Here is a 52337-nt window from a genome sequence, read left to right as displayed (position 1 = left end):
TCCCACTCCGCGTTCGTCAGATCACCACGTCCCATACAGCCAGCCTGCCCCCAACACCCCACTCAGGTAGAGAGATCCGAGAAACAGCGCCTAGGCCGGTGTCGTGGGCGAGGCGGGCGACAACCGAGTCGCCAAGCCGGAAGTCGTCCACGGCCCACCCGGCGACGGCCACGACTCCCCTGCGCGCCGAACTGCCTTAAGGAAGCGCCCAGTTCAAATGCGTCGCCGACACGAAACGTCGGCAACTGCCGCGCCCCACGTCGGTGGTGCTTCGGAGCGGCGGACCACACCCCTCATGCGTTGGGCAGCCTTGGACGCCGCCTCCGAGCCGACACGCAGACTCCTCGCCGCAACCCGGCGTCACGGGGTGCGGGGTGGCGGGGTGGCGGGGTCCCGCACGGGCCGGGGCTCTGGCAGCAGCCGGCCGTGTTCGGGTTGTCCCACTGGCAGGCGGGGCAGCGCCACAGCGCCCCGACTGTCAGAGCCGCTGTGCGGATGGCTTCCCTGTGCCCGTCCCTGGCCGCGTCCAGCAGCGCGTCGATCAGGGACGGTTGTGCCGCGCCATGGGTGCCGGTGTTGTCGTGGACAATGCTGTCGTCGATCTCGATGTGCACGGGGACGGTGCCGTCGGTGCGCTTGAGGTGGTCGGGGGCGGTGTCGAGGTGGACGGTGATGCGCAGGGCGCCGAGGCCGGGGTCGAGGTGGGCGAAGACGAGGACGCCGTCGATCTCCACGCAGGGAAGGTCGCCGTGGGTGCCGGGATGTAAGACGGCGTCGGCGTTGGCGCGTTCGCAGGTATCCGTATCGGGGAAGCGGAAGACGCGTGCGTGCGGCTCAGGGTTGGTCGTGGCGGGGTATGCGGGGGTGTGGTGCGGTGTAGGGCTGCTCACGGCATGACTCCGGTCTGTTCGGGCGGGCGTTGTCGGGAGGTCGCGGGGGCGGCGGGGCTGTCTCCGCCTGTCGCCGGTGAGGTTTCCGCTCAGGGGTGGGTCCAGGGGTGAGGTGGTCCGCCGGTGAGGGGTGTCCACAGGGGCTGGGTGGGGCCGTGGTGTTCGAGGTCTTCGAGGACGGCGGCGGCGAGGGGGACGTCGCGGGCGAGGTGGGCGACGAGGGGGTGGTGGGCGGTCATGGCCTGCAGGTCGCCGATCCGCTGTTCGAGGGGGGGCCGGGTGGCGCCGGTGAGGACGAACAGGACGCGGGGGAAGACGGGGTACCAGCGCAGCCACGCCGGACCCTGGACGGGCTGCCGGCGTCGGCCGGGGGGCGTCGTGGTGGAACAGGCGGGCGTAGTCGATGAGTTTCGCGGCGAGGCGTTCGCCGCTCATGGTGGTGCGGTCGACCTCGACGAAGGCGCGCAGCTTGCGCCGCTGCCCGCCGGCGGTGATGGCGGTGTATTGCATGAGGGCGTCGGCGGTGACGCGTTCGCCGTCTCCGATGGCGTGCGATACCTCCGGTGTCCAGTCCCAGGTGCCGTGTTCGTGGCCGAGGCGGCGGGCGTCCTCGGCGAAGGCGAGATGGGCGCGGACGACGGCGAGGGCGTGCGGGGTCTTCAGCGAGGCCGCGGTGTGCGAGGTGACCGGGTAGGGCGGGCGTCCCCGCAGCACGGGCAGGTGACGGGTCAGGCGCGCACCGTCCGCGGTGAGGTACCAGACGCGGGTCCGGCGGGCCCGGTGCAGGGCGGTGGCCTCGGCGAGGCCGTCGGAGCGCAGACGGTTCAGGACGCGGGAGATCAGCTGCCGGGAGCCGTCGGGGCGGAGCATGCTGCGCAGCTGGCCGGTGGTGGCGATCCGGTGCTGCGCGAGGGCGGCCAGCACCTGCGCGGCCAGGGGCCGGGCAGGGCCTGCTTCCGGCGCCCTCGCCGGACTGGGCCTGTGCGGGGCACTGGTCATGGGACGGGAATTCCTCCGCGGGCCGTGGGGGTGCGGGCCGGGATGTCGGCCTGTCCTGAGGAAACCCGCCGGCCCTGACCACCAGCCTCACCATGGAGCCCTCACCACGGTCACGAACGCATAACAGTCCCCCGTGGTCGGGGCATGGTCGGACCATGGTGAGGCCGTGGTCGGGCCGTGGTGAGGCCTGAGGCGGCCTCCCGGCCCGGGACCGCGGCGAGTTCCTTCACCGTCCAGCAGACCCGGTTGCGCAGTTCCTGGGCGTGCCGGGGGACGTGCAGCTCCCTAAACGGTCGCGGCGCAGCAGCAAGGCCGTGGACAACGGTGGGTGGCGGATGAGGCCCGCCGAGGGCAGGGCGAAAGGCTCCCTAGAGCCGGAGGCGCGGAGAAGCGGCACGACGAGAACGGACGCCGAGGCCGCGTCCGCTCCGAGCCGTGCAGGCCATGGCGATGACCCTCCCCTCCGCCACGACGGAGGCGGACGGTGTGGATGAGCCACCGGGCTCTGGGCCATGCCTGCCCGTGAGGATGCCTGCTGCCCGGGGGCGCTGTAGGTGCGGGCGGCGGGACGCTGCGCCGGGCGGGCGCTGCGGCGATCCCCGCCTGCTTCGCGTGTGCTGTTCACGCGTCCCGGGCGGGCGGGAGGCCGCGCCAACAGCCTTTCCGCCCGCCCGGGGAGAGGCGCCGGACCGTCATCCAGGATGCCTCGGGCTGGGATTTGGTTCGGGTGTTGCCCAGCCGGGCCAGTCTCGGAGATAACGGCATTGATTGACAGCGGCCGGCGCCGATGCCGGACAGCGAACCAGGCCAACCCAGTTGGCGGGCTTCGTGAGCTGCGGTGATGTACGGAGTCGGGGTGTTGTCCACTGCCTGGACCGGCGGCTGGGGAATTGTTTCGCGTGTCCGCCTTGAGCAGCCCCATTAATTGGAATTGGTGGCAGAACGCCTCATAGGCCTCATTCTGTCGACTGTTCCGGCACGGCAGTGTCGGGCATCTTGAACGCATCGCCTCCTCCGGCCGTCCGGCTGGGCAGCGCCAACTGTGCGGGGCGAACACATGCTTGACCGGACCGTCAACCAGGAGGACCTCTCATGACCGCCAGTTCGCTTTCCTGTGTGTCGTCGTTCCCGCACGAAGTGCGGATCCGCATCGTCGTGATCGTCCTTGTGGTGATCGCGACGGTCGTTCTCGTCCGACACGGCTACGAGGCCGGCAGCGCGCTGGCGCTGATCACCCTGGCCGGCGGGACCGCGCTGGACCTCGCCCGGCGCCTCCTGACGCCGTCCTCCCTGCCTTCGCGTGCGCGCGGACGCAAGGCCGCGGGGGAGTGACACGCCATGCCTCGAGGACGCCCCGAGAAGCCCGTCGACGCAACCATCCCGGAACTCGCGGAACTGGCCACCTGCATGCGGGTGGCACGGCACGAAGCCGGACTGACCCTTGATCAGCTCGCCCGCAGCACCAACTGGAGCAAGGCGATGCTGCAGGTCGCCACGACCGGCACCACCCTGCCCCGCTGGAACCTGGTCGAAAGCTGGGCGAAAACCTGCGACCCGACGACCAGTCTGGACGTGTGGCGCAGTCGCTACTCCGACGCAAGCAGCGCCTACCGCCGACACCACCGCCCCGAGGACAGGCCGGCCGCCGGAGCGCGGCCGGCCGCGGGCGCCGCGGCTGCGCCGGAGGGACAGCCGTCAGCGACCGGCAGCGTCCCGGTGCAGCATGACGCAAGCGGGTCGGCAGCCCGCCTGCCCCTTCTGGCCGCCTCCCAGCACGCGCTGTCTCCGGGACTGTCTATGTGGAACTTACGCAGCGACGGACGTGGCGAAGACGGTGTCGGCCCGCTGCCGATCCGGTTCGTTCCGGCGCCTGTCGACCTCATGGACGGCCCCTCGCCCATCGATCTTCACGGCCGTTTCGACGACCTGCGGGCCCTCTTTGCACTGCTGCCGTCCCAGCGCCTGGTGATCCTGGGCCGGCGCGGCAGCGGCAAAACCGAGATCGCCGGCCACCTGGGCAGGACGCTTCACCACAGCAAGGCCGTCCCGGTGTGGTTGTCACTGGCAGAATGGGACCCCGACCACTCTTCCCTGTCGTACTGGATGGCGCGCCGCCTGCCGTCCGCAGCCTCGCACGATCCGGTCCCCGCCGACCGTCCGGCCATGCTCGGCGCCGGAGACTTCCTGCCGATCCTGGACGACTTCGACGCGATCGAGCCCCGCTACCGGCAGCAGGCCCTCGAGGAGATCGACACCCAGTTGGACGGTGTCATCCTGGTCAGCGAGACCGAACCCTTCCGCACCCTCGTCGAGTCCACCAACACACCCCTGGCCCGCAGCAGCGGCATCGTCCTGTGCCCCCTGCAGCCCGACGACCTCGCAGGGTGGCTTCCCCAGACCAACCGAAGCGCGGACAAAGGCCTCGTGCGCAGCAAATGGGAGCCCGTGCTCGCCTCCACCGAACCGTCAGACCTCTGGGACACCCTGTCCACCCCGTCCATGGCCTGCGCCGCCCGCCTGGCGTTCAGCGACGGAAGGTCCGATCCGGCCGACATGCTGAACAAGTCACGCCAGTCCATCGAGCGCCAGATCATCGAATTCGGCTACCTCCCCGCTGTCGCCAGGCACGCCTGCGCGACCGCCTACTCCGCGCCCGCATCCCCTGAGCGATTCCTTGACGCGATGGCGCTGTTCCTGCGCCAGCCCTCGCGCGCCGACGGCAGCCGCACGGTCGGCGGCATCGGATGGCAGCGCTCAGGGCGGCGGCCCTACCTCACCGTGCTGATCGCCATCCTGGCGTTCTTCTACACGTGGGTGACCATGGCCGAGTTCACGATCAGCTCCACGGGCGAGTTCGACGGCACACTGCCTCTGGCAGGGGCGCCCTACGCCCTGATACCTGCTCTCACCATCGCCGCCATGATGCATCCGGTCGTCACCCGCAGGCCCACGGCCGTAATCCGCGTCGCCCCCGGGCGAGCGATGCTGCGGGCTGTCGCAAGCCGTGCAAGCCTGCCCGCTCTTCCCTGCCTGCTGTGCTCCCTGATGACCTCCGCCGCCGGGGGACCCAGCAGCACCGTTCTCGGCCCCCTCTTCCTCGCCTACGCAGCCGCCTTCGTCGCCAGGGCGGCGTACTCGGATCCCAACCCCAAGCATTACCGTCCGGGCCAGAGCCCCCACGTATTCCCGGACGACGACCACACCACCAACGGGCTCTGGCTGGAAACGTTGTGCGCCTACTTCCTTCTCAGCATGACAATCTCCGGGGTCATCGCCGTTCCGCGGGAGAACACCACCGAAGCGACCGGCCTCGTGGTCGCCTCCGGTGCCCTCGGGTCGGCCCTGCTCCTCGCGATGCTGGTCGGCACGATGGCGGCCCCCAACTGGGTGCGAGGCTATGTCAACCGCCACGACCGTCGCGTCCTCCACGATGTCGGGGACACGCTCAGCGCCGCCCACAGACAAGGACTTCTCGGTGTTCGCGAGGGGGCCTATCACTTCACCGACGCCGTACTCGCCCGGCACTACACAGTGACGCCCCCGCACAGCGACGGCAGCCCACTGACCAGAGCCATCCGCAAGAGAGGCCAGGACGACTGACCTGCCCGGTCTGCGCCACCGCAACGGCCCCAGACGCGATCCCATTCCCGAGCAACTGGGCCTGCCCGGCCGGACCTTCGCTGCAGCCTCCCGCCTGGGATCCGGGTGAGCTGGTCCGCCGATGCGACGGGCACCGGCGCGGGGCCAGGGGACAGCAGCCGGCAGACGGCCGCGCTGATCCCAGGCGCCGCCGGTACGCAAGAAGGGGTGCCCCTCCGCGCTCAGGCGGAGGGGCACCGCCGTTTCAGTGCAGTCCTTCGATCGCGCGCAGGATCAGTGTCCGGGCGTCCTGCCCGTACACGGCCATGCTGTGCAGCTGTTCGAAGGCGTGGAGGTACAGGGCGACTTCGGATGGCTGTGTGATCCGGATGCGGGCCGACATCAGCTCCACGGAGACCAGCTGGTCGTCGTAGACGTGGAACAGCCCCTGCGGCCACAGGGCCGCTGCACGGTGCGGGGGATGGCGCCGAGGGAGACCGCGGGGAGCGCGCCGGCCGTGAGGAGGTGGCCGAGCTGGGCGGCCATCGCGTCAGCGTCTCCGAGACGGTGACGCAGGACGCTCTCTTCGACCACCATGACGAACCTGCGGCCCGGCTGTTACATGATCGCCGACCGTTCCACTCTGGCGGCGACGGCCTCGCCGACGTCGTTCGGAGCGTCGTAGAGGGCGGCGACGCCGGTGAGCAGGGCACGCGCTTAGCCCTCGGTCTGGAGCGGACCGGGCACGAGGGTGGGGGAGTAGAGCCGTCACCGGACCCTGGTGAACTGCTTTCTCCTTCTGCTGGGAGCAGTGGTTCGCCCCACCCGGACCCCTGGATGCCACCGCGCCGGACCCGTGCCCCGACGAGGGGTCAGAGAGGGGGAACAGTCCCGTCCCACCAGCCCCAACAGCCCTTTTGACCCAGGGCCTTACGAGCCGTCCGTTCCTGGCTCAACCCCGCCGCCACCCTCAACCGGTGGTGGCGAGCCCGGACGGACATGGACCCGCCCTCGGAGCCCCAGGCCTTGATCGACGCGGTCACCACGGGTACGGCATCGACTTCTACCTCCGGATTTGACGAACTACCGGTAAGCCACTCCGGATCGTCGAGCTCGCGCAACAACGCCAGCAGATCCGCCTCGATCTCGGTCATGCGCTCAGCGTGCCAGCCAGCCACAGGTGGAGTGGCTCGGGGTGCGCCCACCTCCACGACCTCGGAACCCATCTGCTCGCGCGGAGAGGACGCAGAGCTGCATGCGGACTGTCTGCCTGGGACGGAGTGGACGCGGTCGCGTCCACCACGAGTGCCTCCCGCGACAGCACCGCATCCCGTGCCGTGACGGTGTGGCGGAGGCGTCCAAGCCCTGGTGGGAGAGGCCGTGTGCTTCCCGCAGGAGCACCCCAGGCCTCGTCGTCGACGGTGGGTGCGGCTGCTGCCACGTCGAGCAGACGCTGGGTGGAGGCCGTCATCGTCATTTGGACGCCTCTCCGGGCGGGACGCATGCTGCCGGACACCAGGCCACAGTCGCGGCAGCGCAGCTGTCGCACAGTGCCCGCCCGGCCCGCCGCGCCAGGTCGGGCTCCTTGCGCGGCGGTTTCCGAAGGGCTGCGCGCACCTGCTCCTCAAGGGCGATGAATTCGGCTCTGTCGTGGCACACACGACTCCCGGTTCGGTGGGCGGCTGGTGGTGGCGTGATGGACCAGGTGTACAAGGCGGACAGGCGGGGCGGGCGGGCGATGCCGCGGGCCTGCCCAGCGTGCGGCACCCTCTCGTTCCGGATCCATAGCCGGTACTTACGCCGACTCGATGAAGCCGCGGCGGGGTGGCGGGTGGTCTCGAGTGGGACGTTGGGCCAGGCCGGGCCGGCATCCTCGATCCGTTCAAGCTACACATCGACAGGCGTTCGCGCAGGGCTGTACCAACGTACGTCGCCTGTTCGAGGAGATCGCCAGCCGCGGCTGCCCGGGCAAGGAGCAGATCGCCCGCCGGCCCGTCCACCGGCTCCGCCTGGCATGAAGTAGAGGTCGAGGCCGAGTCCAGCCGAGGTGTTCCGGGCGACGGGGCGGCAGCCGGTGTCGGGCCGGGTCTCCTCGATGAACCGCCGCAGTGCCTCGGCGTCCTCGGCGACGACGTGGCAGCGGAAGACCGCAGGGACCTCGTCCCGTCCGGCCGCGGTGTCCGTGCCGGTTATCGCGTGGGCTCTCCGGCTCGTGCCGCTGATGCCGTACGCCCTCCCGCGACCAGTTGGGCGAGCGCGACGGCTTGGGCGGCGTTCACCCGGCCGAAGCCGTAGTCGTCGTTGTGGCCGTTGCCGTCATAGGCGACACCCGGGCCGCCGATCTTGTCGGCCGACTGGTGCATGATCTCGCGCAGTTGGTCTCGGGTCAGGTCGGGATTGGCCGCCAGCGCCAGTGCCGCGCAACCGGCGGCGCAGGGGGCGGCGAAGCTGGTGCCGGTGCTCGAGCCGAAGCCGCCTCCGGACGTCGTGCTGAAGACATCGACTCCGGGGGCGATCAGTTCGACCTCGGGGCCGCGGGCCGCGTTGTCCTCCCGGTCCTTGTTGTTCGACCGGACCACCGCGATGACATCCGGATGGGACACCACCTCGTCCAGCATGACGTCGACGTTCCTGCCGTTGCTGGCCGCCCAGAAGATCGGCAGCCCCTTGCCCTGGCGTCCGTTGGCAGCGGCGAATTCGATGGCCAGCTTCAGCGTGCCGGTCAGGTCCCACTCCGCGCCGTTCGGACCCAGGCTGCTGACCAGGATGTCCGCGCCCTGGTGCGCGCCGGTTCCGGACTCGATCGAGGGGACGGCGGCATACGCCACGGCACGGGCCAGGGTCGATTGGGTGCCGACCTGGTCCCCCATGCACGCCACCAGCATGAGCTCGCACTCGGGGGCCGCACCGACCCCGCCCGCGCCGTTGTGCCGGGCGCCCACCATCCCGGCGCAGAAGGTGCCGTGGTCCTCGTCGGGCATACCCGCGGTGCTCTGGGTGAAGGTCACGCCCACCACACCGCTGCTGTAGAAGCCCGAGCCGGAGTCCAGCCCACTGGCCAGATCCTCGTGCCCCGCGTCGAAGCCGTTGTCGATGACGGCCACGCGGACGCCGTCGCCGAGAGTGAGGTCCCACGCCTTCTCGATGTTGACGTCGGCGCCCGGCTTGCCGCCGTTGGTGCCGGTGTTGTCCCACTGCCACTGCTTGGGGTACCCGGGGTCGGAGGGGTGGAACCGGGTCGGGACATGCTCGATGAACGACGGTTCGGCGAAGACGAATCGGTCGTTGTCGTGCAGCTCCACGGAGGCCGCGAGGGCGTCCTCGGCGGCCCTGGCCCGCACCTCGTACAGGTTCGTCGCGAAGCCGAGCTTGTTGACCACGGTCAGGCCGGCCGCCTCGATCTCGCGCTCTGCCTCCTCCTGAGAGAGTGACGGCTGCAGCTGGACGTTCAGTGCGTCGGTCGCGATGCCGATCCTGCCGTTGGGCCGCCGGATGACCTTGCCGGCCGCCTCCGCCCCGGAGATGTCCTCGCCCACGTCGACGGCCGCTCGGGTCTGCCGGTTCGGCCTCACGAACACCCAGCGCGCGCGGGCGAAGGCGGCGGCGGTCTCGTCGTCGATCCCGGCGTCGCGCATCGCTCCCCGTGCGCTCGTGCCCAGCTCCGCCTCCGCGTCGGCGGCGGCTCTGACACCGTCCGTCTCCACCTTCACCGCGACGACATCGTCGAGTTCCTCCGCCTCGACGAGATTGCCACGTTGGTAGTACTGACGCGACATCGCACTCGCCTCTTCTCATGGGCGTGGCTGTCCTCAGGGACGCAACTGTCCCGGCCAGATATGTCACGGCGACAGGACGCGGCCCGAAGGAGAAAACCCCGTTGAGATATAGATCCCTTTCTCACCAGCCTCCTCGCGTTTTGGAATGGGGGCAACCGCACGGGCGCGGGAGGATATGGGGGGATTCGCCGTCTGCGCTGAGCAGCGTCCGGCCGTAGCCACGGCGAGACGTCCGCCGGCTGCACCAGGTGGCCGTCCGCAGCCCGGGCAGCGGGAGCCGGCCAGCGCGCGACGCAGCCGGGCGATGTCTATCCGCCCATGGTGGTGGCCGGACGCGCCCCGGCTCGGCCCGCTACAGTAACTCCTTCACCACGGCCTTGACCTGCCTGGTCAGGCGAGTCGTACACCGCTGGTACCGGTCCAGCACTCCAGGCACCTGTTCGCGGAAGGTGTGGCGGCAGCCGCGGGTGGGACACACCAGACGCCGCACCCGCACACGGACCACCACTCGACGCCCGTCGACCGGCACATCCGCGACGGTCCGCCAGTGATGGCCGTGCACGCGTCCCGACGCCGCCCCGCACACCGGGCAGGCCGCGGTGTCCTGCGGAGTTCGTGCCCGCACCATGATCCGCTCACCCTCGTCAGCCACGTCCTCGACGACCAGCGGCGAAAGGCCCGAAAACACTGTCTGCACAAGCTCGTTGACATCCTTCACGTGAAGGCCAACGACCCTGACCACCCTCCGTCACCACCGAATGTGAGACAGGGCCGTTCTCTTTACAGTCCCGCGCAGCCAAGGTGTACGGCGAGGACGAAGGAATGGTGCGCACACTCGTCACCGAGTACGGTCGCGTCGCAGCGGAACGCGAGTTTGTCGTACTTGGTGGCCATGGCTCGAGGCCTCGTGGGGCGATTGATGCCGCTTTCGACCGCATGCCGGACCCGGTCGGACTCTCTGCGTTGTTCGGGGGAAGGCGGCGCCCCCTCAGGCGGGCCCAACCCTGGGAAGAGAGAGTGGCGTGCCGTCGTCCTGGTCGGCCGAGGCGTCGTCCCTCCTGCGCACCTAGGGATTTGGCGGCGGCCAGCCCGAGGGCAGGGTGACTGTCGCAGGAGCAGGACTGCCGATGGCAGCCAGGAGTCCTTCGGGAGCTGGGCCGCTTGCGCTCTCGAAGGACACTCTGCTGCCGGAGAACTCCGCGTAGTAGAAGGACGCCGTGCCGCCGGAGAACCTCGCGCCGGCGAACGACAGCGAGCCGCCGGAAAACCTCGCCTGATCGAAGGACCCCGTGCCGCCGAAGGCCACGGTGCCGCCGGAAAACCTCGCGCCCTCGAAGGACACCGTGCTGCCGGAAAACTGCACCCGGTCCATTCCCACCGAGCTGCCGGAGAACCTTGCCCCGGCGAAGGAGACAGTACCGTCGGGGAACACCGCGCCGTGGTAAGTCACCCTGCCGCCGGAGAATGTCGCGCCGCCGAAGGACACCATGTCGCTGGAGAACCTCGTGCCGTTGAAGGACACCTTGCCGCCCGAGAACCTTGCGTGGTCGAAGGTCACCGTACCGCTGGAGAATGTCACGCTCTCGAAAGACACCCTGCCGCCGGGGAACCGCGCACGGTCGAAGACCACAGTGCCACCGCAGAAGGATGCGCCGTCGAGGACCACCGTGCCCGCGGCGAACGTTCCACGATCGAAGGACACCGAGCCGCCGGAGAAGGCCGCGTTGTAGAAGGACGTCGTACCGCCGGAGAAGGTCGCATGCTCGAAGGACACCGTGCCGTCGGTGAACGTCCCGCGGTCGAAGGACACCGTGCCGCCGGAGAACACTGCGTTCTCGAAGGACGCCGTGCCGCCGCGGAAGGATGCGCCGTCGAGAACCACTGTGCCGTCGGCGAACGTCGCACGCTCGAACGACACTTTGCCGGATGAGAACGTTGCGTCGCCGAAATGCACCATGCTGCCGGTGAACGTCGCGCCGTCGAAGGAGACGTCGCTGCCGGAGAATACCGTTTCGCCGAAGAACACCAGGCCGCCAGAGAACGCCGCACGGTCGAAGAACACCGCTCCGGCGCAAAGCGTCGCACGGCGGAAGGACAGCTGGCCGCCGGAAAACGTGGCGCTGTCAAAGGAGACCCCGCCGGAGAAGGTTGCACCGTCGAAGGACACCCTGCCGCTGGAGAACGCAGCACCAGTGAAGTCCATGTTGCCGTCGATGGTGACGCCGGTGAGGTCGATGTCGTAGCCCTGCCACGAGCGGTGGGTTCCTTTGGGGCGTCGGTAGTGGTCGCCGATGAGGCGCAGGATGGTGTGGCGGACTTTGCGCAGGGCGAGGTAGTGGTGGCGTTCCTCCTGGTGGCCGGGCTCCTCGCCGGGGTCTGGCGTATAGGGGAGCTGGAGGTAGGCGCACAGGACGTCGATGCATGTCTGGCGGAGGCTGTCGTCGGGGGCGTCGTCGGCGAGGCCGGCGAGGGCGTGGACGCCGCCGAGGCGGACGGCGGGGGAGTCGTCGCCGAGCTGGGAGACGGCGGTGGTGAAGCGTTCGGTGTGCAGGCGGGTGGCGTCGCGGTGGGCGCCGGCCTCGTCGACACGCTGGCGGCGGTAGGCCACGACCAGGGCGACGAGTGCGCCGGCCCCGGCGACCACTCCGAAGGAGAGCTTCACCAGGTCGAACAGCGTTGCGGCGTCGAGCTTCGCGGAGCTGTCGATCTCCTGGAAACCCAGCAGAACGATCAGGCTGTAGAAGACGCTGCCCGCTGCCAGAACTGCGGCGGCGAAGGCGGCCGTGAGGGCACGGCCGACCTTCCACAGTCGTAACTCCCGCTCGTTCGGGGATGATCGGGGCCGTCGGATGACTGTCATGGGGGAGAAGACCAGGCTTGCAGACTTATGGTTGCGGCGCTCCTGCGGGAGCGGCTGCGCCTTCACCGGAGGCTGGCCTGACCGGACTGGCCCTGCGGTTCCGGGCCTTCTCGACGCGCTAGCCGGTGAATCGGTGGCCGGTGGGACCTGCGGACCGCGAAGATCGTCGCCGCGCTGGACGACGAGTTCTTCAGCTTGGCGAGCTGGGACTGGTACGTGCGGGTCGTCCGCTATCCCAAGGTCTATCCGGCGCTGGGCATGCCGGATTGCGAGATCCCCGACTCCACGAAGGGCATCCCGCTCGAGCTGCCAGCCCGGCGAGGTCCTTGGGATGAGCGGAGCAGGCCGCGCCCTGAGCGGCAGGTCTGGGAACGAGCCGCTGTTCGTGCCAGACGCCAGCTGAGCTGCCCCGAGTTTCGTAGCGGCCTGTATGTGGGTTCAGCCAGTACTTCTACTGGAAGCGGAACGGCGACAGCGTGTGGCAGCAGGATCTGGTCGCTTCTGCCGGCACGATTGCCTCAGACCCGACGATCGTCCGTGACAGCACCTCCACGGCGATTGTGGCGCGCGATGTGAACAACGGCGTGCGCTACTACCGGAACGTGCACGGGAGCCCCGGCTGGCTCTGGACTCAAGTCAGCCCTGCTCAGTCCGTGGGCAACGCCAGCGACCCCCAGATCGCAGACGACGGTACGACGTCATCGATCGTTGCGCAGGCTGCGAACGGCGAAATCTACTTCTGGTGGAAGCCGAACGGCACGGGCTCGTGGACCCGGGACGTTGTCGAGTGGCCCAACACCGTGGGTAAACCGTCGCTGACCCGGAACACGACAGCGAGTCGGATCTCTGCCCCCGGGAACGCGGGCACCACGATCCGCGTCTACCTCAACTTCCATGGCCACTCAACCTGGTCCGCGACTGCCTGCAACATCCGCTGATCCGGGGCCTCCAGCGCTCCCTCGCGGTGGTCGGGTCTGTACGGTCTCCGGCCCTGTCTCCCTTTCGGTGGTCACCCAAGGCCACTGTTATCCGAGAGCGATGCGGTGGCGGGGCAGAGCCAAGCCTATTCGTCCGTGCATCTGGCGCGCGATGCACTTGGTCTTGGTGTTGACACCCTCGGTGGGCCGTTGCTGTACGGAAGCGTGAGAGCTGCGTCCACGGCTTCGCGATCTCGTTCCAGACCTCGGGCGAAGCCATGCAGGTGAGGCAGGCCGCGTCGCGGACCCGGGCTGCCCAGCGGGTGAGCGCGTCGGCGTGAGGCGAAAGGAGCGGGGCGAAGTCCCTGATGCCTGCAGTCAGTGGGGTCATATCAGGAGGGCGCCGATGCCCGCCTTCATGCTGACCTTCTGGATCATGAGGATCGCGACCAGGCCGAGGAGACCGGCGCCGAGGCCCTTGGTGGCCCAGTCCTCCAGCATGGTGATCCAACTGTCACCGAGGTTGTCCAGTTTCCCGGCCAGAACGATCGATGCCGACGTATTCATCGCGCGCCTGCCTTCCCGGGCGCTGCTGCGGCGGGGAGGCAGGAGATCTCCCACCGGCCGGAGCGGGCGGTGAGGTTGAGCTCGTAGGACAGGGGCCAGCGTCCGGCTCTGTCTCGGGCCTTTACTACCGCCTGGACGCGCACCGCCGTCTCGTCCGCAGGGACCTGTTCCGCAGCCGCAGCTTCCCTGGCGGCGGACACCTGCTGGACCGAGACCGCGGTGTAGGGGGCGGGGGAGACGGGCGTGAGGGTCACTAGGCCGTTCCACCACGGACGCGCACTGGTGGTCCGACCTCGAGGGTCCCGTCACGTTCGTGGCCGTCGACCCGTCGGATACCGTCCTCGGCGTCGTTTCCTGCGCGGCGCGGCCCAAGGACAGCCACGGCGTGATCCTGTGGCTGCACTGCCGTGAGAACGGGACGACCGCCCGAGCCCTGATCGACCACGCCGGACAGGAGCCCGGCCCCCGCTCCCTCGACGCCTTCGGCTTCGCCACCGCCCTGACCCTCGGCCTGGAAGCCGTCCCGGCACGCGACCGCCCGGCCACCCGCCAGGCCCTTGCGGCGGCCGGATTCAGCGGGGAGGCCCTGTGGCGCTACATGCACCGTGCCCTTCCCGCCCACGACCTTCCCCGCCTCGACCACCACGCCACCCGAACGCTCACCCCCACCACCCGGCATCTGCAGGTCACCGACCACGACGAGATGGTCGCCGGAGCCACCATCGACAGCCCTGTCCACGGTGTCGGAGTACTGCGGTGGATCGGCGTGGAACCCGTCGCACGCGGCCGGGGAATCGGCCGGGCCCTGCTGGGAACCGCCCTGGACACGCTGCACCGGATGGGCGCGGCAGAGGTGATCCTGTACGTGGACGACGACGCTCCGCCCGGAGACGAGCGGGACCGCACCGCAGCCGACGCTCTCTACGAATCCGCGGACTTCCGGGAAGTCGACAGGCTGTATTCCTTGGTCGTCAGTGCTGGGTGGCTGGTGGTGTGGTGTGGTGCATGCACACCAGGTCGTCTCGGTCGTCCCATGACTCGGTGACGGTGAAGCCGTACCGCTGGTACAGGGCGATGGCGCCGGTGCGCCATTTCCACACCGAGAGCCGCACGGTGTCGGCGCCGTTCGCGGCGGTGTGGGCGAGCGCGGCTTCGAGGAGGCTGGAGGCGATGCCCCGGCCGCGGGATGCGGGGTCCGTCCAGAGCCTTTTGATCTCGTACCGGCCGCCTACGGGAGCGGTGATCACCAGACAGCCCGCGGTGGTGTGGCCGGTGCGGGCGACCAGCACGGTGTCGTGGGCGAATGCGGTGTGCGGGTGGCGGATCTCCGCCCGGTAGCGCTCCGGGAGCCCGTCCGCGTCGGCGACGGGCCGGCCCTTCTCGGCCTCGGTCTGCAGGTGGTAGGCCGTCAGCAGGGCGGCCAGGCCGTCCGTGACCTTCGGGTTCGGGCCCGGCCAGACAACGATGGCAACCTCGCGGTGGTCCGTCATGCCGCCAGCATCACATGCGACGGGTTGTGGTCCGTCGAGCCCCCCGGCCGACCCGCCCGTCCTGCGAGAAGGACGGGGAAGGGCTGACCAGTCGGCGGCCGGGGCGGCGGCGCGGGCCTCGTCCGGTGCGGGCCGGTCGGCATGGACGGAAGCCGATCTGGACGCAGCCGAGGCGAGGCTGGGTCTCCAGCTGCCGACGGCGTTGCGTGAGGCGTATGTGCTGTTCGCGCGTCGGCGGGATCTCACCAGCAGCCACGATGTGCTGCTCGGCCCGGCAGAGCTGTATGTCGATGACGCCAAGGAGGCCCTGGTCTTCCGTCATGAGAACCAGGGAGCCGCGTCCTGGGGAATCCTCCTCGACAGCCTCCATGATGACGATCCTGCGGTGTTCATCCGGCTCGATCTTGCCGACAAGAGCGCCGAGCGATGGGAGGAGTGGCTGGAGCGTCTCTCCCTCTGCTTCGTCGAAGTTGTTCTGTCCGAGTCCCTGCAGGCCGATGACGAGCTCTGCGACTTTCTCGACCCGGACGACGACAGCCTGGAGCTGTTGAAGACGAACTTCGTCCAACTGCCGTTCCCCGCGTATCCCATTGGCGAGGAGACCCGGTGGCTCCTGGGCCAAGACGTCCTTGTGCGAGATGACGACGGCGCGGCCATCCTGGCCCGCGGTCGGACGGCAGAAGCCATTGACCGCGTTCGTGACCTGATCCCGGGCGACTGGCTCAACGACTATCGCTGACCACGTCCCAGACTCCTGCCGACCGAGCTGCCCGTGTTGGTGTCGGCCTGAGTTCTGCTGTTCGGCACGGGCCCGAGTGGTGGCGAGGCGGTAGGAGTCGGTGCCGGTTTCGATGATGTTGCTGCCGACGGTGAGGCGGTCGACGATGGTCGCGCCGGGGGCTGGGCTGCTCGCTCTCTGGTAGGGGGCCGCATGCGTTCACCGGGTTGGTGGTCGATGGCGTGGGGAGCGGAGCTTCTGGAGTGAGGTGTCGCAGGTCGGCAGCTGGGTGGGGAGGGGTGCGTGACGGGGATTGAGGTTCCTGGGCCGGAGCCGGAATGGGAACGCGCGCCGCAGTACCAGGGCGGCAGGCGGAACCCGGCCCTGCAGGCCGGCATGTGGGAGTACGCGGCCAGCTCGTTCAGGCTGGTGGCGGGCCTGTCGCCGTCCCTGGACGTCCTCGCGGCGCGGCTGCGGCTGAGTGTCGAACGCAGCTGGGAGGACCTGGGCGCGGTGGATGCGGCCATGTTCCGCATCCGGAAGATCGACTTCGCGCTCAGCCGCTTGGATGGCAGCCCTCGTCCCGACGTCTTCGTCTGGGTTGACCGCACCCAGACCGACATCGAGGCGGCCCTCGACATTCTGCTCGACGCCCTCGGTATCGGAAGAGGAGCCATCACCTTCCGCGCCGACGCCGAAGGTGAATTCATCCACCTGACCAGCGCCCCCGGCTCCGACACCTGAGGGGCACACTGCTTCAAGGGCACGGCTGCCCCCTTTCTCGCTGCGAATGCGGCCCCGCTCACCGGCCGGTGCTCCTCGTGGGCCCGCCGGGCGGGAAGGCACGTGACCTGATGGCCGGGGCGGGACGGTCAGGACGTGCACGGCGCCTGCGAGCACGATGAGGCGTTCGTCGCGATGGGCCCTAACGGTGTTGCGGCAGTGCGGGTGCCCCAGGGCGTGTAGCGGTCCCGACCGCACCCGTCGCACAGGATCGGGACCGCCAAGGCAGGGCGCCTTCGCGTGCGGGCGCCGCAGCGTCCGCAGGGGGTGGGTGGTTCGCCGGCCCGCGACCGCGCCTACGACTGCCTGTGCGCCTTCCGGAGGATCTCCTCGCGAAGCCTCACGCGATCTGCGTCTCTGCGGAAGCGAATGCCCCTCTGCCTCTCTACTGTTTCAGCCAGTCTCATGGCCTGGTACCCGTCGAGTTCGTCGACCATCTGCACCGCGAGCCGCATTTCGTGGTACTGCTCGAAGTGGCTGCGCGGGCGCGTGATGGCGGTGAGGGTGGCTTCGAAGTCCCGGAGTTCAGGCCTGGCCTGCATCAACCAGTGCAGGACCTCGGCCACCGCGAAGGACTGCTCCTGTGCCAGGCGGCGCGCACGGGCGATCACCTCTTCCAGGGCGCGGGTGCGTGCCGAGCCGGGGCGCATCGATCCGCGCACTGAGCTGTAGTCGGCGGCGACGGGTCCCGCAGCGTCCAGCAGCGTCCTCGCCTCCGCACGCAACTGGCGAGCCGTGGCACTGTCGCCCAGACGTTCGGACTCCTCCGCCAGTGCGAACCTATCTGCTGCGGCGGCCCGAAGCCGCAGGGAGGCCACTGCGAACTCAAGGCTCTCGACACGACTCCCCAACAGAGCGAGGAGGAGCAGGACGCCACCGAATACGATCAACGCCGCCGCGCCGGTCCCGTTCTCGGTCGTGAAGACCCCAAGTGCGCCTCATCCGAACGACCCCGCGCCCAGGACGACCGTGTACGTCGTCGATGATGCGGCGTTCCGTGGTGGGGAGATATGCGCCCTGTACTGGGCGGCGGGCTGCTTCCCAACCAGGGATCTTAGGAAGGTGTTGGTGAGAACCCGATCTTATGGGCCCCGGCGATGCTGTCCTTCGCCCAGGCCAGCCAGAAGTCACTCCGATTCCGCCCTGGGGGTATCCCAGGCGGAAGAAGCGGTTCAGGAACCACATCTGCCTGTCGTAGCCACCGCGCGTCCGTGAGTCAGTGTCGTCGCACCATGCGCGAGGTTGCGGCTCGCGCGAGATCCAGGAGAGGTCGAGAGGCGGCAGCAGCAGGATGCCGCGCCCCGGGGCTGCTCGCGAGGACGACCGCAGGACGTGCGGATGAGTCAGAACCCTTGCGGCGTCGGGAACGGGCTACGTTCACGCCCGGCATGTCGTGTCACCGGCGATACCGCATCTGGCGTAAACGAGGTGTGTTCGAGGTCGTGGCGCCGAAAGAGCGGGCACGGTGCGGTGGTTGCCCCAGTTTCCTGAAAGGCGGGGGAGTTCCATGACGGAACCGATGACGTACACCGTGGTCACGCTGGGGCCGTCCGGTGCGGGGAAGACGGTCTATCTGGCCGCGCTGTGGCAGGCGTTACGGCTTCAGCACCCCACGTTGTGCTGCTTCCTCACGCTCGACGACCCGGTACTGGAGCGGCGGTTGCAGCACACGTACCAGCAGGTGGCGGGCCCGGGGGACTGGCCGCTGCCCACTGATGGGAGGGAGTTCCCGGAGTGGGTGTTCTCGGTGAGAGTGCGCAGTCAGCACGGGCAGTTCACCGCCATGCGTGTGCGCTATATCGACTATGCCGGTGACCGGCTGACCGACCCGCAGGAAGGGAGCACCGAGCAGCAGCGTCTGGACGAGACCATGCGTGACGCCGACGCTTTGCTGGGCCTGCTGGACGGCCGCAAGGTCCTGGAGACGATGCGTGGCAACGGTGACTTTCTCGACCAGGACATGGCCCGGGTGTTCGGCCTGCTCCAGGGGTGCAGCGGCCCCGTCCACTTCGTCATCACCAAGTGGGATCTGCTGGAGGGGCACTACTCGCTGAAGCAGGTGCGTGACCGCCTCCTCGAGCATCCGGACTTCCGGGTGCTGGCTACTGGGCGTCAGGACTGGCGCACAGCGGGCATGCCGGTGCCGCCGGGCCGGATCCGGCTGATCCCGATCAGCTCCGTCGGCAGCAACTTCGCCTTCCTCGGTGCGGACGGCGCCATGCACAAGAGAGCCAACGCCCGTCCACACCCGCTCAACGTGGACGTGGGCTTCGCCGCCGTTCTGCCCGACCTGCTCGCCAACGCGGTCTCGGCGATGAGGGAGCAGCAGAAGCAGGAGAAGCGAAACAGGCGGGCTGCCGCCCGTGCCCAGCGAGAGGCCGAGGGCCCGAGCCTGATACGCGCGATCACGGAGATCCTCGCCACTCCCGCCGCGGCCCTGCTCTCGTCCAGGGAGATCCAGCTTCCGGTCCAGGCCCTGGCCGCGTTCATGGTGGCTTCCGCAGAGGGCGCGGCCGACCTGGTCAAGCTGCCTCCGAACGAGTTGCGCAAGGCTCGGCGTCTTCAGAAGAGCTTCCGTAAGCGCAGCGTCAACGCGGTCCGGGACGAGGCCTCCGCGGCGCAGTTCGTCACCCATAGACTGGTGAGTCTGCTCGTGGATTTCGAGAGGAGTCCCCAGAACGATGGTACGAACCTCAGTTGACGCGCACGAGCCGAGTCCGTTCTGGCCGTTCGTGATCAGTCGCGGCAGAACCATGACCTACCGGGTGGTCGTCGCTCCCGACTTCCTCTGTGAAGCGAAGCTGAGCGGTGTCCTGTGGGACCTGGCCGGGGGCGAGCCGACCGAGCCGGGCCACGCCCGCTATCGCGTGGTGACCGGCGGTCGTACGGGAGACTTCGTGCTCATGTTCCGAGTGCTCATCGCCAGTTCGCTCCCGGATCCCGTGATCGGTGCCCCCGACCGCGACGAGCACGGACGCCGTATCCCTGTCATCACCGGAACGATCGAACGCGGCGCCACCTTCACACCGCAGACCCGTGCCGGGGTGCTCGACGAAGCGCACCGGCGCTGCCTGCCGGCCCTGCGCAGCTTCTGGAGGGACGACACCACGGTGGCGCCCGAGCCGGCTCGCTCTTTCCGCACCTTGCGCGGCGACGGCGGGACACTCACGTGGGAGGAGCTTCCCCCCTTCCGTATGCCTGACGACGGGGATGCGTCCCGTGGCGGTGGCGGCGAGCATCCGAGCGCCGACTGTGACGACGGCCAGGCGTCCGGCGACACCCCCGACGCACCGCAGCCCCCATCGGAGTCACAGCGCAATGGTCGTAGGTGGCGGGTCGCGGCCGGACTCGCTGCCGGCGCGGCGGCAGGCTGGGCTGCGGTCACCCGCCGGGGCCGCCGATGACGCCCAGGGCCCGTCGCGGGTCCGTCAGGGTCCGCGGAGTGTGTTGAGCGGCTCAGCGGCGTACCCCCGGACCGTGGGGTGGCCGATTTCCACGGAGCGGACGGTCGAGCCGAGCCGGAGGCGGTCACCGAGGTGCGCGGCGAGGAGGTCGGTCAAGGTTTGATTTCCGCCGACCGGCAGGGCGAAGTTCGGTTCCTTCGCCGGGTCCGTCAGGGCGATTCCGATCGACACCACGAGCTGGGTCGCCGCCGTCTCCTCCGGCTCACAGCCCATCCACTGCCCCGACCAGGACCGGACCACGGCCCGGGTCAGCTCGGAGCGGACACCGCGCAGGAGGTCACATCGTCGTCCTGCTGCCCCCCTGAAGCCGCATGACTCACCTGAAGCCGCATGACTCACCATCGCCGATGGCGAACCCGGACGCCGTCCCGCTACGCCGCAGCTGACCAACGCGCGTCACTGACCCCCGTCTGGCCCCTGGTCGGCAGGGTCGGTCTGCGGCAACTCACCAGACGTGGCGGCGGCGGTCCAAGTAGGGGTTGGTGTGCCTGCGGGCCGAGGACCTCGTCTCGACGATCAGAGCCTGCGGGTCGCCCGTCCGCCGGATTCGGGCTGGGCAGCACTTTCGGGCGTGGGGCCGGTGGGCCGCTGGCGGGTCATGTCAGGCCGTCGGGGGCTGCCCTGAGTGCGGGCGATGTCGCGTAGTGCCTGTTCCAGAAGCAGTTCCAGGGTCGTCGGCGCGGTCAGGGTACCGCTGCCGTCCGGCGGACAGAGCCATCGCAGCGCACCCCAACGGCAGTGCGGGGAGGGGGCGGCGATCCAGCCCCCTCGTGTCACGTGCCGCAGGTCGTGGCCGGCCCAGACGACGGCGGGGTCGGGAGGCAGGAGGAATCCGACGCGCCGGCTCTTCGCGTCGTGCAGCACCGGGCCGCGGCCTGCCGCCGGTAGTGTGCTCAGCCGGTCAACGGCGTACAGGCCGATGCGCTCAGGCACCGCAAGGACATCCCACAGACGTCCGGCCTCCAGCAGATGGACGCCCGTGCTGCCGTGCTCCCATTCCTCACGGCACGCCCCCGGGTCCTTGGCGGCCGCGGCCAGCCATTCCAGAGCTCTGCGCCAATGCGTCAGCGTCATTGCCAACCCTCCAAGCGGTGTCCGGATGGGAACGCCCTGCTCCCTGAGCCCCTCAAATCGTCCGTGGCCGCTGTCCGCGGTCGCGGATGGACTACGCGCGCGTTTCGGCAGCCCCGGAGCATCCAGCGTTCAAATTCGCGCACATCCGGGCGACGGATGCGCAATCCGTGAGCCAGTCCACCGGAGCTAGGACCACTCGGCTACAGGGCGACGGCACACTTCGCCCTATACAGCGAGCGCCAGCGCGCACCAGGCAGGCGCAAGGCGTGGGCGCGCGCTCCTCTTCTCCTACGACGGCTGATCGGCAGCCGGGCGTCACGCGGTCTCAGCGGATCTGAAGGCCTCGGCGAGGGCGCCCCGGTCGGAGTACCGATGTCCCGGTCACGGTGCAGACGCGGCGATGACCGGCCTGACGGAGTCCTTCCAGGGCCTTTTGCGTCATCTTCCGAGGCGGCGCGGTCAGCTGGCCGGGCGGGGACGCGCGGCGGCTCCTCGCCTTCGTGGGGCTGGGCGGGCGCGTCAGTCGCAGCGTCTTCGCCGGGACGCTGTCGCCGGATGTCACCGAGGAGCATGTTCGGCGCAGTCTGCGCATCACCTCGTGGAAGCTGCCGCACGGCGTCCGGCCGCTCGTGCCTTGCAGCGGGGGGTCCGTGGCGCTCACCGATGCCTGTGGGAAGACGCCCAGGCCTTGTCCGAGACGGCGCTCGGCGTCGTGCGTGCGGAGGCTCCGCTCCTGCACGGCCCCCGCGCCACCGGTCCTGCTGGGCGGCGGTGGGCTGCTGTCGGGCTGGGATGAGGAGTGGGTGCTCCTCGAGCGTGAGCGGCTGCGGCTGCACGCGCTGGACGCGCTGGACGCCCCTGGCGGACAAGCTGACCCGACAGGGCAGCCCGGCTCTCTCTGGCCCTGGAAGTGGTGGTTGCGCGCGTACGGATCGAGCCGCCCCGGGAGAGCGTGCACCGGGCGGTCGTGGCGGCGTACCTTTCGGAGGGCGAAGTGATCCAGGCCGCGCGGCAATACCGCGCGTACCGGCTGCTGCCTGGGGACGAGCTGGGCCTGGAGCCGTCCGCTCAGCGTGCCTGGATGATTCCGGCGGCCCGCCGATGACGGCGCGATGACAAGGCGGTGACGGCACCGGCGTACCCTTTTGCATTGACGAAAGGGTGCAAAAAGGCGCGGAAGGGTCTATTTATGACGTCGCTTCTCGAATACCGGAGCAACCGGATCGTCGAACTGATGGAGGAGCCCGCCGAGCGCCGCGACGCCGACTGGCTGAAGGAGTCGCTTCAGCAGGCGATGATGCTGGAACTCGCCACTCTTCCCCCGTACTTGTCCGCAATGTGGTCCATCGAGCCCCAGAGCGGGGAGGTGTTGAAGGCGTTCAAGCGGATCGTCTTCGACGAGATGTCCCACCTCGGCCTCGCCGGGAACATGCTCACCACGATCGGCGGAGTTCCCCGCCTCGGCGACGGGCACACGGTGCCGAAATACCCCGGTCCGCTGCCCGGCGGCGTACGTCCGTCGCTGACCGTCTTCCTGAGCGGGCTGTCGAAGGAGTCCCTGGATCTGTTCGCGCAGATCGAGGAGCCCGACTCCCCGATCGCGGAGGCCCGGTCGCACACCTCCATCGGCGCGTTCTACAACGCGATCCTGGAGGCGTTCCAGGACCACGCGGAGCTGATCACCGGGGCTCACCAGCTCGAACGGGACATGCAGCACCATGGCGCGGGTAACACCCTCGCGGCACTCAACTCGCTCGCCGACGTCGAGGCGGCCATCAAGGTGATCAAGGAGCAGGGCGAGGGCAGCGCCGCCTCGCCGGAGAACCCGCACCCCGGAGTGACCGACGAGCTCGCCCACTTCTTCGTCTTCCGGGAGCTCTTCCACGGCCGCAAGCTGGTCAAGGTCGCCGAGAACCCGAACCGGTGGGAGTTCACCGGGGACGTCATCGCGATGCCCGCCACCCGCCCGATGGGCACGGTGCCCGGCGGCGGCTGGGGAGCGCCGGGGCAGCCGACCCCCGACGCCGAGACACAGGACCTGCTGGACCAGGGCAACCAGGCGTACAGCCGGATGCTGGACCTGCTGGAGGACGCCTGGCGGGCGAACGACCCGGACACGGCGACCGGCCTCTTCGACGAAGCCGTCTTCAAGATGGTCGGTCTCAAGGGACCGGCTCGGGCCCTGATGCTCCGCGAAGTCCCGGGCGGCGACGGCCAGACCTACGGACCGGAGTTCCGGTACATCGACGGCGACTGATCTTTTCGTACGTGCCGTGGGTGTGCTGGGTGGATGGTCCAGCCGGTGTGGGCGAGAAGGGCCTACGGCAATTGTGGGTTGTGGTTGATGCGGTGGATGCCTTGTTCGGCGACATCGGCGAGGTGGTCGCCGGCAAGCTTGGCGAGTTCATGCTTCTCGAGCGAGGACCACAGCAGTTCCACCGTGTTCAGCTCGGGAGCGTGAACAGGTTATCGTTCCAGAGGCCGCCCACGCAGCCTCGTCGCCGCGCAGCGTGTAGTAGACGGCCCGGATATCGGCCAGGTCGCCGCATACGAACCGCTGCCGCCCGTCGCCAGGCGACCACCCAGTACGACCCGGCCGCCTGGTCAGCTCCACCCACCGGCCCGCGTGCACGGTCCCTGAGCCGTTAGTTCACGCTTCGTTTGGGAACACGGGCCTCACCGGCCCGTACCGCTTTGAGACCTCCCCTGGTCGTTGAGGAAGGTGCAGGACAGCCTGCTCAGCCACAGAAGGGCAGGGCGACGGCGAAGGTGCGCCGGATTGGCGGCGCCGCGTGCATGGGTGCCCGAAGAAGGCGCTGGGCGCAACGCGCAAGATGACGTGCCTCGCGTCGGCTCCTGGACGATCTTTAGCACCGGCAACAGACTCAAAGACGTGCTGGCCGACTGGGACATCGTGGTGGAGGTCCTCGGCGCGGACGGGCCCGGTCAGTTCGGTAGGCGCCGCTCCCGGTGCACTTCGCCGCGGCGCGCCTGGGGAAGCGGCGGATGGAGGTCGCGGTGGACCCACCCACCACCTCCGGCACGGAGGAGAACGGCCGTTGTGAGAGCGGTCTGCCGGGCCGTGCTCAACAAGCGGAGCACGAGCGATTCGGGCCCACGCTCCACCGTCGCCTGCGGCTCTACGGGGCTTGCCTGCTTCTTGCACTGGCCGTACTGCTCGCACCCGTCAGCGTTGTCGCCGCATGGGTCAACTCCGAAGCCAATGATGTCGACCGGTATGTGCAGACCGTCTCGCCTCTCGCCAGAAATCCCGCTGTTCAGAATCTGGTGATCGACCGTGTCACGGACGAGCTGGTCGAGAACATCGACGTTCGTAGCATCACCGACACGCTCGCCGACACCATGGCCGACCGTGACGCACCCCGCTTCCTCGTCGACGCGACCAGGTCGCTGGACGAACAGCTCAAGGGTGGACTGAGGACCGGCGTGCGCTTGGCGGTCGAGAAGGTGGTGACGAGCGATGCCTTCGCTCAGGCCTGGGACAGCATCAACCGTGGCGCGCACACCGTCGCGACGAATGTCCTCATGGGAAAGGGTGGCGGAGCGATCGAGGTCCAGGGTGACACCATCACACTGAACGTCGGCCCTGTGATCGAGGAACTGCAGAAGCAGCTGATAGGCGCGACCCTTGTCGAGGGGGAGGACATTCCCGGCGTCGACAGGTCGATCGTGCTGGTCCGGAACGAGAATCTCGCCGAGGCCCGGACCGGTGCCGTCTGGCTCGGAGTGGTCGGTCCGTGGTTGCCGCTCGCGGTGGTCGTGCTGGGTGGGCTGGGGATCTGGTCGGCACCTGCACGCCGAGTGGCGCTGATGGCGGGCGGTGTCGGTGTCGGCATCACGATGTGCGGGCTTCTCGTCGGACTCGCCGTCATGCGTCAGGTCTGCCTGGATGCGGTGGCCCCGGCGCCCCAGTCGCAGGCTGCCGCGACGGTCGTCTACGACACTTTGGTGAGATTCCTCCGGCAGAGCGTCCTCACCGTGCTCCTTACGGCCGCCCTCGCCGTGATCGCGGGGTATCTGTACGGACCAGGCCGCGGCGCGGCCGCTGTGCGCTCTGTCGCTGCTCGGACTACGGAAACCGCAGGGCACGCTCTCGCCCGGAGGGGGGTGACGACGGGTGCCTACGGCCAGTGGCTGCGCACGAACCGGCCTCTGACGACAGGCACCGTGATCGGGGCCGGGGGTCTCGCACTGTTCTTCTGGGACTACCCGACGCCGGCCTCCGTTGCCCTGCTGCTCCTGCTCGTGGTGATCGTTCTCGCGGTCCTTGGCGTCCTGGCGGCCGCGCACGGAAGTGGCGGAACTCGGCGATGACGTGGGTGTGGTCGACGCCTGTGCAGGTGGCCGACTCACGGTCACGCTGGTTGGCGCCGACCCCGGCGCGGGCGATCACCGACGGCGTGTAGTACTTCTCCGGGAACTGTTGGCCGTTTGTGTAGAAGCCGACGTGCTCGGGCCCGCTGTCGCTCGGGCGCGTATCCGGCTGTCAGCCGGCGTCGGCGAGGAGTTCCTCGCGCAGGTGTGTGAAGCAGGCGGTGAGGAGCCGGGAGACGTGCATCTGTGAGATGCCGAGCTGTTCGGCGATGTCGCTCTGGGTCATGCCCTGGAAGAAGCGCAGGTAGAGCAGGGTCCGTTCGCGTTCCGGGAGTGCCTGGAGGCAGGGCGTGACGGCGACGCGGTCCACGGTCAGGTCGAAGCCGGGGTCCGGTTCGCCGATGGTGTCGGCGAGGGTGTAGCCGTCGGTGCCGGACAGTTCGGCGTCCAGCGACAGTGCGGAGAAGGAGTCCAGGGCCTCCAGCCCGGTGCGGACCTCGTCCTCGGTGAGGCCGGTGTGGCGGGCGATGTCGTCGACGGTCGGTGCCCGGCCCGGGAGGGTGGAGAGTTCCTTGAGCGCGCGGCGGACGCGGTTGCGCAGTTCCTGGGCGCTGCGGGGGACGTGGAGGGTCCACATGTGGTCGCGGAAGTGCCGTTTGAGTTCGCCGGTGACGGTGGGGACTGCGAATGCCTCGAAGGCGTGGCCACGTGCGGGGTCGTAGTGGTCGACGGCCTTGACGAGGCCGAGGGCCGCGACCTGGTAGAGGTCTTCCAGGCGTTCGCCGCGGTTGCGGAAGCGGACGGCGATGCGTTCGGCCATCGGCAGCCAGGTCCTGACCAGTTCGTTGCGCAGTTCCCGGCGCTGCGGCCCGTCGGGCAGCCGCTGCAGGCGGTCGAAGGCCTCGGCGGTGTCGGGGGCGTCGTCGTGAGGGTGTTGCTTCTTCGTTGTTCCGGTGACACGCATGGGTGCGCGCCTCCCAGGTGGGGTGCTGCCGTACGGGGGCCACCGTGGGAGGCGCGGGCGCAGACTCACGTCACACGCAGGAGCCGGGGGCCGACACGCGGTGTCCCACGGTCGTGCCTCCGGTCCGAAGCACATAAGCCGCATACCCGTACGAGAATGCACGAAACCTGGTTCGTGAAAGGTGTACGGTCAGCGACGGCCCGTCGCGCAGCGGTACGGATGCACGGCGGGGGGGCAGCATGGCAGGGCAGCGCGGCCTGGCTTTGCGATCGAAGTCCAGGACGGTGAACCTTGCCGGATGTCACGCGGTAGGCCGGAGCCGAGAACGGGGTGATCCGCAAAGTGACGTTGCGGAGCTTCGACAGCTCGACCTGGTGCGGGCCGCCCTCAACCTCGGCGAGGCGGCGTCGGCGACGTGGGCTGCCTGCGGCGCCAGACGGTGACACAGCACCAGAGCTCGACGATCCAGGCGAGCGTGAGGGCCACCGTCCCCGCACTGGGCGCGAGGTAATCGAGCTCGCTGAGCATGCTGTAGATGCGGCCCGCGGCCGCCATGGTCGCTGCTGTCACGCAGGCGAGCCAGCCGAGCACCGGCCTGCGGAATGGGAGCGCGGAGCCGCGCAGGGCGAGTGCTCCGAGCACTCCGGTCGTGGCGAGGCCCGCCCAGAGCGCAATCACGACCAGCCAGTTCAGCCCGGTCACGTAGCTGTGCGCGAAGTACGCTTCGTAATCGCTCGTTGCGATGGGAGTGACCAGCGCGAGCAGATTGAGGGCGAACGCGGAGCACAGGAGAGCCGCACTCAGCCGCGCAGCCCGGGCCCTTCCTGGCGGCGCCTCGACGGCGGCTGTCGACTCCGGTGGCTTCCGCTCCGAGGTCTTGGGTCCCGGCGGCCTCGGCTCCTCGGTTACGGGGCCGGGCGCGGGCGGCGGTTCCGGGGCCCGCACCGGCGCCTTTCGCACCGAAGGCTCCCGGACCGGCGTCGCCCGCACCGGCTGCGCCACCGGTCGGTGCACCCGCCGGCGCGGACGGCGGACCGGCATCGCGTCCACGCCCACGTGCACCGGCAGTTCGCCCGTCGCCGTGCGTACCAGCACGTCGTCCTCGTAGTGACCCGGTTCAGCCACCTCCGCGCTGACCTGAACCCCTTCCGCCACGCAGGTCGCCCGCAGCCAGGGCGCCCCGGCCGCCGCCTCCACCGTGGCATGGACGATCGGCGGGCCCTCCAGAGCGAGTAGGGTCTGCGGCCCCGGCGTGCCCGCAGTGACCGTGCCCAGGTCGACGAAGTCCGCCGCGACCCGGGGGTGCGCCGTGCGCAGGGCTCGTTCGGCCCCCTGCGAGACCCTGCGGCTGTCGTCGTCGGTCAGACCTGCGAGGGCCGCACGGGCCGACAGAGCGAGTCCCACGTCGTCGCCGCGTAGCAGGGTGCCCAGGTCCTCCACCGCCCACAGCCGCTCCTCGCGACCCCCATGCACCGCACCGTCCAGCCGGGCGGGCAGATCGACGGCGGTCGGGGCCCTGGGCCTGGTACGGGCAATGGTGACGTCGCCGCCGTGGGCGCCGAACAGCCACAGCTGAGGCGTCTGGTGGGGCGTCAGCTCCATCAGACGGTCGGAGACATAGTCGGCCAGTTCGGACATGCCGATCTCGCCGTCGCCGTCCCGGTCCGCGTCGCCCGAGCGCAGGCCCTCCACCAGGGAGCCGGTGAACAGCGATGGTCGGCGCTCCGCGGGCGGCTCCGCTCCGGTCACCGGGCGGTCCTCCTCGAAGGCGTACTCCACGGCGCTCGACGCAGTGAACACGGCGCGGCCCCGCCGCCCGCCCGTCCGCTCCAGGCCCTGGAAACTCTCCTGCACATGGGCGTCCTTACCAGCCCGGGCGAACATGCCCCGCTCGAAGGCTCCCGCGTAACAGCAGTCGAGCAGGACGACCGCCCGCTGGGCGCGGCTCTCCAGCATCGTGACGCTCACGTACTCGGCCGGCACCGCCGTCGAGGCGAGCCGGCTGCGTCGGGTGTCGGTAGTAGCGAGGAAAAGCTTGCCTGCCGCGTTCTTCACCCCGTGGCACGAAAAGTGAAGCAGCAGAGTGTGGCGGGGCGAGCGGTCTGCGAAGAAGTCCTCGACCTTCATGCGCAGCCGCTGGGAGTCAGGGTCGGTGAGCACCTCCACCTCGAAACCCCCGATGTCCGGATCGCCGAGGACCTCCGCAAGGGCCTCGGCGTCGTCCGTCGGTGCCCGCAGCGCGCCGAGCCCGGGGTCGTCGTACGCGCTGGTCACCACGATGAGTGCCTGCCGCTCCCGGTCAGCCATCGCCCGTTCGCCTCGATTCGACAGACGTCGTACAAGCATCGAGCCACAGGGCCACCATGCGGCGCTGGTCCTCGGCGTCGCCGCCGCGGAGTTCGAGCCGCCGGTCACCAATCCGCAGTGACACGTCGGGCGCCGGCCCGCGACGTGATCGAGCAGAACAGCCCAGGCGGCAAAGGCCGTTCGCACCCATGGGAGCCGGAGGAGCGGGTGTCGCGCGGTCTGCCGAACCGTAAGATCGACAGCCCACGCTGTCCCGCGGTCACCGTCACCCACGCCGGTCGGGAATGGGCTCCCGACCGTTTCATCGTCCGTCTTCGGTTGCGCTTTTGCACTTCGGGACGTATATGAATTTCGTTCAACATCGGACTGTTGAAGCGGATACGGAGACTGACGGTGGACGTGCCGCCGAGGCGACTCGCGTTCGGTGACGTCGGCCACGGCTATGGGCCGCGGTGATCTCCGTCATCCTCGTGGACACCCGAACGGACCTCTGACGAGCTCTCCCGCGCGTCAGCTCGACCACCCGGCATGACACTCGGACCAGGGGCCTTGGGCAGTTTGTGCCGATACAGGCCCAGCATCGCCACCCGCATCGGAGGTCAGCGTCATGCTTCGCGTCACCGTTCAGATCTTCTCCGGCCGACCCAACCCCACCTGGGTCGTCACCGATGAGGACGCCGCTCGAACCCTGCTGGAAACCGTCGCCCAAGCGGCGGGCGACACGATCGGGCTGCCCGGCGCCGGGTACGACGGTCTCGGCTACCGGGAGGTGTTGGTCACCTCGGCGTCCGACGACATGGCTGCCTGGCCCGAGCAGCTGCCGCAGACCTTCGCGCTCGGCACCATCGCGGCGGCCGACCCGTCGAGTTCCGGGGAGCTGGCCCGCCGGCTCATCGCCGACATGCCTCAGTACGGCGATGTCACGCTGGTCGAGCACGCTCTGACCCCGGTCGACACGCAGACCCGGGAATTCGTCCTGGAACAGCTCGACACCTTCTTCGAGAACCCGCCCGCCTGGAACCGCGCCATGCAGGCTCCTCCGCAGCCCCCGGAGAGATCCAGCACCCAGGAGCAGGATGCCGCGCAGACCTGCTGGTACGAGGTGAGCCAGTTCAACCCGGACTACTGGAACCGACCGGAGGTGCAGCCCCACAACAACTGCTACAACTACGCCCGCAACCACCGCACCGACACCTTCGCCCAGCCCGGCCGGGCACACGGCGCCCAGACCAACACCATGGCCTGCGCCAACGTCACCAAGGCCGCCCTCGCCGACGGGCTGGTGCACCGGTACGACTGTCTGCCGGACTCGGAGAAACCTCGTCGGCTGATGGGCCTGGCCATCTGGCCCGGCTGGGACTACCACTGGTACCGGGAGCAGAAGGGTGACTTCTGGGGGCACAAGCCCGGAGGCACCGCGGCCCGCAACTACGACAACCGCGGCTCGCTCATCACCAACCCCGAGACCTGCGACCGCGGCAACTACACCGACTTCTGCGGCTACTTCTACGCGGGCAAGTCCGTGGTCATCAACTGAGCCGCCCGCGCGTACGGGATCTCGGAGCCACGGAGACCGATGTGATCGTCGAGCTGGACGTGTTCAGCGGCCGCCCCAACCCACGCTGGCGACTGGACGACGAGGCGAGGACGACCTTCCACCGGCTGATGGCCGACCTCGGACCAGCGGCGGCCCCCGCGGCCACGCAGCCAGGCCTGGGCTACCGAGGCTTCGTGGTAATCGACGGCGACCAGACCTACCGGATCTTCGGCGGTCTGGTCGCCACCGCTGACAGTGTCCTCGCCGACTCTGCGAGGACGCTGGAACGCTGGCTGCTGGCCGGACTCCCAGGACGGTACGAGGCGTTGCGGCCAACGGTCATCCGGACGATGGCGGACGGCTGACCGACAGAGATTCGTGATCGAAGACGTGGTCGAACCAGGCCGAACTGCGCGAGGCCGAGGCCGTGTGGGAGCGGTTCGTGATCGCCCGCGAGGCAGTGGGCGACGTTCTGGCGGAGTCCCGCGCCAGCGAGGACGTGCCGCCGTTAGCCTCTCCACCGTCTCGCCGCACTGCCCCGACCAGCCAGCTGACCAGTAAACCACCTTGCCGACCCACGGCCTGAAGGACTCCGGAGAACCCGATCACCGCGCCGGGATTCCGCCATGTCCGAGCACCGATTCGCTTCGGTCATCCGGCAGTTGCCCCTCGGTGACGCCCCGTCATCGAAGAATAGTTGGCCAAGCAGCTGCGTAGGTACGGGCTGAACGGGACGAACTCGCCGTCACCGAACGTGTCCTTGAGAGGGTGGGTGCACAGCTCGCCGAGGAACGCGGCTCAGCCGCGCCGGCGCCCAGGCAGTTGGGCAGCCAGGCGGTAACGTTGATCCCGCACCGCACGCCCGACATGGAGGAGACCGTACTCTCGCCGGACTGCCAGCGCATTCTCGCCCTTATGCGGCAGGCTGCTGGACCGGTCATGAGCGACAGGTCGGCGAGTGGCCAGGAGTCGACGTCAACGTACGGGCCGAGCTGGAACCGCTGCGCGGGAGACTGGCGACGTGGCTGTGCCTACGCCACGGCGGTGGTCATGTGCTGGGGACTTCCGGCGATTTCTGTGGCAGGCCCGTACGGCTCGTGAGCGAGCGGTACGGGCCTGCCACTTCCGGTCACCTCCCAGGCGTCGCGCCGGGCGGGTCGACCGGCTTCGGGAGGTCCAGCAACTTCTGCACGGCCTGCCGCGTTCGGTCGCCCTCGCTCGGCCGGGCGGCCGTTGCGGAGCTCGACCGGAGGCTGCCTGCCGGTCGGGGCGCCACCACACAGTTCGACTTGCCGGATTCGTAGACGCCGTTGACAGCGGTCACGCAGAACTCGTAGTTCCATACTCCGGGGAACAGGAACCCGATTCCCTTGCTCGTGCCCTCGACGATGTCCTCGTCGGCCTTGGAGACGCTGCCGTCCTTGTCGCCGCCGCTGATGTTGCGGACCCACACGCGGTAGCCGGCGGCGTCGTTGGAGCCGTTCCAGTTCAGCTGGACGGTCGTCGCGTCGGTGGAGGTGACCTCCAGATCCGTCGGCGCGGACGGGGTGCCGACGCCGACGGTGACCGGCCGGGCCAGGGCGGGCAGGCCGCCGCCGACCGCGTTCCAGGTCGCTACCGCGACGAGGTAGCGGTGACCGGGGATGAGGCCGTCGATGTGCGCGACGGTGCCTCGTGCTCCGGTGCTGGTGAGAAAGGCGCCGGGGGTGTCCTTGTCGTACAGGATGATCTCGTAGCGGTCGATGGTGTCCGTGTGCGGTCCCGTCGGTGGGGTCCAGGCGACGTCGACACCGGTGGCGCTGGGCCGGCTGGCGATGTCGGTCGGTGGCGGTGCGGTCTGTGGATGGGCAGTGGCGCTGACCGTGCCGGACCATCCCGAGGTGGTCTGCGTGCAGCCGTGGGGTTCACGGGGGTCCGTGGGCCAGCGGCAGCCCATGTTGGCCCGCACCTGGTACTCCCAGCCGATGCCGTCGACGGTCCATGTGGTGTCGGTCCGATTGCTGAAGGTCTTGCCCTTACTCCATGCTGTCTGGCCCGCGATCCGCGACCGGACGTCGTAGTCGACGGCCCCGTACACCGGGTCCCAGGTCACCGTGACGCCGAGTGGGGTGGATGCCGCTCGCACATTGGTGGGGAAGGCGGGAGTGAGCCTTGCGGGCACGGTGGCGGGCACGTCCATGGCACTGGCGCCGATGCCGAAGTCCTTGCGCAGGACCTCCGCGAAGGCCGCGGCGAGTTCGTACTCCCCGTGTTCGTTGGGATGCAGACCGTCGTACCCGGATGGGCAGCTCGTCGGAGAGCACGCGTACCGGCCCGCCCAGTCGACGAGACTGATGTTGGAGATGGGGCTGTCGTCCGCATGCCATGCCGCCAGGGACTGCGGAAGAAGGCTGTTGTAGTGGGCGGTCTTGGAGATGAGGTCGTCCCGGCCGCCGATCTTCGTGCGCTGCGGCACATTGGCCAACGCGAAATCAACGCTCGGGTTCGCGTCGCGGGCCTGGGCGACGATCTGCCCGACGCTATCCAACGTGCCGTGTTCGTCGCTGACGAACCAGCCCATGTCGTTGAAGCCGATCGCAAGCAGGATCAGGTCTGGCCGGTAAGTCGCGACCTGTTGCCGGATGTCCCGTTTGACCTGCGCGGCCTGGCGTCCCCAGTGGGCGTAGTGGTCACTGTCGAATCTGATGTCGGTCGGCCGTCCAGGGGCTGGGCTCTGGGGTTCGCGGATGTCGACCGCATAGCCACCCGTGGTGCGCGGGCCTTGGTCGGGCGGAGTCTCACCCGGAAGCAGCGGACGTGAGGGCGGGGCCGGCTGGTCGGGGGTGAACGTGCCGGAGTACGGCCCGACGAAGTCGACGGCGACCTTCTGGCTCCGCAGCCACTGCCACAGCCGGTAACGCCAGGTGAAGTCGCCTTCGCGGCCTTGCGTGATGGAATCGCCGACGATCATCACTCGGCGGACCGGGGCGAGGGTCCAATGGGTGCCTCCCCCCGCTTCGGCTGCCGCTCTGGACTGAAACGCCCTGCAGTTCCGCCAGGCCATTCGGCCCGTGAAGTCGCTCGGCTGCTGCCACTGATAGGACGCGTACAGGCAGGAGTCGGGCTGGGAGAACGGCCGGATCTCCACATCGCGCCCTTCGCCGGGAACGTCCGCGTCGACGATGGTCATCTTCTGCTCCGGTGGCACCTGGTCCCGCTCCATGAGGCACGGCGTCGTCCTCATGGTGCCGTCCTCCCAGAAAGCCATGCACCCGATGTCCGGATCGGAATTGGCTATCTGCGCAGTGTTGTCCTCGGAGCTGTAGTTCTGGAAGTGCCAGTTCTGCGCGCCGCGCAGATCGTCGTCAAGGGTCGCCTCGTGCTCCATGCTCGGGGCCTGGACGGTGGCTCCGATGCCGGGTGGCACGTCGGTCGCGGTGATCTGGAATGCGGTTGCCGAGGCGGCCAGCGCCGACCCGAATTGCACGGGTGTGTGGTCCGAACCGCCGGGGTTGCGCAGACGATTCGGGGCGAGGACGCCCACCAGGTCGCCGGAGGTGACCATGTAGTCCAGTTCGCTGCTGCCCTGATACGTCGCCTGCCCCGTGTTCGTCACGACCCCTATGCGGTTGCCGTTGCCGTCGCGCGGCATGTCCCGATAGAGGTTGACCGGATCCCGGTTGAAGTCGCCGAGGGCGACCCAGCTGTTCCCGCCGGCCGCGGCTGCGATGTTCCGCAACAAGCCCGGCCCGTCATTGCCGCTCCCGGACAGCGCATGCAAGGTGAAGAACCAGGTCGTACCGAATCTCACCCCGAACGATGCCCGCGCCCGGCGGGTGGAGAGACCCGGCGGGATGATGACCACCTCTTCTGCGATGCGGTCGGTCACCATGGCCAGGTTCACACGGTGCCCGGTCGGATCCGTCTCCATGAAGTAGACGTAGCGGTAGTTGCCGTCGCCTCTACCGGCTTGCCAAAGACCCTCGGTCACCGTCAGATTCCCCGACCGAGCGCGAACTTCGCGGGCCCCGTTCTGGACTGTGGGCGGTGGGGCGCTGCCCGCCTCTTGCAGTGCCACGATGTTGCTCGGAAGCACGGCCCGGTCCGTACTTCCTCGAACCAGCTCGGTGACGCCTGCCGTCCATTTGCTGTCTTCGCCGTTGGTGGCGCCCTGCATGTTCCACGTGGCCAGGCGCAGGTTCGCGATGTCCTGCGGAGCGGCGCTCGCCTCCCGCGCGGGGCTGATCAGTATCGCCATCAGCGTGGCGCAGGCTGCCAACATCGTGATCACGCTGCGGAGCGTTCGGGCTCCTTGTCTGTAGCCTCTCGTTCCAGGCTTTCGACGCTGAACTGCGTCCATCCCCTGCATCCCCCCATAAAGTTGACTTGGCGTTGTAGTCCTTCGGCTCTTGCCCGGTCGGGCGACCTTTGGAGACGGGACCGGCACGCTGACGCGGAAACCGATCCGCTTCGCGGTTGCACTCCCGATGTAGCCCCAGGCGCTGGCCGGATGGATCGCTTCTCTGCTTCTTCCTTCGTCTTCGCGGCCGTCCGAGTCTTCTTCTGGTCTGCACAGCCTGTGTATCCGCGGCCTTTCATGCAGCGGGCGACCAGCGCCTCGTTCGTCCGGTACAGCAGGACGTCGTCCTGCTCGGAGGTGCCGTAGGCGGACATCGGCAGCCCTGTCAGACCGTCGTATCCGGTGGCAAGTGCTGTCGGTGTGGCCGCGATGGCTGGCGGAGCCACGTCCGCGGCGCTGCCCGCGAGGCCCGCGGAGCAGCCTGTGGCCGGCAGGCCGACGGCGCTCGCCGCGAAACATGCCTGCTCATGCCAGGGATGCTGACGCGCCTCGCGGCGGGTGCGACTCGGGCAGGTGCCATGCCGGGTTCTTGCCTTCCTGGGTACAGGGGTGAGGCCTGGCCCCGGGAGGGGGCCGACCCGAAGATCGGCCTGGGCGCGGGGGTCGGTGTGCGGTGTGCGCGTGGGCACGGAAGTGCTGGCCGCTGAAGGGGAGTTGGGTGGGATCGGTCACTGTGTCCGGCGAGGTGCCGTGCTTGGATGGCCCGAGCTTGTACCGTGCGGCGTCCCGTGCGCCATTCCACCGGGAGTTTCGGAACGCCGGGATGTCCGCACTGGCTCTGACCTGGAGGAACGTGGCGATCGTGGGATGCCGGACGGGATGGGGGACTGGTGGGGGCAGCGGAGGAGACAGCTGATTTCGCCGCACTGCTGCGCGAGTTGAAGGAGCGGTCCGCGCTGAGTTACGAGGCACCGGCGAAGCAGGCGCACATGAGCACCTCGATGCTGCACCGGTACTGCAAGGGGGAAGGGGTGCGGGCCGACAACGCAGTGCCGTTGGTGGCGGGCAGCCAGGCCGTCGGTCGCGTCGGCGGTCGGCGGGCTGCGTGCAGACCGGGCGATGTTCTGCCGGGATGCCCCGCGCCGGCTCAAACGTCCGGTGATCGAGATAGGCGCCGACATTGGTCCTCGCGCTCATACGACAACAGCCGGGCCGCTGCGCGCCAGTCGCATGCGGCCGTGGACCTGGCACGGCCCGTCCGTCTGGTGGGCTGGCGGTGGACGGGATCCTCCCGCTGTTCCGTCGGCCGTGGGGTGCGCGCGGCATCGAAGAGGCATCCATCGAACCGGGCGCATCCTCTCAATTTCCGTGATGGCGTGCCCTGCTCACCAGCCACCTGCCCGCGACCATCCTGGAGAACGTGCCGGCAGAAGTCGCTACCGCCCTGGTGACCGGACTCTGAGCGGCTCCTCGAGCGAGGAGGAGAACACCACCTTGGACGCTTGAGTGAGCTCGTCGACGGACGCCTCTTATCCGGGCCTGAACTCGTCTTGGCCATTCGGGACCTCGCCTGCGGCGAAGCCCGACATCAGGCGGTAGCAGTTCGCTCCCATCAGGTAGGTGGCCTCGGGCTGCTCGGCGAGCCATGCGAGGTACTCAGGGCCCTCGAGGCCCCAGAACCCGGGCCATCCCTCTCCCGATGCGTGGCCGTCGAGGGAGGTGATGAAGTCGACGAGAAGCTCCGACATGGCAGCGTCCTTTCCTGGGCTGTCAGGAGCTTGGACCGGCCGAGAGCCACAGACTCATCGGCCGCGCCGTGGAGCGACGAGAAAACCCATCACGCTGCAGCCGATGACGTCGGGGGAGCGGCACTGCTTCGGAGGGCCCGGAACCCTACAAGATCGCGCCATGCACGCGGTCGGGGAATGATCTCCATGCGTGCTCGACCGCTTGCCGCAGGCGCCGGTTGTCCTCCTGGAGGAGCTGAGGAAGACGCGGGCGCCTGCGGCGGCGCAGCGGTCGAGGGCTGCGCGCAGACGACGCCACCACTGCCACGGCTGCGAGGCGTTGGCAGGTCTGGACCTCGACTCGGCTCCCCGCCGCGGACCACCGGCCGCTTGTCCGAGAGGAATCCAGCACTGGCTCACACGAGATCGACCGGCGCCTCGAGACGTTCGACGGTTTCCGCCCGCACAGGTATGGCTTGCGTGTTGATGAGGTCGCCCGACTCGAGCGTGCCGCTCCCCGAGCGGTCGACGTGCACGCGCAGTCCGTACGTAGCCGACGAGTCGAGTTCGGACACGTTCACGCGGAAGGGAACCCGGCCTCCCGGAGCGAGCGGCACGTCCGTCTGAACCTGTGCACCGACGATGGTGGAAGGCGCGTCGGACAAGGAGACGTCGCGGACTTCGACCAGGAGAGAGGCGGCCGTTCCGGCCGGCGTGTCGGACGGCAGGGTCACAAAACCCGTGACGGTGTGCGTCATCACGCCCCTCCCGCGAGGGAGCCTGCTGCCACGGCCGGTTCCGGCGCACGTTCGTCGAGACGCGACAGGAGCGCGGCCACCTCCGCCGTGATCGGCAGTCCGGTCCGCTCCTCCACGAACAACCACTGGCCCGCCGGGTTCACCTCCAGGAACACGTACTCCCCGTCGGCCCGCCGACGCAGGTCGACTGCGCCGAACACCAGGCCGAGAGCCCGCATGACACGCAGGAGCCGGTCGGTGACAGCCGCAGGCAGGTCGACCGGCCGCACCCTCGCGTCGTCGACGACCATGCGCATGTCCACCGGATATCCCGTCTGCGAGGCGTCGATCTCCGCGGCGAAGACGCGGTCGCCCACGATGGTCACCCGCAGATCACTTCCCGGCACGTACTCCTGAAAGATGACAGGGGCGTAGCGTACGGCGTCCAGGACCGTCAGGTCCTCGTCTCGTACGAGCCGGGTCTCTCGCCAGGCGTCGGCCGAGGCGACGAAGCCCTTGAAGACGGTGTGGCCGACGCCGGTCTCGCGGATGAATCGGCGGGCCCGCTCAGCCTGGTTGGTGACCAGGGTCCGGGGCAGGCGAAGCCCCGCGCGACGTGCCACGTCCCACTGGTAGGGCTTGTGGTGGGCGATCGCGTCCAGTGCGGGCGGATTGACCCAGGTGCAGTCGAGGGAGTGGAACAGGCCGTGCAGCGCCTCGCCGGTCTCGCTGATCGCGAAGCTCTGATCGCGGAACGTGCCCAGTCGGCGGTCTACGGTGAAGGGGCGGACGCGCCGCCACCAGGCGGCTCGGCAGCGCTCCAGGCGGGCGTGGGCCGTCGGCGTGCGCACCGTGTAGACCGGTTCCCCGGCCGCGGCGTAGTCGAGCGTGACGTCGCCGCGAGCCGGGAAGTCGGCCAGGTCGAGACGGACCACCTCGCGTCCGGCCACCTCCAGCCTGCGCAGGACCGCGCGGGTGTGGTCCTCGTCGTGGGACACGACCAGGATCATCGGGGCTGTCCGGCGGCAACGGGCTGGGTTCCGACCTGGGCCAGCAGGAGGTTGTATCCGGCCTGCACGGCGGACAGCCCCTGCTGCAGTGAAGCGACCATCTGGCCCAACTGGCGTACCTGCTCGGCCACTCCGTCCGTCTGTCCGGTCATCGCCGGTGACTGGTGGGGTGTTGCCAGCACGAACGGACTGCTCGGAGCCGACGGGCTCATGACGTCGTGGAAGGGAACCTTGTGGGTGCCCTCGAAGACGGGGTCCTTGGACATCTCCTTGATGGTCGTGTCGAAGACGGGATCCTTGGAGATCTCCTTGACCGTGGTCGCCTGCGGGGCCGGATACATCATGTGCACCCCGTCGATGTCGCCCTGGGAGAGTCCCGAGCGCTGTCCCATCGTCACGCCGGGAGGCAGCGGCTCCCGGGGAACGATCGTCGGCTGGTTCGGGTCGATCGCGAAGGCCGCGGCCGGGTAGTGCATGATCGAGCCGAAGTCGTACGGTCCGAGGTCGTCGCCGTCCGCGATCTGCTGCAGGAAGTTGTGCTGCATGTCCGGCTTGATGTTCCCGAACACGATCGTGACGTGCTGGGCCCGGTCCTCGCGGCTCTGCTCGTGCCACAGCCCCACCGTGTGACCGATCTCGTGGATGGCGTTGCCGGTGGAGCAGCTGGGGCCCAACGTGATCTTCTGCATGCCGCCGCGCCGGCCCACGTTGGACGTGCACCCACTGCCCGGCACGAACCGTACGAAGTCCGGGAACTGAGCCGCGTTGGCAGGGGTGCGTTCGACGAACCGGATGCGGGTGCGGGACTGCCAGTGGGCGATGGCGTCCATGACGCGCTGCGGGTCGGGCAGGCTGGGGTCGATCTCGAACGGCACTGTCGCATCGGGCCAGCGTCGCTGCCGGCCCTGCTCGACCGCTGGGATCCCGATGGAGAAGAGCACCCTCCCCGCGTCGGACTCCTGCGTCAGCTCGTCGACCGTGCCGAGCACGATGTCGCCCTCGAACATCGCGAGCCCCTCCACCTCGGCGTAGTGGAGGGCCTTGGCTTGGAAGGTCGCGCCGTCCACCAGCGTGGTTCCGGCGACGGGACCCGACCGGAGCTCGCCGCTGCCCTTTCCGCTGCTGGAGGCGGTCGTCTTGCGGGCGGGCTGCCGTTTGGCGGGGGTGGCCTTCTTGGCCGTCTTCTTGGCGGTGGCACCGCGGGCAGCGGTCTTCCGGGTTCGCCGGGTGGATCCCGATGGGTCGGCGTTCATACGTCACCTTCACTGCGGCGGGGGACATGAGCCTCGAAAGTGGCTCCCTCACCAGCGTTCACACGTCGTACGCCAAGCCGCCCGTCCAGCGCGCCCGTACGGGTGGAGGCCGGGGCCCTCGCCCGCCGGGCGCTGTCAGGCTCTGCCTCCGCACGGCCCGACAAGGGCTCCGGGGCCTCCTTCCGGCGCCCCGGGCAGCGCGGGTAACGCCGCTGATCAGGTGATTCGCGGTGGCGGCGTCCCGGTTCCCGATCCCGGCCAGGGTTGTCATGGTGCCTGTGGCCCGCAGGGGCGAGGAGGCGCGATGGAGCCGGCAGCAGCACCACGAGACCGGACGCCCGACGGAGATGATCGCCGGACGGCCACAGCCACTTCGGTGTCGCTGCCCAAGGGTGGCGGTGGGGTGCGGGGCATCCGGGATGCGTTCGGGGTCGCCGCGGCGACGGGGACAGCCGGTCTGCAAATTCCCGTGCCGACGCCGCAGGGCCGGTCCGGATTCGGCCCGTCGCTGACGGTGAGTTACGACTCGGGCGCGGGCAACGGGCCGTTCGGGCTCGGCTGGAGCCTGGGCCTGCCCACTGCGACCCGCAAGCCCTACAAGGGCCTGCCGCGCTCCTCGACAGCGAGGAGTCGGACGCGTTTGTGATCAATTCCAGGGGGTGCCTGCAGGGGATGTGGGGGTGGGGGCGGGCGAAGTCACCGCAAGACGGTCAGGCGTCGGGGTCGACTTCGGGGTGCGTGAACCGCACGGGCTTGCCCAGCGACCGGGCGTAGGCGATTTCGGCTCGGGTGCTGTCTCCGATGTAGCCGCCGACTACGAGTACCTCATCGGCGAGCCGGATCTTCGCCCGGTGCAGATCGTCGAGTCGAGCCTTCAGTGTCTTGGCCTCGGAGGGATCGGACCACAGTTCGTGCGGCGACTTCATGTCACAGGCCGGTTTGACGACGATTCTTCCGGCTCTGGTCTCCCGCAGATCGGCCTCGTTCATCTCGGTCATGAAGCGGGTGGAGCCGCAGATCACGACGATACGCGGGAGGCAGAGAATCTTCTTCGCGTCGGCGAGCCTGTCCTCGAGGCTGAGTAGTTGCGGGTACGACAAAGGGGAGTTCGGCGCACTGGTCATGCAGGCAACGGTAGACGCGGCCACGGACAGCGCCTAGGTGTGCTGTCCGGGTGCGGGACGGCACGATCGTGCTGCACGCGATGCGGCGGCCCGACGGGGTCCGCGACCCCGCCGAGCTGTACCCCGACCCGTTCCAGATGTCCGACGACGAGGTCGACGGCGCGCTCGCCCTGTTGGGCACCACGACGATCGAGGCTCTCGAGCAGATCGTCGAAGTCAAACGCGAGCACTGGGCGCTGCCCGAGGCGCCCGAACTGGGCGCGGTGCTGGACCTGATGGCCGGCTGAACACGTCCGCGAAGAAGGCGAAGGCGTCCCGTGGTGAAGCCGCCGCCACGTGGTCGGTGAGCGTGATGACGGTGGCGCAGGTGAGGGCGGCGAGAGAGGTGGCGCCGCGCATCCGGGGGGAGCTTCGCTTCCCCGCGTCGGCGGCGGGCGCCGCGATGACGGTCACGATTGCGGAGGTGATCAGGACGAGCGCGATGGTCACGGCTGACCCCCGCTAGGTGATCGGGCGTTGACGTGGAGACGGTCGCGGTGCATGAGGGCGTCGGCGGTGATGCGTTCGCCGTCGCCGATGGCGTGGGAGACCTCGGGGGTCCAGTCCCAGGTGCTGTGTTCGTGGCCGAGGCGGCGGGCGTCTTCGGTGAAGGCGAGGCGGGTGCGGACGACGGCGAGGATGTGCGAGACGGTTCAGGACGCGGGAGATCAGCTGCCGGGAGCCGTCGGGGCGGAGCATGCTGCGCAGCTGGCCGGTGGTGGCGATGCAGCGCCCTCGCCGGACCGGGCCTGGGCATGGCACTGGTCATGGGGCGAGAATCCCACCGCGTGCCGTGGGGTGCGGGCCGGGATGTCGGCTTGTCCTGAGGAAACCCGCCGGCCCTGACCACCAGCCTCACCATGGAGCCCTCGCCATGGTCACGAACGCATAACAGTCTCCCGTGATCAGGTCGTGGTCGGACCGTGGCGAGGCCTGAGGCCGGGCCTGCCCCTGACCACGCGCCCGACCACGGCCCGGGCCGGAGCCCCAGCATCAGGGAGAGGGTCGGCCGGCCGTCGGGGATCGTGGTCGCTCGAGCCATGGGGTAGTGCCGGATCTGCCGCTTCGCCTGCGGCGCAGGTGCGTGGTGCGATGGAACCGGGGGGTGAAGGGAGAGCGATCATGCCCGCAGCCAATCGATCGGGTGTCGCCGCCTCGGTGTCGGTCCGCCCGCTGGCCGGGCCGGACCTGGACCGGGCCGACGAGATCTTCAGGGTCGCCTTCGGGACGTTCCTCGGGATCGCTGAGCCGCAGACGTTCTTCGGGAGCGCCGACTATGTCCGCACCCGCTGGGCGGCCGATCCGCACGCGGCGTTCGCGGCGACCGTCGACGGCGAGGTCGCCGGATCAAACTTCGCCGCCGACTGGGGCAGCGTCGGGTTCTTCGGCCCGCTGACCGTGCGTCCGGACCTGTGGGACCAGGGCATCGGCAGACGCCTCATGGAACCGGTCATGGCCTGCTTCGACAGCTGGGAGAACCGCCATCTCGGCCTGTTCACCTTCTCGCACAGTCCCAAGCACCTCGAGATGTACCGCCGGTACGGTTTCTGGCCCCGGTTCCTGACAGCGGTCATGAGGAAGCAGGTCGCCGCCAAAGACCCGGTCCCCGGCCGGGTGCTGTACGGGGAGCTGGGCGCCGCCGAACGGCCCGCCGCACTGAACCTCGGCCGTGATCTGACGGGGGCCGTGTACGAGGGCCTCGACCTGGAGCGCGAGATCGTGGCCGTACAGGCGCAGGGCCTCGGTGACACCGTCCTCCTCGAGGGTGCCGGTTCCGGCCTCGACGCTCTGGCGGTCTGTCACTGCGGAGCGGGGTCGGAGGCCGGTGAGGACGTGTGCTTCGTCAAGTTCGGAGCCGTACGTCCTGGCCCGGATGCCGCGGAGCGGTTCGAGCGACTGCTGGATGCGTGTGAGCAGCTGGCCGCCGACAGGGGACTGGGGCAGCTGGACGCCGGAATGAACCTGGCCCGCCAAGATGCCTACCGGCGCATGGCCGACCGTGGTTTCCGTACCTGGCTGCAGGGCGTGACCATGCACAGGCCCAGCGAACCGGGCTACAGCCACCCGGACGCCTACGTGATCGACGACTGGCGCTGAGCCCACCGCCGTACGCGGCTTCGGGGAAGACCCGATGCTGCCAGGAGACGACCGACACTACGACTCCACGCCCCACCGCCTGTTGCACCGGGCCCGGACCAGGGGATGCTCTTCACCTGGTTCCTCCGAGGATGCCCCGGCCTTCAGGCCGGGGAGGAATCGGACTCCTGCGGAGCAGGGCAGGGTAAGCCGAATCGCCGTCAGGGCGATTGGGCGTCGGCCACGGCGTTGTCACGCTCGGCCTCCAGCCGGTAGACGATCTCGGAGTTGAGGGACCTGCGGGCGGACCTGGCCCGAGCGGCCAGCCATGCGTGCAGGTCGGCGGGCAGGCGGAGGGTGATGCGCTTCTCTCGGGTCGGCGGTCTGGCGGGTGGGCCGTCCGCTGCGTGATGGCCCTGCCTTGCTGAGCGCCGCGGCAGGAGCGGGTTACGTGGATGGGAGCGGTGGGTGGTTGATGGGGGTGTAGTGGGCGGGGGTGTGGTCGATGGGCAGGTCGGGGCGCCAGGCGGTGAGGTTCTGGGCGCTGCATTCGAACAGGCCTGGGGGCAGGGCGTCCAGTGGCCACCAGCGCCAGTCGCCGACGCTTTCACCGCTCTGGTCGGCCGGTTCGCCTTGCCAGCGGGTGACGAGTGCGCCGCAGGTGATGCGGACGACGTCGCCGACGTGGTCGAGGAGCAGTCCGAGGAGGCGGACGTCGGCGGGGTCGGCGCTCAGGCCGGTCTCTTCGGGGCGAGTTCGCGCACAACGGCTTGCTGTGGCGATTCGCCAGGCTCCACGGTTCCGCCGGGCAGCTCCCGTGTGCCGAGCCGGTGCCGGCCCAGGAGCAGGCCCTTCGGCCCGTGCAGGACGGCGCCGACGCCGAGGGCCGCGCGGGCGGTGGGTGGCTTCGTGGTGCGTGGGCGGGCGGTGATGCGGGCCGGGCGGCGGACCTGCAACAGCCGGTAGGAGGCGTGATTGCCTGGCTCCGGGGTGTCGAGGACGGTGATGCTGTCCACGCGGAGCCCGTACTCCTCGAGCAGGTCCTGCCACGTCTCGGGTGTGAGGACCCACATGTGGACGGTGAGATCTCCACCGTCCGCCAGCCGCAGGACTTCCGGGCGGGGCTCGAGCGCGGTGGTGGGGCCGTCGCCGTCCGAGTTGGTGTGCAGGACGGTGAAGCACAGCCGTCCGCCGGGTGTGAGGGCGGCCGCCATCGCGGGCAGGAGCCGGTGCGGGTCGAGGAAGTGGACAGTGCTGAGGGAGTAGATCACGTCGTAGGGCGCTGCCGTGCCCAGGTGCTCGACGGCGTCGGCCTGGATGAACTGCAGCCCCGGCACATCGGGGTAGCGGGCGCGTGCTCTGGCGATCTGGCTCAGGGAGGCGTCGACGCCGTCGACCCGTGCTGCGTAGGTGCGGGCCAGGTGTGCGGCGTGCCGGCCGGGGCCGCAGCCGATGTGCAGAACGCGCAGGCCTCCGATGTCCCCGAGGACGGAGTCTCCCGGACCGGTCGCTCCGGGGCCCCACGTTCGTGCCGTGCTGGGAGAGTGTCCCGGCAGCACTCGCTGGCCTGTTCTGCCGGTGATGTACAAACGCGCATCGTAGGAGTGAGTGGTTGTGCCGGAACCGGCGTACTGAAGGTGGAGGCAAGCGGTCCACGAAGCCGGAGGTATCTCACCTGTGACCATCAAAGCGGCCCCGGCGCGGGTTGACGACCGTGAGGCGGACGATGCGCAGGGGTGGCAGTTCAACTCGTCTCTCATGCTGACGATGCTGCTGATTCTGGTGGTGATGGTGCAGGGTCCGATCCGTCGGGCGTTGTCCGCGCCGGTAATGCAGAGCTGGATGACCGTGTTCGTCGCGGTGGTGATGCAGGCCCTGCCCTTTCTCGTGGTCGGCGTTGTGCTGTCGGCGGTCATCGCGGTGTTCGTCCCGTCGTCGTTCTTCGCCCGCGCGCTGCCGGAGCGGCCCGCCTTGGCGGTGCCGGTGGCCGGGATGGCCGGGGCGGTCCTGCCCGGCTGTGAATGTGCCTCTGTGCCGGTGGCCGGGGCGCTGGTGCGCCGGGGCGTGAGCCCTGCAGCGGCGTTGGCGTTCTTGCTGTCCGCCCCGGCGGTCAACCCGATCGTGCTGACCGCCACAGCCGTCGCGTTTCCCGGCAACCCGCGCGTGGTTGTTGCCCGGTTCGTGGCGAGTCTGCTCGTGGCGTGCGCGATGGGCTGGCTGTGGCATCGGCTGGGACGTACCGACTGGCTGCGCCCACCGGCTCGTCCGTCGCTCGGGGGTCTTGGTAAAGGGGCGGCGCTCTGGGGATCCGTACGGCACGACGTGATGCATGCGGGAGGCTTCCTCGTCGTCGGTGCGATGGCCGCGGCCACGCTCAAGATCGTGGTGCCAGCCGGCTGGCTGCAGACCGCGGCCGGTAATCCTCTGGTCTCGGTTCTCGCCCTGGCGGTGCTCGCGGTGGTGCTGTCGATCTGCTCCGAGGCCGATGCGTTCGTGGCCGCGTCCCTGTCCCAGTTCTCGCTCACCGCCCGGCTGACATTCCTCGTCGTGGGACCGATGATCGACCTGAAGCTGTTCGCCATGCAGGCCGCCACGTTCGGCCGCGCCTTCGCGCTGCGGTTCGCTCCCGCCACCTTCACGCTGGCCGTTCTGGTGTCGGCCCTGGTCGGGGCGGTGCTGCTGTGAAGCGGCAGGCGCAGGCAGTCGTGCTGTTCCTCACCGGCGGGGCGATGCTGCGCGCCGGCCTTACCGATCTCTACCTGCGCTACGTCAAGGCCGGGTTGCGCCCGTTGCTGCTCGTGGCCGGCATCGTCCTGATCATCACCGCCGTGGCCACGGTCTGGTACGAACTGCGACGGCCGCACGCGGCGCGGGAGGACGGGCCCGAGTCTGGAGACCGGCGGGGCCATGCCCACCGCGAACCACGGATCTCCTGGCTTCTCCTGCTGCCCCTGTTCGCCCTCATTCTGGTCGCCCCGCCCCCGCTGGGCTCCTACAGCGCCATGCACACCGGCACTGCCCTGCAAAAACCCCTGGGCTATCCCGCCCTCCCCGCCGACGACCCCCTCCCGCTCGGCGTCCTCGACTATGCCGGCCGCGCCGCGTACGACCACGGACGCTCCCTCGGCAACCGCCGGATCAGGGTCACAGGATTCATCGCTCTGGACGGCGGCGGCACTCCGTACCTCGCCCGCATGGTCCTCAACTGCTGTGCGGCCGACGCCCAGCCCGTCAAGATCGGCCTGTCCGGGCAGATTCCGCCTGTCCTGCAGCCCGACTCGTGGTTCGAGGTCACCGGCACCTACACCGGCAAGCGGACCACCGACCCCGCCAACGGCGGTGTCATCCCGTTCATCAACATCATCCAGGCCAGGCCGGTTCCCGTCCCGCGCAACCCGTACGGGGACTGAAAAGCACGAGTGCGTCATCGGGCCGAGCAGCCGCCGGTGACTGCGCCGGCCTCGTTTCCGTGGAGGCACGCTTCCGGTGGCTGCGGCACTGGATGGTCAGGTCCGGATCTTCGAGGATGCGGCGAGGCGCGGGAGTTTTCACGACTTTCTCCTGCGGTGGCCGGCCGTCGGGGGCGTGTATCCGCTGCGGGACGCGCCGAGTCTCGCAGACTCGATGCCCTTGCCGGCGATGCGGTGGCGGATGCGACGCTTGCGAAGCCATTTCCGCAGGTGGACGTAGTCGTAGCCCTTGTCGGCATGGAGCTTGCCCGGACGCCGGCGGCGAGGTCCGCGGCGGGATCGGACGGGTGGGATCCCGCGCACGAGCGGCTGCAGGCCGGGACTGTCGTGCATGTTGGCCCCGGAGATGCCCAGGGACATCGGCACACCGTTCCGGTCGGTGATGAGGTGGATTTTCGATCCCGCCTTGCCACGGTCGGTCGGATTCGGTCCGGTCAGTGGCCCCCTGCTGCCGCCCGGAGGCTGACGGAGTCGATCGCGCACCGCGACCAGTCCGGCTCGCCTCTGGCGCCGAGTTCGTCGAGCAGGACGCGGTGGAGCCGGGCCCAGACCCGGGCCCGCCTCCACTGGGCGAAGCGCCGGTAGACCGTGGGCCAGGCCGGCCCGAACACCGGTGGCAGCTGCCGCCAGGTGCAGCCCGAGGTCGCCACGAAGACGATCGCCGCCAGGCATTCACGGTCACCGGCCCGCCGCCGCCCGCCGCCCGCCGCCCTGCGGACGTATGACCTCCGTCGACGGGACCACCCGCCGGAACAGCACCCACAACTCCTCCGGAACCAAATGCTCAACCAGATGCGTCATGCACTGCTCAACGAACGATCACTCCATAAGAAGCGACGTCTTAGGCGGGAGAGGAAGTCAAGGAGCGCTTCCAGCGCCTGGGCAGCAGGCTCAGGCACCGCTTCGGCGTCGGCGGCGAAAGCTGCGGGCAGCGGCGCTCTTGTCGGTGCGGTGTTCCTGCGGAGGGAGCCGCCCCGGGACGCGGACAGCGGCGGCCAGCAGGAACTGGTCTTCATCGGCACCGGCCTGCGCACCGGGCTGCTCCGGGCCGCCCTGGCCGACTGCCTGATGAAGGAAGGCGAGAGCCTTCCGGCCGCCGATCCGTTTCCCGCGTGGGACATCCACGGCATCGACGACGCATGCGAGCACGAACACCCCTCCGGGCAGGAGCGCGAGCACGGCCGCAGCCACGAGCACGCCGGGCCAGTACCACAGACGTGAAGCCCCCGGGCGGGCAGCGGCCATGGCACCGCCCGGCCCGGTACGGGGGCAGCAGGCTGCCCTGTCGGTTCGGTTCGCTCATGTGTCCGACGGCGGCGGCATCGGCCGGTCTGCGTCAGCGGCAGCGGATCCCACGGCTATCGTGATGCCCCTCCCAGACAACCGGAGCCGACGTGAACGAACCGGACGGGTCGCTGAAAGACCTGCGCGTCGACACATCCGGGCGGCCTGCGACGGGCACCGGCGCGGATCGCCCTGCCCCGGCATCGGTCGTCGTGGCCGGAGCTGCGTCCGTTCTGGCGCTCGTCGGGCTCGCCCTCACCGCAGGAGCAGCCGACTGGCTGAGCCACCCCGGCTTCCGGGCGTGGCAGACGGTCTGCGTGGCCATCACCGTCCAGGCCCTTCCGTTCCTCGTCCTCGGCACGCTGATCTCCGGAGCGCTCGGCGCCTTCGTGCCGGCGCATGCGTTCAGCAAGGCACTGCCGCGCAACCCCGCACTCGCGGTGCCGGTCGCGAGCGTGGCCGGGATCGTACTGCCGGGCTGCGAGTGCGCCTCCGTGCCCGTGGCAGGGAGCCTGATCCGGCGGGGCGTCACACCGGCTGCCGCTTTCGCGTTCCTGCTGTCGGCGCCGGCCGTCAACCCGATCGTGCTGACCGCTACGGCCGTAGCCTTCCCGGGAAGTCCGCAGATGGTTGCCGCCCGGCTCATCGCCTCACTCGCCGTCTCCGCCGTCATGGGCTGGCTGTGGCTGAGACTCGGGCGCCCGGAGTGGCTGCGGATGCCTGCACGGCACACCGGCCACCAGCACGGCCACAGCCGGTGGGAGGAGTTCCGGCTCGGCTTCCAGCACGACTTCCTGCACGCTGGCGGGTTCCTCGTACTCGGAGCGATGGCTGCGGCGACCTTCAATGTGGCCGTGCCCCGTTCGGTGCTGGAGACGTTCTCGGGATCGCCTTGGGCGTCGGTGTTGTTCCTCGCCGCACTCGCTGTCGTCCTTGCCGTCTGCTCGGAGGCCGATGCCTTCGTCGCCGCCTCGCTGACCGGCTTCTCGCCCACGGCCCGGCTGGCGTTCATGGTGGTCGGTCCCATGGTCGACCTGAAACTGATCGCCCTGCAGACGGGAACGTTCGGCCGGTCCTTCGCCCTGCGGTTCTCGGCGGCCACCGCCGTGGTCGCCGTCGTCTGCAGTGCTCTCGCCGGGTGGTGGCTGCTGTGAGACGCACCCTCCAGACGCTGCTGCTCCTGGTGACCGGAGCCGGGGTGCTGCGCGTTTCGCTGTTCAGCGACATCAGCCTGCGCTACGTGAAGGAAGGGCTCCAGCCATTCCTCGCCGCCTCCGGGATCGTCCTGTGCGCCATGGGACTGATCGGCGTCCACCGCGACAGGATGCGCGCAGGCCGCCAGGGATCCGACGGGCCCCCCGGCGACGCCGCCCCGCACACGGACCACGGGCACGACCACACACACGGCCCCCGCATCGCCTGGCTCATGCTGCTGCCCGCTCTCGCACTGCTCCTGTTCGCCCCGCCGGCCCTGGGCTCCTACACCGCGGCACGCGACAACCCGAAGATCGTCGAGGACTACGAGCGCTTCGAGCCGCTCCCCGCCCACGGTCCCGCCCCGCTGTCGCTGACCGAGTTCATCGCCCGGGTGCAACAGGACGGCAGCCAGAACCTGAAGGGCCGCACCGTGCTCCTGCAGGGGTTTGTCACGCCGGGCAAGGACGGGACCTGGGATCTGACCCGGCTTCTGGTCGCCTGCTGTGCGGCCGACGCCCAGTCGCTGACCGTGACGATGCACGGAGTGCAGGCACCACCCGCCGACACCTGGGTGAAGGTGACCGGCACGTGGCACCAGGTCGGAGCTCTGGGCACCGCCTCGGCAGCCCTGGCACTTGACGTCGCAACGGTCCGCAGCATCCCGGAACCGCCCGTCCCGTACATCGACCGGGCTCCTTCCGCCGGCTGACAGCCCCTCCGGTGCAAGACGCGAACCGTTGGCGTGTCCAGGCTTCGTCTGCTCGGAGGACGCATACGCGCGTGGCTGCCGCCCGCCGCCCGGCCTCCCTCGGCATGGGCGAACCTTGCTCGCACGTAGCTCCAGAGACCGGCGACGTCGCCTTGGCCGGCAACGACCTGCGCCAGGTCGCCGCCTGCGTGGAACTCGGCCGGCGCACCCTGCGCGTCGTACGGCAGAACTACGGCCTTGCGATCGGCGTCAACCTCGTCGGCCTGCTTGCCGGCGCGGAGGGATCCATGAATCCCGTGCTCGCAGCTGCTCCACAACATCAGCAGCATTGCTGTCGTCGCAGACTCGGCCCGGCTGGTCAATTGCACCCGTATCTGCCCCGCACGGCCGACGAGGAGCTAAAGGCGGCTCCTTTAGAAGACCGCCGGGTCAGTGGCCCACGCCGCGGACAGAAGCAGCCGTGAAGGCCGCACGGGGGGTGCCGCAGTGTGGTTCCCGGCGCACCGTCGGCCGTGACTGCGCCACGTCACGGCCGGCGGTGCATCCGCTGCGGGAGAGGGAGATCACCAGGACGACTTGGTGACCCCCGGGAGGAATCCGGCGTGGGCCTGCTCGCGCATACGGACGCGGGAGAGCCCGAACCGCCTCAGGTGTCCCCGGGGCCGGCCGTCCACGCTGTCCCGGTTGCGTACCCGGGTCGCGCTGGCGTCGCGCGGCTGCCGCCGGAGCTCCGCCAGGGCGGCAGCCCGCTCCGCCTCCGGGGTGTCCGGGCGGCGGATGACCTGCTTCAGTTCGGCACGCCGGGACGCGTACCGCTCGACGATCGCCTTGCGCTTCTCGTTCTTCGCGATCTTGCTCTGCTTGGCCATCAGACATTCACTCCCCGGGCGCGGATGCGGGCCACGGCCGCCTCGATGCCGATGCGGTCGACCGTCTTGATCGCCCTGGCGCTGAGTGCCAGGCGTACGTGCCTGGCCTCGCTCGGCAGCCAGTACCGCTTGTGCTGGATGTTGGGGTCGAAGCGCCGGGACGTGCGCCGGTGGGAGTGGGAGATGTTGTTGCCGAAGCCCGGCCGGGCGCCGGTCAGTTGGCAGTGGGCGGACAAGGTGTTACCTGCCTCTCTCCGGAGAACTTCTTCTTGGTAATGGAAATCATTGTCATATAGTAGCGCCCATGGCTCGCAACGAAGTACGCCCGGTCATCAAGCTCCGCTCCACCGCGGGAACCGGCTACACCTACGTCACCCGCAAGAACCGGCGCAGCGATCCCGACCGCATGGTCCTGCGCAAGTACGACCCGGTCGCCCGCAGGCACGTCGACTTCCGCGAAGAACGCTGACCGCACCGCCCCTGCCCCCGGCCCGGAAGGACACCGTCATGAAGCCCGCAATCCACCCCCCGTACGGCCCTGTCGTCTTTCGCGACAAGGCCGCCGGCTCCGCCTTCCTCACCCGCTCCACCATGACCAGCGACAAGACCATCGAGTGGGAGGACGGCAACATCTACCCCGTCGTCGACGTCGAGATTTCCAACGTGAGCCACCCCTTCTACACCGGCACCGCCCGCGTCCTGGACACCGCCGGCCGCGTCGAGCGATTCGAGCGCCGATACGGACGCGGCGGGGCCAACTGATGCAGAACACGCCCCCAATGCCCATCGTCATCGTCGGTGGACTCCACTCCGACGCCCGCAAGGAAGCCGTCGACCGCCTGCTGCGCACCGTCCCCGGCAGCGTCGCCCTCCACCACGACCTGGCCACCGCAGCCGACGGCACCCTCAGGCGCCTGGTGCGCGACTCCTCGGGCGAGCTGTCGCACGGCGACGCCCCACTCGTCAACGACTGCGCCTGCTGCGCGCTGCGCGAAGACCTGGTCCCCGAGCTGGAGCGTCTGGCCGCCGACGGTCTGACCCGGCTCGCGATCGTCGAACTGTGGGACTCCGTCGAACCCAAGGCGATGGCCGAGGTCATCGTCGCGCACGGCGGCGGCGCCCTCGAACTCACCAACGTGGTCACCGCCGTCGACCCCTCGCTCGTACTGCCCTATCTCACCAACGGCGACGACCTGGCCGAGGCAGGCCTCGCCGCCGCCGGCACCGACCAGCGCACGGTCGGTGACACCTGGGCCCGGCAACTGGAATACGCCCCCGTCCTCGCTGTCGTCGACAGCGAGGACGCCGACGCCCAGGACCGCGCACTCCTGGCCCAGCTCCACCCGACGGCCCGCCAGGTGTCCGCCGGATCCGGTGAACTCGCCGAACTCGCCTTCGCTGGATTCGACGTGGAAGCGGCCGCCGCCGCCCAGCACCCGGCCTGCGCCCTGCTGCCCCAGGAAGCGGACGAAGCGGGAGTCGCCACCCTCGTCTGGCATCGGCGCCGCCCCTTCCACCCCGAACGTCTCTACCAGGCACTGGAGGACCTCTGCTGCAGCGCCGCCCGCAGCCGCGGACGGTTCTGGCTCGCCGACCGCCCCGACACCCTGCTCGCCTGGGATGCTGCAGGAGGCGCGCTCTGCGTGGAGAACGCCGGCCCGTGGCTGGCCTCCCTGCCGGACGCCGCATGGGACATGGTGCCCCCGATCCGCAGCGCCGCTGCCGCGCTGGACTGGCACCCCGAGCACGGCGACTGCTGCCAGCACCTCGTCTTCACCTCACCCGGCCTCGACCGCGACGGCCTGGCACAGCTCCTCGAGTCCTACCTGCTCACCGACGACGAGTACGCCGCCGGTCCCGAAGCGTGGGAACACCTGCCGACCGCGTTCGACGCGCTTCTCGATCCCGTCTCGTAACCCCCGCCACCAGACCTTCCGTCCGAAGTCATCACCGAAGCAGGAGCACTCATGACCCGCCGCCATGACCCCCGCAGGTCGCTCAAGTCCCGTCCCAATCCCCTGGACGCGGCCGGGATCACATACATCGACTACAAAGACAGCGATCTGCTGCGGAAGTTCATCTCCGACCGAGGCAAGATCCGCAGCCGCCGCGTCACCCACATCACCGCCCAGCAGCAGCGGCAGATCGCTGCAGCCATCAAGAATGCGAGGGAAATGGCGCTCGTGCCGCACGACCCCGCACTGGCGCACTAGGCGCTGTTTCCTGGATCATGTGCGGAGCCAGATGATGAGGGCTGCGAGGGTGACGGTGCCGAGGTAGGCGTATGCCCGTTTCTCGTAGCG

At 69.4% G+C, this 52337-nt stretch carries 47 protein-coding genes and 8 pseudogenes; 28 read left to right on the top strand and 27 right to left on the bottom strand.

The genetic code is table 11. The features are described from left to right. Positions 1-293 precede the first annotated feature (293 nt). Both ACZ6SQ_RS34830 and ACZ6SQ_RS34825 read right to left on the bottom strand, forming a co-directional pair. Positions 294-890, bottom strand: coding sequence for a hypothetical protein (locus ACZ6SQ_RS34830; RefSeq protein ID WP_469569351.1), 597 nt, complete (start codon positions 888-890; stop codon positions 294-296). Between the two features lie 89 nt (positions 891-979). Continuing rightward, positions 980-1889, bottom strand: a pseudogene (locus ACZ6SQ_RS34825) (replication-relaxation family protein). Positions 1890-2981: 1092 nt separating this feature from the next. Here ACZ6SQ_RS34825 and ACZ6SQ_RS34820 point away from each other — a divergent pair. Further along, the gene (locus ACZ6SQ_RS34820) at positions 2982-3221 is read left to right on the top strand and encodes a hypothetical protein (protein ID WP_469569349.1); all 240 of its coding nucleotides are present in this window, start codon (positions 2982-2984) and stop codon (positions 3219-3221) included. 6 nt (positions 3222-3227) lie between these two features. Next, a complete protein-coding gene (locus ACZ6SQ_RS34815) occupies positions 3228-5489 on the top strand; it encodes a hypothetical protein (protein WP_469569347.1) in 2262 nt (753 codons plus the stop codon). A 244-nt stretch (positions 5490-5733) separates the two neighbouring features. On the opposite strand, the pseudogene ACZ6SQ_RS34810 reads toward ACZ6SQ_RS34815, so the two are convergent. Next, a pseudogene (locus ACZ6SQ_RS34810) lies at positions 5734-6236 on the bottom strand (DUF5753 domain-containing protein); the annotation flags it as partial. On the opposite strand from ACZ6SQ_RS34810, the pseudogene ACZ6SQ_RS34805 reads away from it, so the two are divergent. Further along, positions 6235-6547 (top strand): annotated as a pseudogene (locus ACZ6SQ_RS34805) (IS701 family transposase); the annotation flags it as partial. The pseudogenes ACZ6SQ_RS34810 and ACZ6SQ_RS34805 overlap by 2 nt on opposite strands. A gap of 1110 nt (positions 6548-7657) precedes the next feature. Here the strand turns inward: ACZ6SQ_RS34805 and ACZ6SQ_RS34800 are convergent. The 3 genes and pseudogenes from ACZ6SQ_RS34800 to ACZ6SQ_RS34790 form a co-directional block, all read right to left on the bottom strand. Next, the gene (locus tag ACZ6SQ_RS34800) at positions 7658-9244 is read right to left on the bottom strand and encodes a S8 family serine peptidase (protein ID WP_469569345.1); all 1587 of its coding nucleotides are present in this window, start codon (positions 9242-9244) and stop codon (positions 7658-7660) included. 358 nt (positions 9245-9602) lie between these two features. Next, positions 9603-9962 (bottom strand): annotated as a pseudogene (locus ACZ6SQ_RS34795) (transposase family protein); the annotation flags it as partial. 348 nt (positions 9963-10310) lie between these two features. Continuing rightward, complete coding sequence (locus ACZ6SQ_RS34790; protein ID WP_469569342.1) at positions 10311-12104, bottom strand: pentapeptide repeat-containing protein; 1794 nt, start codon at positions 12102-12104, stop codon at positions 10311-10313. 476 nt (positions 12105-12580) lie between these two features. On the opposite strand from ACZ6SQ_RS34790, the gene ACZ6SQ_RS34785 reads away from it, so the two are divergent. Continuing rightward, on the top strand, positions 12581-13042 hold the full coding sequence (locus ACZ6SQ_RS34785; RefSeq protein WP_469569340.1) for a hypothetical protein: 462 nt from the start codon (positions 12581-12583) through the stop codon (positions 13040-13042). A gap of 87 nt (positions 13043-13129) precedes the next feature. On the opposite strand, the pseudogene ACZ6SQ_RS34780 reads toward ACZ6SQ_RS34785, so the two are convergent. From ACZ6SQ_RS34780 to ACZ6SQ_RS34770, 3 genes and pseudogenes are all read right to left on the bottom strand, one after another. Continuing rightward, a pseudogene (locus ACZ6SQ_RS34780) lies at positions 13130-13418 on the bottom strand (transposase); the annotation flags it as partial. Further along, the gene (locus tag ACZ6SQ_RS34775) at positions 13409-13588 is read right to left on the bottom strand and encodes a hypothetical protein (protein WP_469569358.1); all 180 of its coding nucleotides are present in this window, start codon (positions 13586-13588) and stop codon (positions 13409-13411) included. The gene ACZ6SQ_RS34775 and the pseudogene ACZ6SQ_RS34780, both read right to left, overlap by 10 nt. Then, complete coding sequence (locus ACZ6SQ_RS34770) at positions 13585-13842, bottom strand: hypothetical protein (protein ID WP_469569338.1); 258 nt, start codon at positions 13840-13842, stop codon at positions 13585-13587. The genes ACZ6SQ_RS34775 and ACZ6SQ_RS34770 overlap by 4 nt, the downstream gene beginning before the upstream one ends. 59 nt (positions 13843-13901) lie before the next feature. On the opposite strand from ACZ6SQ_RS34770, the gene ACZ6SQ_RS34765 reads away from it, so the two are divergent. Then, positions 13902-14633 carry a GNAT family N-acetyltransferase gene (locus ACZ6SQ_RS34765; RefSeq protein WP_469569337.1) on the top strand — a complete coding sequence of 244 codons (732 nt, stop codon included), beginning with the start codon at positions 13902-13904 and terminating at the stop codon, positions 14631-14633. Here the strand turns inward: ACZ6SQ_RS34765 and ACZ6SQ_RS34760 are convergent. Further along, on the bottom strand, positions 14560-15078 hold the full coding sequence (locus ACZ6SQ_RS34760; RefSeq protein WP_469569335.1) for a GNAT family N-acetyltransferase: 519 nt from the start codon (positions 15076-15078) through the stop codon (positions 14560-14562). The two genes, ACZ6SQ_RS34765 and ACZ6SQ_RS34760, sit on opposite strands and share 74 nt — an antisense overlap. 217 nt (positions 15079-15295) lie before the next feature. Here ACZ6SQ_RS34760 and ACZ6SQ_RS34755 point away from each other — a divergent pair, with 217 nt between their 5' ends. Beyond that, positions 15296-15817, top strand: a complete 522-nt coding sequence (locus tag ACZ6SQ_RS34755) for an SMI1/KNR4 family protein (RefSeq protein ID WP_469569333.1) — start codon at positions 15296-15298, stop codon at positions 15815-15817. Positions 15818-15862: 45 nt separating this feature from the next. On the opposite strand, the pseudogene ACZ6SQ_RS34750 reads toward ACZ6SQ_RS34755, so the two are convergent. Then, positions 15863-15973, bottom strand: a pseudogene (locus tag ACZ6SQ_RS34750) (IS21-like element helper ATPase IstB); the annotation flags it as partial. A 126-nt stretch (positions 15974-16099) separates the two neighbouring features. Here ACZ6SQ_RS34750 and ACZ6SQ_RS34745 point away from each other — a divergent pair. After that, the gene (locus ACZ6SQ_RS34745; RefSeq protein ID WP_469569332.1) at positions 16100-16540 is read left to right on the top strand and encodes a hypothetical protein; all 441 of its coding nucleotides are present in this window, start codon (positions 16100-16102) and stop codon (positions 16538-16540) included. 335 nt (positions 16541-16875) lie between these two features. Here the strand turns inward: ACZ6SQ_RS34745 and ACZ6SQ_RS34740 are convergent, their stop codons facing one another. Then, positions 16876-17397, bottom strand: coding sequence for a hypothetical protein (locus ACZ6SQ_RS34740; RefSeq protein ID WP_469569329.1), 522 nt, complete (start codon positions 17395-17397; stop codon positions 16876-16878). 689 nt (positions 17398-18086) lie between these two features. On the opposite strand from ACZ6SQ_RS34740, the gene ACZ6SQ_RS34735 reads away from it, so the two are divergent. Continuing rightward, positions 18087-19280, top strand: a complete 1194-nt coding sequence (locus ACZ6SQ_RS34735; RefSeq protein WP_469569326.1) for a hypothetical protein — start codon at positions 18087-18089, stop codon at positions 19278-19280. A 52-nt stretch (positions 19281-19332) separates the two neighbouring features. Continuing rightward, entirely contained in the window at positions 19333-19983 is a 651-nt protein-coding gene (locus ACZ6SQ_RS34730; protein ID WP_469569324.1) for a hypothetical protein, read from the top strand. A 24-nt stretch (positions 19984-20007) separates the two neighbouring features. Here the strand turns inward: ACZ6SQ_RS34730 and ACZ6SQ_RS34725 are convergent, their stop codons facing one another. Continuing rightward, positions 20008-20256 carry a hypothetical protein gene (locus ACZ6SQ_RS34725; protein ID WP_469569321.1) on the bottom strand — a complete coding sequence of 83 codons (249 nt, stop codon included), beginning with the start codon at positions 20254-20256 and terminating at the stop codon, positions 20008-20010. Between the two features lie 303 nt (positions 20257-20559). Then, positions 20560-21117: a hypothetical protein gene (locus tag ACZ6SQ_RS34720; protein ID WP_469569318.1), complete on the bottom strand. Its 558-nt coding sequence runs from the start codon at positions 21115-21117 to the stop codon at positions 20560-20562. Between the two features lie 913 nt (positions 21118-22030). On the opposite strand from ACZ6SQ_RS34720, the gene ACZ6SQ_RS34715 reads away from it, so the two are divergent. The 3 genes from ACZ6SQ_RS34715 to ACZ6SQ_RS34705 all read left to right on the top strand — a co-directional run bounded on the left by ACZ6SQ_RS34715 (position 22031) and on the right by ACZ6SQ_RS34705 (position 25452). After that, positions 22031-22222 (top strand): BTAD domain-containing putative transcriptional regulator, encoded by a 192-nt coding sequence (locus ACZ6SQ_RS34715; protein ID WP_469569315.1) that lies wholly within the window; start codon positions 22031-22033, stop codon positions 22220-22222. Between the two features lie 84 nt (positions 22223-22306). Then, positions 22307-23374 (top strand): ferritin-like domain-containing protein, encoded by a 1068-nt coding sequence (locus ACZ6SQ_RS34710; RefSeq protein WP_469569312.1) that lies wholly within the window; start codon positions 22307-22309, stop codon positions 23372-23374. 749 nt (positions 23375-24123) lie between these two features. Next, on the top strand, positions 24124-25452 hold the full coding sequence (locus ACZ6SQ_RS34705; protein ID WP_469569310.1) for a hypothetical protein: 1329 nt from the start codon (positions 24124-24126) through the stop codon (positions 25450-25452). A gap of 172 nt (positions 25453-25624) precedes the next feature. Here the strand turns inward: ACZ6SQ_RS34705 and ACZ6SQ_RS34700 are convergent, their stop codons facing one another. Beyond that, positions 25625-26416 carry an RNA polymerase sigma factor SigF gene (locus ACZ6SQ_RS34700; protein WP_469569308.1) on the bottom strand — a complete coding sequence of 264 codons (792 nt, stop codon included), beginning with the start codon at positions 26414-26416 and terminating at the stop codon, positions 25625-25627. Positions 26417-26803: 387 nt separating this feature from the next. Next, entirely contained in the window at positions 26804-28723 is a 1920-nt protein-coding gene (locus ACZ6SQ_RS34695; protein WP_469569305.1) for a caspase family protein, read from the bottom strand. A 607-nt stretch (positions 28724-29330) separates the two neighbouring features. Between ACZ6SQ_RS34695 and ACZ6SQ_RS34690 the strand changes: the two genes are divergently transcribed. Continuing rightward, positions 29331-30260, top strand: a complete 930-nt coding sequence (locus ACZ6SQ_RS34690) for a hypothetical protein (RefSeq protein ID WP_469569303.1) — start codon at positions 29331-29333, stop codon at positions 30258-30260. A gap of 41 nt (positions 30261-30301) precedes the next feature. After that, a complete protein-coding gene (locus tag ACZ6SQ_RS34685; RefSeq protein WP_469569300.1) occupies positions 30302-30625 on the top strand; it encodes a hypothetical protein in 324 nt (107 codons plus the stop codon). A 764-nt stretch (positions 30626-31389) separates the two neighbouring features. Here the strand turns inward: ACZ6SQ_RS34685 and ACZ6SQ_RS34680 are convergent. Further along, positions 31390-34599, bottom strand: a complete 3210-nt coding sequence (locus tag ACZ6SQ_RS34680; protein WP_469569297.1) for a fibronectin type III domain-containing protein — start codon at positions 34597-34599, stop codon at positions 31390-31392. Positions 34600-35429: 830 nt separating this feature from the next. Here ACZ6SQ_RS34680 and ACZ6SQ_RS34675 point away from each other — a divergent pair. Beyond that, positions 35430-35990 (top strand): helix-turn-helix domain-containing protein, encoded by a 561-nt coding sequence (locus ACZ6SQ_RS34675; protein WP_469569295.1) that lies wholly within the window; start codon positions 35430-35432, stop codon positions 35988-35990. Positions 35991-36002: 12 nt separating this feature from the next. Here ACZ6SQ_RS34675 and ACZ6SQ_RS34670 read toward each other — a convergent pair. From ACZ6SQ_RS34670 to legP, 4 genes and pseudogenes are all read right to left on the bottom strand, one after another. Then, a pseudogene (locus ACZ6SQ_RS34670) lies at positions 36003-36287 on the bottom strand (dihydrofolate reductase family protein); the annotation flags it as partial. A 395-nt stretch (positions 36288-36682) separates the two neighbouring features. Continuing rightward, positions 36683-37024, bottom strand: coding sequence for a YbaY family lipoprotein (locus ACZ6SQ_RS34665; protein ID WP_469569294.1), 342 nt, complete (start codon positions 37022-37024; stop codon positions 36683-36685). Continuing rightward, entirely contained in the window at positions 37024-38001 is a 978-nt protein-coding gene (locus ACZ6SQ_RS34660) for an MvdC/MvdD family ATP grasp protein (RefSeq protein ID WP_469569291.1), read from the bottom strand. The genes ACZ6SQ_RS34665 and ACZ6SQ_RS34660 overlap by 1 nt, the downstream gene beginning before the upstream one ends. A gap of 8 nt (positions 38002-38009) precedes the next feature. Continuing rightward, positions 38010-39266: a Dot/Icm T4SS effector Zinc-dependent metalloprotease LegP gene (gene legP / locus ACZ6SQ_RS34655; RefSeq protein ID WP_469569288.1), complete on the bottom strand. Its 1257-nt coding sequence runs from the start codon at positions 39264-39266 to the stop codon at positions 38010-38012. A gap of 376 nt (positions 39267-39642) precedes the next feature. Here legP and ACZ6SQ_RS34650 point away from each other — a divergent pair, with 376 nt between their 5' ends. Continuing rightward, positions 39643-39912 carry a SpvB/TcaC N-terminal domain-containing protein gene (locus ACZ6SQ_RS34650; protein WP_469569286.1) on the top strand — a complete coding sequence of 90 codons (270 nt, stop codon included), beginning with the start codon at positions 39643-39645 and terminating at the stop codon, positions 39910-39912. 64 nt (positions 39913-39976) lie between these two features. Here the strand turns inward: ACZ6SQ_RS34650 and ACZ6SQ_RS34645 are convergent, their stop codons facing one another. Further along, positions 39977-40390, bottom strand: a complete 414-nt coding sequence (locus ACZ6SQ_RS34645) for a hypothetical protein (protein ID WP_469569284.1) — start codon at positions 40388-40390, stop codon at positions 39977-39979. Between the two features lie 50 nt (positions 40391-40440). On the opposite strand from ACZ6SQ_RS34645, the gene ACZ6SQ_RS34640 reads away from it, so the two are divergent. Further along, positions 40441-40677 (top strand): hypothetical protein, encoded by a 237-nt coding sequence (locus ACZ6SQ_RS34640; protein ID WP_469569283.1) that lies wholly within the window; start codon positions 40441-40443, stop codon positions 40675-40677. Positions 40678-41551: 874 nt separating this feature from the next. Further along, the gene (locus ACZ6SQ_RS34635) at positions 41552-42526 is read left to right on the top strand and encodes a GNAT family N-acetyltransferase (RefSeq protein ID WP_469569282.1); all 975 of its coding nucleotides are present in this window, start codon (positions 41552-41554) and stop codon (positions 42524-42526) included. A 200-nt stretch (positions 42527-42726) separates the two neighbouring features. Here ACZ6SQ_RS34635 and ACZ6SQ_RS34630 read toward each other — a convergent pair whose 3' ends face one another. After that, a complete protein-coding gene (locus tag ACZ6SQ_RS34630) occupies positions 42727-43116 on the bottom strand; it encodes an Arc family DNA-binding protein (protein WP_469569279.1) in 390 nt (129 codons plus the stop codon). 120 nt (positions 43117-43236) lie between these two features. Then, complete coding sequence (locus tag ACZ6SQ_RS34625) at positions 43237-44094, bottom strand: methyltransferase domain-containing protein (protein WP_469569277.1); 858 nt, start codon at positions 44092-44094, stop codon at positions 43237-43239. 169 nt (positions 44095-44263) lie between these two features. Between ACZ6SQ_RS34625 and ACZ6SQ_RS34620 the strand changes: the two genes are divergently transcribed. Both ACZ6SQ_RS34620 and ACZ6SQ_RS34615 read left to right on the top strand, forming a co-directional pair. Continuing rightward, the gene (locus tag ACZ6SQ_RS34620; RefSeq protein WP_469569356.1) at positions 44264-45190 is read left to right on the top strand and encodes a permease; all 927 of its coding nucleotides are present in this window, start codon (positions 44264-44266) and stop codon (positions 45188-45190) included. Next, positions 45187-45915 carry a TIGR03943 family putative permease subunit gene (locus ACZ6SQ_RS34615; RefSeq protein WP_469569276.1) on the top strand — a complete coding sequence of 243 codons (729 nt, stop codon included), beginning with the start codon at positions 45187-45189 and terminating at the stop codon, positions 45913-45915. Before ACZ6SQ_RS34620 ends, ACZ6SQ_RS34615 begins: the two co-directional genes overlap by 4 nt. Before the next feature lie 186 nt (positions 45916-46101). Here ACZ6SQ_RS34615 and ACZ6SQ_RS34610 read toward each other — a convergent pair. Beyond that, a pseudogene (locus ACZ6SQ_RS34610) lies at positions 46102-46776 on the bottom strand (IS5 family transposase); the annotation flags it as partial. A gap of 150 nt (positions 46777-46926) precedes the next feature. Between ACZ6SQ_RS34610 and ACZ6SQ_RS34605 the strand changes: the two are divergent. The 4 genes from ACZ6SQ_RS34605 to ACZ6SQ_RS34590 all read left to right on the top strand — a co-directional run bounded on the left by ACZ6SQ_RS34605 (position 46927) and on the right by ACZ6SQ_RS34590 (position 49629). Next, positions 46927-47196, top strand: a complete 270-nt coding sequence (locus ACZ6SQ_RS34605; protein ID WP_469569274.1) for a hypothetical protein — start codon at positions 46927-46929, stop codon at positions 47194-47196. Between the two features lie 203 nt (positions 47197-47399). Continuing rightward, positions 47400-48413 (top strand): permease, encoded by a 1014-nt coding sequence (locus ACZ6SQ_RS34600; RefSeq protein ID WP_469569353.1) that lies wholly within the window; start codon positions 47400-47402, stop codon positions 48411-48413. Continuing rightward, entirely contained in the window at positions 48410-49165 is a 756-nt protein-coding gene (locus ACZ6SQ_RS34595; RefSeq protein ID WP_469569271.1) for a TIGR03943 family putative permease subunit, read from the top strand. Before ACZ6SQ_RS34600 ends, ACZ6SQ_RS34595 begins: the two co-directional genes overlap by 4 nt. 71 nt (positions 49166-49236) lie before the next feature. Then, positions 49237-49629, top strand: coding sequence for a hypothetical protein (locus tag ACZ6SQ_RS34590; protein WP_469569269.1), 393 nt, complete (start codon positions 49237-49239; stop codon positions 49627-49629). 99 nt (positions 49630-49728) lie between these two features. On the opposite strand, the gene rpsN is transcribed toward ACZ6SQ_RS34590, so the two are convergent. Together rpsN and rpmB are read right to left on the bottom strand one after the other, a co-directional pair. Then, complete coding sequence (gene rpsN / locus ACZ6SQ_RS34585; protein ID WP_469569267.1) at positions 49729-50034, bottom strand: 30S ribosomal protein S14; 306 nt, start codon at positions 50032-50034, stop codon at positions 49729-49731. Further along, positions 50034-50270 carry a 50S ribosomal protein L28 gene (rpmB, locus tag ACZ6SQ_RS34580; protein WP_469569265.1) on the bottom strand — a complete coding sequence of 79 codons (237 nt, stop codon included), beginning with the start codon at positions 50268-50270 and terminating at the stop codon, positions 50034-50036. The genes rpsN and rpmB overlap by 1 nt, the downstream gene beginning before the upstream one ends. A gap of 68 nt (positions 50271-50338) precedes the next feature. Here rpmB and rpmG point away from each other — a divergent pair, with 68 nt between their 5' ends. From rpmG to rpsR, 4 genes are read left to right on the top strand one after another with little or no spacing between them, the layout of a single operon-like run. Then, positions 50339-50503 (top strand): 50S ribosomal protein L33, encoded by a 165-nt coding sequence (rpmG, locus tag ACZ6SQ_RS34575; protein ID WP_327221950.1) that lies wholly within the window; start codon positions 50339-50341, stop codon positions 50501-50503. A gap of 38 nt (positions 50504-50541) precedes the next feature. Beyond that, a complete protein-coding gene (locus ACZ6SQ_RS34570; RefSeq protein WP_469569262.1) occupies positions 50542-50796 on the top strand; it encodes a type B 50S ribosomal protein L31 in 255 nt (84 codons plus the stop codon). A 17-nt stretch (positions 50797-50813) separates the two neighbouring features. After that, the gene (locus tag ACZ6SQ_RS34565) at positions 50814-51950 is read left to right on the top strand and encodes a CobW family GTP-binding protein (protein ID WP_469569259.1); all 1137 of its coding nucleotides are present in this window, start codon (positions 50814-50816) and stop codon (positions 51948-51950) included. Positions 51951-52001: 51 nt separating this feature from the next. Continuing rightward, positions 52002-52247: a 30S ribosomal protein S18 gene (rpsR, locus tag ACZ6SQ_RS34560; protein WP_469569257.1), complete on the top strand. Its 246-nt coding sequence runs from the start codon at positions 52002-52004 to the stop codon at positions 52245-52247. Positions 52248-52337: the final 90 nt, after the last annotated feature.

The sequence above is a fragment of the Streptomyces sp. NPDC048600 genome (assembly GCF_055587025.1).
Note: the sequence above shows the minus strand (reverse complement) of the source record. Positions and strands in the feature narration are given on the sequence as shown.

Coding starts and splice junctions, on each gene's coding strand:
- ACZ6SQ_RS34820 (WP_469569349.1), top strand. CDS start 2,982: ATGACCGCCAGTTCGCTTTCCTGTGTGTCGTCGTTCCCGCACGAAGTG.
- ACZ6SQ_RS34815 (WP_469569347.1), top strand. CDS start 3,228: ATGCCTCGAGGACGCCCCGAGAAGCCCGTCGACGCAACCATCCCGGAA.
- ACZ6SQ_RS34800 (WP_469569345.1), bottom strand. CDS start 9,244: ATGTCGCGTCAGTACTACCAACGTGGCAATCTCGTCGAGGCGGAGGAA.
- ACZ6SQ_RS34790 (WP_469569342.1), bottom strand. CDS start 12,104: ATGACAGTCATCCGACGGCCCCGATCATCCCCGAACGAGCGGGAGTTA.
- ACZ6SQ_RS34775 (WP_469569358.1), bottom strand. CDS start 13,588: ATGAATACGTCGGCATCGATCGTTCTGGCCGGGAAACTGGACAACCTC.
- ACZ6SQ_RS34760 (WP_469569335.1), bottom strand. CDS start 15,078: ATGACGGACCACCGCGAGGTTGCCATCGTTGTCTGGCCGGGCCCGAAC.
- ACZ6SQ_RS34735 (WP_469569326.1), top strand. CDS start 18,087: ATGACGGAACCGATGACGTACACCGTGGTCACGCTGGGGCCGTCCGGT.
- ACZ6SQ_RS34730 (WP_469569324.1), top strand. CDS start 19,333: ATGACCTACCGGGTGGTCGTCGCTCCCGACTTCCTCTGTGAAGCGAAG.
- ACZ6SQ_RS34725 (WP_469569321.1), bottom strand. CDS start 20,256: ATGGGCTGTGAGCCGGAGGAGACGGCGGCGACCCAGCTCGTGGTGTCG.
- ACZ6SQ_RS34720 (WP_469569318.1), bottom strand. CDS start 21,117: ATGACGCTGACGCATTGGCGCAGAGCTCTGGAATGGCTGGCCGCGGCC.
- ACZ6SQ_RS34710 (WP_469569312.1), top strand. CDS start 22,307: ATGACGTCGCTTCTCGAATACCGGAGCAACCGGATCGTCGAACTGATG.
- ACZ6SQ_RS34705 (WP_469569310.1), top strand. CDS start 24,124: ATGGAGGTCGCGGTGGACCCACCCACCACCTCCGGCACGGAGGAGAAC.
- ACZ6SQ_RS34700 (WP_469569308.1), bottom strand. CDS start 26,416: ATGCGTGTCACCGGAACAACGAAGAAGCAACACCCTCACGACGACGCC.
- ACZ6SQ_RS34695 (WP_469569305.1), bottom strand. CDS start 28,723: ATGGCTGACCGGGAGCGGCAGGCACTCATCGTGGTGACCAGCGCGTAC.
- ACZ6SQ_RS34690 (WP_469569303.1), top strand. CDS start 29,331: ATGCTTCGCGTCACCGTTCAGATCTTCTCCGGCCGACCCAACCCCACC.
- ACZ6SQ_RS34680 (WP_469569297.1), bottom strand. CDS start 34,599: ATGGACGCAGTTCAGCGTCGAAAGCCTGGAACGAGAGGCTACAGACAA.
- ACZ6SQ_RS34665 (WP_469569294.1), bottom strand. CDS start 37,024: ATGACGCACACCGTCACGGGTTTTGTGACCCTGCCGTCCGACACGCCG.
- legP (WP_469569288.1), bottom strand. CDS start 39,266: ATGAACGCCGACCCATCGGGATCCACCCGGCGAACCCGGAAGACCGCT.
- ACZ6SQ_RS34645 (WP_469569284.1), bottom strand. CDS start 40,390: ATGACCAGTGCGCCGAACTCCCCTTTGTCGTACCCGCAACTACTCAGC.
- ACZ6SQ_RS34635 (WP_469569282.1), top strand. CDS start 41,552: ATGCCCGCAGCCAATCGATCGGGTGTCGCCGCCTCGGTGTCGGTCCGC.
- ACZ6SQ_RS34620 (WP_469569356.1), top strand. CDS start 44,264: ATGCTGACGATGCTGCTGATTCTGGTGGTGATGGTGCAGGGTCCGATC.
- rpsN (WP_469569267.1), bottom strand. CDS start 50,034: ATGGCCAAGCAGAGCAAGATCGCGAAGAACGAGAAGCGCAAGGCGATC.
- rpmG (WP_327221950.1), top strand. CDS start 50,339: ATGGCTCGCAACGAAGTACGCCCGGTCATCAAGCTCCGCTCCACCGCG.
- ACZ6SQ_RS34570 (WP_469569262.1), top strand. CDS start 50,542: ATGAAGCCCGCAATCCACCCCCCGTACGGCCCTGTCGTCTTTCGCGAC.
- ACZ6SQ_RS34565 (WP_469569259.1), top strand. CDS start 50,814: ATGCCCATCGTCATCGTCGGTGGACTCCACTCCGACGCCCGCAAGGAA.
- rpsR (WP_469569257.1), top strand. CDS start 52,002: ATGACCCGCCGCCATGACCCCCGCAGGTCGCTCAAGTCCCGTCCCAAT.